Here is a 57,671-nt window from a genome sequence, read left to right as displayed (position 1 = left end):
GACGAGTAGTCGGTGACCAGCGCGTCCGAGGCGAGGCACAGCGACTCGATGCTCGGATGGCCGGACACGTCGATGACCCGGCCGCCCGCGGTGTCCGCGAGCGGCGCCCCGTACGTGTGGTGGGCGCGGGTCAGCACCACGAAGCGCGGGCCCAGCCGGCGCAGCACGCGGTCCAGGTCCAGGGTGCGGTGCCGGCTGCTCCGGTAGTCCCGGTAGGTCGGGGCGTACAGCACGGCGATCGCGCCCGCGGGGATGCCGAGCGTCTCGCGCAGCCGGGCCACGTCGGCCGAAGCCGCCTGCTGGAACACGTCGTTGCGCGGCATCCCGTACTCCAGCGTCGTGTACGAGGAGGGGAAGGCGCGCTCCCAGACCAGCGTGGAATGGCGGTTGGCGGACAGGCAGTAGTCCCACTTGTCGGTGTCGCGCAGCAACTCGTCGAAGTCGGTGCCGCGCGCGGCGGCCGGGCGGTCCTGGACGTCGAGGCCCATGCGCTTGAGCGGCGTCCCGTGCTGCGTCTGGATCACGATCTGGCCGGGCCGCTTGACCAGCCGCCGGTCGAAGTTGACGTTGTTCACCAGGTACTTGGAACGGGCGAGCTCCGTCCAGTACCCGGCCGTGCCGGGCCGCACCCGGCGCGTCGCGGCCGGGATGGTGTGGTGGTGCTCGAGATGCGCGATCCACGCCGTGCGGACATGCGGCGCGAAGGTGCGGAACGCCGACTCCAGAGCCCCCGGATTGCATCCGTGGCCCCGGCCCCAGTAGCTGGAGAAGACGGCCCGGTCGGCGCGCAGCGGGAGCCGGAGCTGCACGCGGTAGTGAAACTGGAGCGCCGCGCCGCGCGCCCCGCGCAGCAGCCCGGCGGTCAGCCGCACGACTCTCTTCCGGGTCCGCGACAGGAAGGAGAGCAGGCGGTACGTGCGATGCGCGCCGAACCTGACCAGCGCGTGCCGCAGTCGGGCACCGCCGCCGGCCGGTGTGCCGCCCGGGACGCGGTAACGGCGGTAGTGCCCACGGGCCTTGCGCAGGAACTCGGCGCGCGCCCCGCGCGGCAGCCGGCCCCGCTTCACGAACACCGTGGAGAGGTGGTCGACCATGCGCCTGAACAGCACCGGGCGCCACCGGTCCAGCTCCGGGTGCGCGTCGACATGCGCGAAGACGCGGTCGTACTGCTCGAAGACGTCGAAGTGCTTCCGGCTGCTGGTGCCGAGGATGCTGCCGTGCCGCCGCTGGCGGTAGTGGACGCAGACCCGGTCGAGGGTGGCGATCGTCTCGGCGGACATCAGCGCCGGATAGGTCCAGGGCGTGTCCTCGTAGTACCCGGGCGGGAAGGCGAGGCCCGCGCGCTCCACGAACTCCCGGCGGTACGCCTTGTTCCACACCACCATCAGCAGCCGGAGCAGTCCGGGCCGCTCCTCGAGCCGGAACGGCGCGGGGCCCTCCTCGGTCAGCTGCGCCGCGCCCTGGTTCCGTACGACCTCGCCCGACCAGTACGTACGCGCGTAGTCGTAGACCAGGACGTCCGGTTCCTCGGTCTCCTTCAGCCGGTCGGCGATCGCGTGCAGCGCGTCCGGAGTGAGACTGTCGTCGCCGTCCAGGAAGATCAGGTAGTCACCGGTGGCGCGTTCGAGACCGGCGTTGCGCGCGCGGCCGAGTCCCACGTTCTCCGGAAGGTGCACGGGGAACACGCGGGCGTCGCGCGCCGCGAACTCGTCGATGACCGCCCCGCAGGCGTCGGGCGAACAGTCGTCGACCGCGATGAGTTCGAGGTCCGGGTACGACTGGCCGAGCACGGATTCGAGGCACTCGTGCAGGTACGCCTGAACCTTGTACGCGGGGACGATGACACTGAACCTGGGCAAGGCACATCCATGGGTCGGCGCGGGCATACCTGCCCGGGAACGGCCGAAGGGGTGACTTGGTTACGCCAGATGTGGCATACGGGGGATCTCCGGTGAACACCGAGGGGCCGCCCGGTGTCCGAACGGCCCCTCAAATTCTGCTGGAATCGGCTTATTTGACCGCGCCCGCCATCACCCCGGACACGAACTGCCTCTGGAACGCGAAGAACACGGCCAGCGGGATCACCATCGAGATGAAGGCGCCCGGCGCCAGCACGTCGATGTTGTTGCCGAACTGGCGTACCTGCGTCTGGAGCGCGACCGTGATGGGCTGGCTCCCCGAGTCGGAGAACACCAGCGCGACCAGCATGTCGTTCCACACCCACAGGAACTGGAAGATGCCCAGCGAGGCGATCGCGGGCCCGCCGAGCGGCATCACGACCCGTACGAACAGGCGCAGTTCACCCGCGCCGTCCAGCCGGGCCGCCTCCAGGAGCTCCCTCGGGATCTCCGCGAAGAAGTTCCGCAGCAGGAACACCGCGAAGGGCAGGCCGTATCCGACGTGGAAGAGGACCACGCCGGTGACCGACCCGAAGACGCCGATCTTCCCGAAGAGTTCGGCGATCGGGATCAGCGCCACCTGCACCGGTACGACCAGCAGCCCGACCACACCGAGGAACCACCAGTCCCGGCCCGGGAACTCCATCCAGGCGAAGGCGTAGCCCGCGAGCGAGCCGATGACGACGACCAGGAGGGTCGCCGGCACGGTGATCAGCACCGTGTTGACCAGCGAGTCGGTGATGTCGCCGTTCTCCAGGAGCTTCTGGTAGCTGTCCACCGTGAGCTGCGAGGGCTCGCTGAGGACCTTCCACCAGCCGCTCGCGCTCATGTCCTCCGGCGTGCGCAGCGAGGACAGCAGCAGCCCGATCGTCGGCACCAGCCAGAACAGGCCGACGAGCAGCAGGAAGACGCGGACGATGCCGCCGCTGACACCGCTCGCGAGCCGCGAACCGAGCGAGGGCCTGGCCCGGTTCACCGCCGTGGCGGGTGCCGTCTCCGTCAGACGTCCGGCATGCGTGGTCATCGCCGCACCTCCCGCCTGAGCCTGCGTACATTGAAGAGCATCACCGGGATCACGAGCAGGAGCAGGAACACCGCGATGGCGCTCGCGACGCCCGGCCGGCCCTCCGAGAAGCCCTTGCGGTACAGCTCCAGGGCCAGCACGTCGGCGTCGTCCTGGGAGGAGCCCGGCGCGATGATGAAGACCAGGTCGAAGACCTTCAGCACGTTGATCATCAGGGTCACGGCGACCACCGCGAGGACCGGTGCGAGCAGCGGCACCGTGACCCTGCGGAACACCTGCCACTCGTTCGCCCCGTCGACCCGGGCCGCCTCGAGGAGTTCGCGCGGCACACCTGCCAGACCCGCCGCGATCAGCACCATCGCGAAGCCGGCCCACATCCAGATGTACGAGCCGATGATCGCGGGGGTGACCAGGGACGGGCCGAGCCAGTCGAGACCGTTGTAGGGCTCCTTGAAGTTGCTCGCCGGGAGCCGCAGCCGGGCCCCGTCAGCCTTGTCCGAGAGCGTGAACGTGCCGTCGTCGCCGACCTTCGTCGAGTCGACGACCCTGCCGTCCCTGACCGCCTCGATCCGCATCCCGGAGTAGCCCAGCTCGCTCGGGTCGACCTGGCCGAGTCTCCCCACGCCCTTGCCGCGGGTGAAGTCCTGCCAGGCCGTGCCGGTGACCTTGCCGGGCTCGGACTCGGCCTGAACGGCCTTCCTGGCGCTGTCCGGCATCCGGTCCGGGGCGACGCCGACGAGCGGGACGGTGACGGACTGCCCGGTGTGCACGGCCCCCCGGGTGATGAACCCGCCCTTCTCGGCCTCCAGGGGCGACTGCCGGCCCGGGTGGGCCTTCGGGAACGCCGACGAGGAGGCGAAGGTGTCGTGCACCCCCACCCACACCGCGTTCGCGACGCCCTTGTCCGGGTCCTGGTCGTACACCAGCCGGAAGATGATGCCCGCCGCGAGCATCGAGATCGCCATCGGCATGAAGACGACCAGCTTGAACGCCGTTCCCCAGCGCACCCGTTCGGTGAGCACCGCGAAGACCAGACCCAGCGCGGTCGCGACCGTCGGGGCGAACACCACCCAGATGACGTTGTTCTTCAGCGCCGTGCGGATGCCGTCGTCGGTGAACAGCTCCTTGTAGTTGTCGAGTCCGGCGAACCCGTCGCCCGACTGGTCGTAGAGGCTGCGGACGACCGAGTACCCGATCGGGTAGACCACGAGCGCGCCGAGCAGCACCAGGGCGGGCAGCAGGAAGAGCGCCACCACGGTCCTGCGGGTACCGGTCACGCTCTTGCGCGTACGGGCCGGAGGCACCGGTGCGGTGCCTCCGGCCGTTGCCGACGTCATCGCCGGATCAGCCCTTGTAAGCCGCTGCGGCGTCCGACTCGAGCTTCGCCTGCGTCCCCGCCACGTCCTTCGGGTTCTTCAGGAAGTCCTGGAGGTCCTTCCACTCGCCCTTGCCGGGCGTTCCGCCGAAGGCCTGCGGGGCCTGGTCGGACATGTCGAAGCGGAAGTCGTCGCCGGCCGCGATCAGCGCCTTGGCCATGGACCGCTGAACGGCGTTCGGATAGGCGGACTCGGACACGCTCTTGTTGGGTGAGAGGTAGCCGCCGAGCTTCGCCCAGATCGTCGCAGCGTCGGGCGAGGCGAGGAAGGTCAGCAGCGCCTGGCCCGCCTCGGACTCCTTGAGCAGGACGGCCGCGTCGCCGCCGCTCACGACGGGCGCCTTGTCACCCACGGCCGGGAACGGGAACACCTTCGCGTCCGTTCCGATCTTCGCCTTGGTCTCCGCGATGTTGACGCCCACGAAGTCGCCCTCGAAGACCATGCCCGCCTTGGGCTGGTCGCCGCCGGTGAACGTCTGCGTCACGGACGCCGGGAACTCCGTCTGGAGCGCGCCGTCCGGGCCGCCCGCGATGTAGTTCTTGTTGCCCCACACCTGGGCGAGCGTGGTCAGCGCGTCCTTCACGGACGGATCCGTCCACTTGATCTTGTGCTGGGCGAGCTGGTCGTACTTCTCCGGTCCCGCCTGGGAGAGATAGATGTTCTCGAACCAGTCGGTGAGCGTCCAGCCGTCGGCGCCGCCGACCGAGACGGGGGTGACGCCGGAGTCGTAGATCGTCTGCGCGGCGGTCAGGAAGTCCTTCCAGGTCTTGGGTTCCTTGGCCCCCGCGTTCTCGAAGACCTTGGTGTTGTACCAGACCAGCGACTTGTTGGCGGCCTTGAAGTAGACGGCGTACTGCTTGCCGCCGACCTTGCCGAGGTCCTGCCAGCCCCGCGCGTAGTTCTTCGTCAACTGCGCCTGCGCGTCCGCGCCGACGGGTTTGGCCCACTTCTTCTCGACGGCCTGCTGGATCGCGCCGACCTGCGGGAGCAGCGCGACGTCCGGCGGCGCACCGCCCGCGATCTTCGAACCGAGGAAGTTGATGATCGGGTCCTGCGCCGGTACGAAGGTGACCTTCGCGCCCGTGCGCTTCTCGAACTCCGCCAGCACCTTCTTGAAGTTGGCCTGTTCGGCCCCTGTCCACACGGCGGCGACTTCCAGAGTGGCGCCGTCGAGCTTGGGGAGGGTGACGGAGCCCGTGCCGGTGCCGCTGCTCTCCGTGCCCTTGCCGTTGTCGTTTCCCTTGTCCTTGTCACCGTCGCCGCCGCACGCGGTGAGCGTGAGAGCGCCTGCGACGACGGCGGCCGCGACGGCCTGCGCGGCCCTGCGCGAGCGGTGCGTGGAGTGATCGGGCGACCTGCGTATACGAGGATTGCTGCGCATCACTGCCCCGTTCTTCGTTCTTCGTCGAACGTCCGAGCGGTTGTCCCGTGCGCTCTGGTCTACGCCTGGTCACTCGGGGGCGGCAAGACCGCCGGTGCTGTCAAGTGAGCGATCGTGATTGGGTCGTGACGTGGGGTCACGGATGGTGAGCGGCACCGAAGGGGTGATCCGGGCGCTGTGCCGGGGCCGCGCCCGGTGCCGGCCTCCGCCCGGTGCCGGCCTCCGTACGGTGCCGGCCTCCGTATGGCGCCGGCCTCCGTATGGCGCCGGGCCTCCGTATGGCGCCGGGCCTCCCGACGGTGCAGGGCTGCGCACTGTGTCAGGCGTCCGTAGGGTGCCGGGGCTGGGCGCTCTGGTGGCCCCGGCGCGGTGTCGCCCCGGGGCCGAACGCGCCGCGCGGGCTACAGCAGGGACGGCACCTCGGTCGCGGAGACGGAACGCGCGGCACGCTCCAGGGCGCTGGCGAGCAGGGCCAGGTCCGTGGGGCCGTTGCCCAGCTCGCGGACCGGGCGGCGGGCCGGCGGGTCGCCCATGCGCTGCCACTCCAGCGGGACGACCGTGGGGCGGAGCGTGGCCGTGCGGGGGATGCGTCCCGTGACCCGGCCGCCCTGGAAGGGCGTCTCCCGGCCGTCCGGGCGGAGCAGCCGGCCCCGCCCGGGAGCGGGTTCCTCCGGTCCGGGCGACGGTGCGTCGAGGGTGACGCGCAACGCGGCGGAACGTGCCAGTTCCGACCCCGCCGTACGGCCGCCGGCCCCGGACGACGCCACGAGATGCACCCCGAGCCGGTCGCCCTCCCGGGCAACGGCCTCCAGCGCCCGTACCACCGAACCGGCAGCGGGACGCCCCGGGGAACCCAACGGTGGTGCCAGCAAGGCGTCCAGGTCGTCGACGACCACGACAAGGCGGGCCAGCGGCGGCCCCGGCTCGATCCGCTGCCGCGCGGCGGCCGGCCGCAGCCGCATGGTCGAACTGGGCGACGAGTCGAGGTCCGATGCACCCAGGGACGAGGTCCCGCTCGACGAGGTGCCGGCCGAGCGCTGCGACACGATCCGGCCGGACACCGCCCGCCCGGCGTGCCACTCCGCGAAGCCGAGCCGGCCCAGCAGTTCGGACCGCCGCTTCAGCTCGGCGCTCAGGGACTGGGCGAACTCCCGCATCCGCACGGGGTCGTTGGCCGTCAGGTGCGTGGTGACATGCGGCAGGTCCGTGCAGACCTGAAGCCCTTCCCCGCCGTTCCCCGTGCCATGGCCTCCCGTGCCGTCGCGTCCGTCCAGCAGGACGATCCCGAGCCGGTCGGGCCGTTCGGCGGCTGCTAGGGACGCGGCCACCGAGCGCAGCAGTTCCGTACGGCCGCTGCCCGGCGGGCCTTCGATCAGCAGGTGGGGGCCCTCGACGGGCAGGTCGACGGCGACGGGTCCGCGCGGGCCCGCGCCGAGGACGGCCCGGGCCCGTCCGCCGAGCGCCTCGGTGTCGTCCGCGGCGTCCGCCCAACGCGCCATCAGGGACGCGGGGGTGGCCCGCGCCAGCCCCAACTCGTCGAGCAGGCGCGCCATGTGAGGCAGGGGCGCGGACACGCGAGCGTGCCGGTCCGTCTGCGCCCCGTCCGTCCGCAGCGGCGCGAGGGCGCGGGCGAACCGCTCGGCCCAGGCGACCGACACGGCGTCCACGGCGGCGACGGTGCCATGCCCCACGGGGCCGCGCGGCAGCTGTCCGGCGGCACCGGAGGCGCGGCCCGCACGCGGAGCGGCGGCGTGAGCGGTCCCGGCGCCGGGACGGGGAATGCCCGTGTGGGTGGATCCGTCGTGCCGGGAACCGGAGTGCGACGTCCCCGGGCGCGCGTGCCCGGCCGGACCCGCTCCGGTGCGGTCGGAGCCACCGCGGGACCCGGCGTGCGGCGCCGCATCCGGGGCGGGCTCGCCGGTCCCGCCCGGTGCCACCCGCATCAACCGCAGCGCCGTGGCCACGTCCCCGCTGAGCAGTGCCACCGCCCCGCACTCGCGGAACGCCGGCGAGGCCCGGCACGCGGCTTCGTAGGTGTCCATCACCGGCGACGCGGGCGACGCCGCCGCGGTCTCGGCGAGACACACCAGATGGATTCCGGCCCGCGAGCCCTCGTGCGCGAGGCGCACCACGGCCTCCCGTACGTCGGCGCCCCCGGGGTCCCCGTCCACGACGACCACTGTGTACGGACCGTCGTAGCCGTCGTCCTTGTCCTCGGCCCGGGCCCAGGAGGGCCGCCGCGGCGCGCCCCGTGGACCGTCGTCGCCGACGCGCTCGCCGTCCTCGTGCGTTCCCGACCGGGCGGTCGGAACAGTCGCTCCGGCGCCTGTGGACCGTGGGCCCCGGCCGCCCGGTGCGCCCTCCGCCTCCGCCAGGTGGTCCTCCAGGCGGCGCAGGAGTTCGTCGGTACGCGCCGCCGCCTGTTCACGGTCGTACGCGAGGAGGAGACGGCAGTCCTGGCCGTGGGCGGGGCGCAGATGGGGGAGCCAGCCGAGCCAGGACCACTCGGCGCCGCGCTCCTGCACCGTGCGGGCGCGGTCCGTGCTGATGAGGACGATTTCCAGGGTGTCGGGGGAGTGGAGCGCGGCGAGCTGCGCGACGACCGCGCGGGCCAGCCCCGCGAGACGCGCGCGCGGTCCGGCCAGGCCCAGGGAGCCGACCTCCCGCAGTCCGGCGGTCACCGGCACCGCCGGGAGCAGGCCCGAGCCGTCCGGTGCCGCCCGGTCGGCCGTGCCCAGACGCACCGTCAGCGCCTCGGGGTGTCCGGAGCCCCGCTCCCACAGCCGGGGACCCGGTCCCAGCGCGGTGAGCAGCAGGGTCGCAGGGTCGGGCCAGCTCTCGGGCGACCGCCGCAGGGAGGGAAGGGACTCCTCCACCGCGACGGTTCCGTCGTCGTACGTCTCCCGATCGGTCCCCGCCGGTTCTCCGCGGCCGCCGGTCAGCCGCCGGGCCCACGCGCCGATACCGCCCCGCCTGCGCACCCCCGGCGGGATGTCCGTGCCCCGCGTCGGTGTGCCTTTGCGCGCACCCGGGACGCCCGGTCCGTCGTAGCCGGACGCGTCGGCGGTCCCGGTGCCGAAGGTCCCCGCGGCCTCCGTCCCGGCCCGTCCGCCGGAAGTTCCCGCGGGTCCACCCGGGCGACCCGCCTCGCGCGGGGAGGCGCCGGGGGCGGAACCGCCGCCCTCCGCCGCTCCGCCGCGCGGCCTGCTCTCGATCCGGGGTGCCCCGCCCTGCTCCGGCACGGCCGGGGGCACCGCCCGTCCGTGTTCCAGCGCCCCGGGGACGCCGCCACCGGAGGCCCCCCACTCCGCGGTCCCGTACGCGTGATGCGTCTCGCCCAGGGGAGGGAGGGCGCCCCTCTGCGTGAGGGAGGCGCTCTCCCCGCGCGCGTGGGGCACGGCCGCGTGCGGGTGAGGAGTGTCCGGTGAGGAAGTCTGCGAAAACGAGGAGCCCGGCGCGCCCGGCTCGTCGGCGGATCCGTCCCGCGGGACGTCCGCAGCGGGGCCGCCCGCCGCCGCGGGGGCCGCGCCCGGCCGGGCGGTGCTGCCCGCGCCCGCCCGGTCGCCGGCCCCGGCGACTCCGAAGGCGCCGTCCTCGGACACCCCGGCCTGCACCCGTACATGACCTTCGCCGTCCGGTGCCGTGCGCACAGCGCCCGGGCCTCCCGGTGGCGCGAGCCGCAGGGCGGACTCGCCGACGCGCAGCAGCGCGCCCTCGGTGAGGCGGACCGGGCGGCTGCCCACGCGGGAGCCGTCGAGTGTCGTGCCGTTCGTGGAGCCGATGTCGGCGACCGAGACGCGGCCCTCGGGGGTGACGGTGACCGCGCAGTGCAGGCGGGACACGTCGGGGTCGTCCAGGGGCACGTCGGCGTCCGCGGAGCGGCCGATGTGGATCTGGCCGCCGTGCAGCAGGTGGACGCCGCCGGCGTCGGGGCCCGCGACCACGTGCAGTTGGGCGGAGACGTCGTCCAGGTCGGGACCCGGCTCGGCGGGTGCGCCGAGGCACAGCACGGCGCCGTCGGTCAGGGGCGGCTCGCCGAGGGTGCAGCGCTGGACGTCGAGTCTTTCCGCGCCCGCGTAGAGCACGATCTGGCCCCCGCCGGGCTCACGGCCACGCTCGCCCTGGGAAGTGCCCCCGCTCCCCCCGACCGCCGCGGCCAGCCCCGACGCGACCGCGGCCAGCGCCGTCCCGGCGGGCGCGGTGACCAGCACATCGCAGGCCGTGGCTCGCCCCCGCGGCTCCGAGAGCGGGCCCAGCGGGTCTACGACGGTCAGCCGGATCTGCATCGCCGTCAGGGGTCCCTTCCGCGCAGGTGTCCGCGACGAGGACGAGGCTGCGCTGCGGTCCCCCACCGCAGATCTCCCCCACCGCACACGGGCACGTCGGCCAGTACTGGAGGCATCCTCGCACCTGCCACCGACAACACGCCCGCCCCCCACCCGTAAGTGATCTTGATTGGTCGGCTCTGCCCGTAAAAGTGCCTGACCAGTGCGCGCCCGGTGTCCGCTTGAGATCGGTCACGCCCGGCCCGCGGCAACCAAGTGACCGGACTGAGCGTCTTTCCGTCGAACATGAGCGAGCGTCTTTCGGGCGCCTTCCCGTCGAACAGGTACGGGAACGCGTACGTAAGCGCTTATGCGGACCACAGGCGTGCATGGGACCTATGGGGAAGCACACGAGGACGACAGCCCGGTGCCGCGTACGGCGGCACTACAGTGGGGCGGAACACCTGTATCACGGTGATCACGGTGGACGGACCAGGCAAGCAAGCAACAGGGAGCGCATGACGTGCGGCCGGTAGGGAGCAAGTACCTCCTTGAGGAGCCGCTGGGGCGCGGCGCCACAGGCACGGTCTGGCGAGCCCGCCAGCGGGAGACCGCGGGCGCCGAGGCGGCCGTCGCCGGGCAGCCCGGCGAGACCGTGGCGATCAAGGTCCTGAAGGAAGAGCTCGCGAGCGACGCGGACATCGTGATGCGGTTCCTGCGGGAGCGGTCGGTGCTGCTGCGCCTGACCCACCCGAACATCGTGCGCGTACGCGACCTCGTCGTCGAAGGCGATCTCCTCGCCCTGGTCATGGACCTGATCGACGGGCCCGACCTGCACCGCTATCTGCGCGAGAACGGGCCGTTCTCGCCCGTCGCCGCTTCCCTCCTGACCGCTCAGGTCGCCGACGCGCTCGCCGCCAGCCACGCCGACGGCGTCGTGCACCGCGACCTGAAGCCCGCGAACGTCCTGCTCAAGCAGGACGGCGGCGCCATGCACCCGATGCTGACCGACTTCGGCATCGCCCGGCTCGCCGACTCCCCGGGCCTGACCCGCACCCACGAATTCGTCGGCACGCCCGCGTACGTCGCCCCGGAGTCCGCCGAGGGGCGTCCGCAGACGTCCGCCGTCGACATCTACGGCGCCGGCATCCTGATGTACGAGCTGGTCACCGGGCGCCCGCCGTTCGCCGGCGGCTCCGCCCTCGAGGTGCTGCACCAGCACCTGAGCGCCGAACCGCGCCGCCCCTCGACCGTCCCCGACCCGCTGTGGACCGTCATAGAGCGCTGCCTGCGCAAGAACCCGGACGAGCGGCCCAGCGCCGAGAACCTCGCGCGCGCACTGCGCGCCGTCGCCGCGGGCGTCGGGGTGCACGCGAACGCCGCGCAGATCGCCGCGGCCGAGGGTGTGGGCGCCCTGCTCGCACCCGACCCGGCCCCGGCACCCGTCCCGGGCATGCCCGGCGCGGCCGACCCCACGCAGGTGCTGCCGCAGGGCGCGGGCTCCTACGACCCGTACGGCGCGACCAGCGTGCTGCCGCACACCTCCGGCGACGCCGACCGCACCTCCGTGCTGCCGACCCGCGGCGCGGCCGACCCGACCGCCGTGATGCCGCCGGTGCCCCCGCACCAGCCGGGCGGACAGCCCGGTCAGGGCGAGGACCCGCACCCCTGGCAGAACCAGATGCGCGCGGCCCGCGACCGCAACGAACAGACGCAGGTCCAGTACCTCGACCCGAACGAGGACCCGCTGCGCCGCCGCCCCCAGCGGCAGGTGGCGCGCCCGCAGCAGCAGCCTCAGCAGCAGCGCCCGCAGCAGCAGCCCCAGCAGCAGCGTCCCCAGCGGGGCCAGCAGCCGCCGCCCGGATACGGATACCCGCAGCAGCAGCAACAGCAGTACGCGCCGCAGCACCAGCAGCCGCAGCGTTACGCCCCCGCGCCCCAGCAGCAGCCCCAGCCGCAGCGGTACGCGCCGGAGCCCCAGCGGCCCCAGCAGCCCGCGCCGCGCGAGCCCCGTCAGCGCGGCGCCAACCCCATGAAGATCCCGGGACTCGGCTGCCTCAAGGGCTGCCTGTTCACGATCGTCATCCTGTTCGTCGCCGGCTGGCTGGTCTGGGAATTCAGTCCCCTCCAGGACTGGATCGGCTCCACCAGGAGTTTCTGGGGCCAGCTGACCCACTGGTACGACGAGGTCAGCGGCTGGATCGGCGATCTCGGCGGAAGCACTCCCTCGGGCAACTGACTCTGGGGATTTGTCGATATCCGACGGGTGATTTCGGTCTCGGGAGTGAAGGTTGGCTCCTCGGGCGCGTACTTTAAGCGGCAACACGCGTCTGTAGGAGCAGTCTTGGCACGCAAGATCGGCAGCCGGTACACCGCGAACCAGATCCTGGGGCGGGGGAGCGCGGGCACGGTGTGGCTGGGCGAGGGACCCGAGGGGCCCGTCGCCATCAAGCTGCTGCGCGAGGACCTCGCGTCCGACCAGGAGCTCGTGGGGCGCTTCGTGCAGGAGCGCACCGCACTGCTCGGTCTCGACCATCCCCACGTGGTGGCGGTGCGCGACCTGGTGGTGGACGGCAACGACCTCGCCCTCGTCATGGATCTCGTCCGGGGCACCGACCTGCGCACCCGGCTCGACCGGGAGCGGCGGCTCGCCCCCGAGGCCGCGGTGGCGATCGTCGCCGACGTCGCGGACGGACTCGCGGCCGCGCACGCAGCCGGGGTCGTCCACCGCGACGTGAAGCCCGAGAACGTCCTGCTCGACATGCAGGGCCCGCTCGGCCCCGGCGGCTCCCACCCGGCCCTCCTGACCGACTTCGGTGTGGCCAAGCTCATCGACTCGCCGCGCCGGACCCGGGCCACGAAGATCATCGGCACGCCGGACTACCTGGCGCCCGAGATCATCGAGGGCCTGCCGCCGCGGGCCGCCGTCGACATCTACGCGCTGGCGACCGTGCTCTACGAGCTGCTCGCCGGGTTCACGCCCTTCGGGGGCGGACACCCCGGCGCGGTCCTGCGCCGCCATGTCACGGAGACCGTGGTCCCGCTCCCCGGCATCCCGGACGAGCTGTGGCAGCTGATCGTGCAGTGCCTGGCCAAGGCGCCCGCTTCGCGGCTGCGGGCCTCGGAGCTGGGCGCACGGCTGCGGGAGCAGATGCCGCTGCTGGCAGGAATGCCCCCGCTGGACGTGGACTCGCCGGACGCGGAGTCCGAGGACGAGGACGAGGAGTACGAGGAGACCGCGGAGCCGGCCGAGCCCGCCGCCCGGGTGCGGCGCGGCGCCGTACCCCTCGTGCCGGGGGCCGCGCCCGACTCGAACCGGGACACGCACACCTCGATGCGGGTGCCCGCGCCGGACGAGCTGGCCGGCGGGGCCCGGGGCACGGCCCGGGCGCCCCGCGCCGCGGGCGCGCCCCGTCCGGGATCCGCCCGGCACCGCGCCTCCGCCCGGCGGCGGCGGATCACCCTGGGGACGGCGGCGGTCGCCCTCGTCGCCGCGGTGGGTGTCGGCACCTGGCTCGCCACCTCCGGCGACGACGCCGACGCGACCCCCCAGGACACGAAGAACTCGGCCCCGGCCTCCCCGTGACCCCCCGGGCGCGGGAGGGGCGGGGCCCCAGGGGGGCGACGGGCGAGCCCCGGTTGTCGTAGCCGTTACGCTGGAGGCGTGGCAGTCGTCGATGTTTCCGAAGAGCTCAAGTCCCTCTCCTCGACCATGGAGTCGATCGAGGCCGTCCTGGACCTCGACAAGCTGCGGGCAGATGTCGCCGTGCTCGAGGAGCAGGCGGCCGCGCCGTCCCTGTGGGACGACCCGGAAGAGGCACAGAAGATCACCAGCAAGCTGAGCCACCTCCAGGCGGAGGTCAGGAAGGCCGAGGCGCTCCGCGGGCGTATCGACGATCTGAGCGTGCTCTTCCAGATGGCCGAGGAGGAGAACGACCCGGACACCCGCGCCGAGGCCGAGACCGAGCTCACGGCCGTCAAGAAGGCGCTGGACGAGATGGAGGTCCGCACCCTCCTGTCCGGTGAGTACGACTCCCGCGAGGCCGTCGTCACCATCCGTGCCGAGGCCGGAGGCGTCGACGCCTCCGACTTCGCCGAGAAGCTCCAGCGCATGTACCTGCGCTGGGCGGAGCGTCACGGTTACAAGACGGAGCTCTACGAGACCTCGTACGCGGAAGAGGCGGGCATCAAGTCCACCACCTTCGCCGTCCACGTCCCGTACGCCTACGGCACGCTCTCCGTGGAACAGGGCACGCACCGGCTGGTGCGCATCTCGCCCTTCGACAACCAGGGGCGTCGCCAGACCTCCTTCGCCGGTGTCGAGATCCTGCCCGTCGTCGAGCAGACCGACCACATCGAGATCGACGAGTCGGAGCTGCGGATCGACGTGTACCGGTCGTCCGGTCCCGGCGGCCAGGGCGTCAACACCACGGACTCCGCGGTCCGTCTGACCCACCTCGCCACCGGCATCGTCGTCTCCTGCCAGAACGAGCGGTCGCAGATCCAGAACAAGGCCTCGGCCATGAACGTTCTGCAGGCCAAGCTCCTCGAGCGGCGCCGGCAGGAGGAGCAGGCCGTGATGGACGCCCTGAAGGGCGACGGCGGCAACTCCTGGGGAAACCAGATGCGTTCGTACGTCCTGCACCCGTACCAGATGGTCAAGGACCTGCGCACCGAGTTCGAAGTAGGCAACCCCGAGGCCGTGTTCGGCGGCGAGATCGACGGCTTCCTCGAGGCCGGAATTCGCTGGCGCAAGCAGCAGGAGAAGTAGACGCGCGAGAGGCGCGGTACGGGCGGACGGTCTCCGTCCCGCTGAAAACCTCTTTGTCGACAAGGCAACTGCCGTCCATCGGACGGCAGTTGCCTTTGTTGTGGGGGTTGTCTGGGTTATACGTCACAGTCACATGTCCGCACGGCAGGCAAACGATGGTGTTCCGGACATCGCGTACGCAACGACCTTGACGATGCTTTGAAAACTGGGAAGGGTGACGCGTGGCATGCGTAATCACCGGGGCGCATGTGAACCGGGGGGCCGAACGAAGCCGCCTGTGACGCCGTGGCCCCGGGCGCTGCTCCATTGACGATCAGCTACTGGGGGTAGCAGGCAGATGACCAAGAAGACGCGGATCCGCGTGGCGCGGATAGCCGCCGGTGTGGTGATTGCCGCCGGTGCTTCGCTGACCGCGGCGGGTGCCGCCTCGGCGCTCGACCTCGACGCCGGCCTCAGCGCGACCACCGCCGACGACCCGACCCCGACGCCCACCGAGACGGGCATCCCGACCGAGCCCACGGAGGAGCCGACCGAGCCCACCGAGGAGCCCACGGAGCCCACCGAGGAGCCCACCGAGCCCACCGAGGAGCCCACGGAGCCGACCGAGGAGCCGACTCAGCCCACCGAGGAGCCCACCGAGCCGACCGACGAGCCCACCTCCGGCAGCAGCTCCGCGCCCGCCGAGGGCGGCACGGGTGGCAGCGGGAACAACGCCGACCCCGACGGTGGATCCTCCACCCAGGAAGAGGGCTCCTCGGCCCTCACCGACACGGGCTCGGACACCACGCCCCAGGGCAGCAACGACGGTGAGCTGGCCGAGACGGGTGCGGGTCAGACCACGTTCCTGCTCCTCGGTGCCGCCACGATGATCGCCGGTGGTATCGGCTTCCGCCTGCTGCCGCGCCTCGCCGGCGGCCGCGGCGGTGCCGCCGCCTGACGCACACGCGTATGACGAAGGGCCCGGAGCAGCTCGCTCCGGGCCCTTCTCGTGTCAGGGGCGGTTCGGCGCGGCGGCGCCGTCCGTGGGGCTCTCACACCGTCTGGTGGGCCACCAGCGCCAGTGCCGCGATCAGTACCGCGAGCAGGGCGATCAGTGCCATGGGGTTCATTCCCGCGAAGGGGCTCTCCTGCTGGAGCCGCTCCCGGTTCGCGCGGCACACGCGGCAGCGGCCCTCGCTGACCGGCGACGCGCAATTAGCGCATACCAATCGGTCGTACGTCATGCGCTGGCCCTCCTTGCGCCGTCTCCGCGTACGCACCGTTCTCGCGTACGCGTCGCTCTCTTAACGCTGCGGGGAACGCAACCGTTCCCCTACCACTGTGCCAGGTTCCGCGGATTTCGGCGCGGCTCGCCTTATCCTGCCCCTCCCGGAGCCCCGCCAGCCGCTCGGATCCGGGGCGAAACGCATCTCAGATCCGTGACAAAAAGTGCAAGCCTCGCGCAACCCCGTACGCCGACTGCGCTCGCACACCCGGTTCGCGTATGGTCACGCACACCTACCCCCGGCGACCCGTGGTGCATCCGTGATCCGATTCGACAACGTCTCCAAGGTCTACCCCAAGCAGACCCGCCCCGCTCTCAGGGATGTCTCCCTGGAGGTCGAGCGCGGAGAATTCGTGTTCCTCGTGGGGTCCTCCGGCTCCGGAAAGTCCACCTTTCTGCGGCTGATCCTCCGCGAGGAGCGGACCAGCCACGGTCAGGTGCACGTCCTGGGCAAGGACCTCGCGCGCCTCTCCAACTGGAAGGTGCCGCAGATGCGCCGCCAGCTGGGGACCGTGTTCCAGGACTTCCGTCTCCTGCCCAACAAGACGGTCGCCGAGAACGTGGCCTTCGCCCAGGAGGTCATCGGCAAGTCCCGCGGCGAGATCCGCAAGTCCGTGCCCCAGGTGCTCGACCTCGTCGGCCTCGGCGGCAAGGAGGACCGGAGACCCGGCGAGCTGTCCGGTGGTGAGCAGCAGCGTGTGGCCATCGCGAGAGCCTTCGTGAACCGGCCCAAGCTCCTCATCGCCGACGAGCCGACCGGAAACCTCGACCCGCAGACCTCCGTCGGCATCATGAAACTGCTCGACCGGATCAACCGGACGGGCACGACGGTCCTGATGGCGACGCACGACCAGAACATCGTGGACCAGATGCGCAAGCGCGTCATCGAGCTGGAGCAGGGCCGTCTCGTCCGCGACCAGGCACGCGGCGTCTACGGCTACCAGCACTGATCATCGTCCACGGAAAGGTCTGAGGAAGACGCCATGCGCGCGCAGTTCGTTCTGTCGGAGATCGGTGTAGGTCTCCGCCGCAACCTGACCATGACCTTCGCGGTCGTCGTCTCGGTCGCCCTCTCGCTCGCCCTGTTCGGCGGCTCGCTCCTGATGAGCGACCAGGTGAACACCATGAAGGGCTACTGGTACGACAAGGTCAACGTCTCGATCTTCCTCTGCAACAAGAGCGATGCCGAGTCCGACCCCAACTGCGCCAAGGGCGCGGTGACCAGCGACCAGAAGAAGCAGATCCTCGCCGACCTGGACAAGATGTCCACGGTCGTCCAGAAGGTCGCGTACGAGTCCTCGGACCAGGCGTACAAGCACTACAAGGAGCAGTTCGGCGACTCCCCGCTGGCCAGCTCCCTCACGCCGGACCAGATGCAGGAGTCGTACCGGATCAAGCTGAAGGACCCGGAGAAGTACCAGGTCATCGCGACCGCCTTCGACGGCCGTGCCGGCGTGCAGTCCGTGCAGGACCAGAAGGGCATCCTGGACAACCTCTTCGGGCTCCTCAACGGCATGAACTGGGCCGCGCGCGCGGTGATGGCGATGATGCTCGTCGTCGCGCTGATGCTGATCGTCAACACGGTGCGCGTCTCGGCGTTCAGCCGGCGGCGTGAGACCGGCATCATGCGCCTCGTCGGCGCCTCCGGCTTCTACATCCAGGCACCGTTCATCGCCGAGGCCGCGGTCGCCGGACTCATCGGCGGCGGTGTCGCCTGCGGCTTCCTGCTGATCGCCCGGTACTTCATCATCGACCACGGGCTGGCCCTGTCCGAGAAGCTGAACCTGATCAACTTCATCGGCTGGGACGCCGTGTTGACCAAGCTCCCGCTCATCCTCGCGACAAGTCTGCTGATGCCCGCGCTGGCCGCGTTCTTCGCGTTGCGCAAGTACCTGAAGGTGTGACGCATGCCAATGGGGCCGTACCGCCAACCGGCGGTGCGGCCCTTCGCGTTGTCCTAGACTCACCGGCATGTCAGGCCGTGACCTGTTCTGCGAGCCCCGCCGCATCCGCCGCGGGGCGGCCCTGACATTGGTGTTCGCGAGTGTCCTCGTCGCCGGCGCGGCGACCGGATCCTTCTCCGACTCCGACCGGAAGACCGCGGCCGGCACGCCCCGTTCGGCGTCGGCACGCCACCACGACGAGGTCACCGACGCCGCCGCCCGGGCGATGGCCGACGGCAAGTCCCCCATGGAGGCCGCCGAGCGAGCCGTCAGCCGCAGCGGCGACCGCTGGGGCGCCGTCTACTCCCAGGGCGACTACGAGGAGTTCGAGGAAGCCCTCGACGGCCAGTACACCGGCGTCGGCCTGTGGGCCCGCCGCGAGCGCGACGGACGGATCGAGATCACCCGCGTCCGGACCGGCTCGCCCGCCGCCGCGGCGGGCATCCGCGAGGGCGACCGGCTGCGCACCGTCGACGGCGCGAAGGTGGACGGCCGGCCGGTCACCGAGGTCGTCTCCTTACTGCGCGGCGACGCGGACGACGCGGACGCGGGCACGAAGGTCTCCCTCGGTCTGGAGCGCGGCACGCGGACGTGGAGCAGGACCCTGCGCCGCGCCAGGCTCTCGACGGACTCCGTGACCGTCAGCAGGCTCCCCAGCGAAGTCACCATGATCAAGGTCGACGCCTTCACCAAGGGCGTGGGCGACGCCGTACGGTCCGCCGTCGGCCGGGCACCCGGCCGGGCCGGGATCGTCCTCGACCTGCGCGGCAACTCGGGCGGCCTGGTCACCGAGGCCGTCACCGCCGCCTCCGCCTTCCTCGACGGCGGCCTCGTCGCCACGTACGACGTGAACGGCGCCCAGCGCGCCCTGCACGCCGACTCCGGCGGCGACACCGCCCGGCCCCTGGTCGCGCTCGTCGACGGCGGCACGATGAGCGCGGCCGAGCTGCTCACCGGGGCCCTCCAGGACCGCGGGCGCGCGGTCGTCGTAGGTTCCAGGACCTTCGGCAAGGGCTCGGTCCAGATGCCGAGCCGGCTGCCCGACGGCTCCGTCGCCGAGCTGACCGTCGGCCACTACCGCACCCCCGCGGGGCGCTCCGTCGACGGCCGGGGCATCACCCCCGACCTGGAGGCGGACAAGGAGTCGCTGGAGCGGGCCGAGACCGTGCTGAGCGGTCTCGGGGACCCTTCGTGACCCCCGGATTACCGGGCCCGGTAATCGGCTTTCCCCCGAGCCCCCCTGTAGTGCGAAAATGGCCAGCACTATGAGCAAGGGAATGTACGTACCGAAGGAGTCCCAGCCCAAGCAGGGCGGGCAGGGCTCCGGCAAGGCCAAGGACGGCAAGCGCAAGATCGTCGCGCAGAACAAGAAGGCGCGGCACGACTACGCGATCATCGACACCTACGAGGCCGGGCTCGTCCTGACCGGCACCGAGGTGAAGTCGCTGCGCCAGGGCCGCGCCTCGCTGGCGGACGGCTTCGTCCAGATCGACGGGAACGAGGCGTGGCTGCACAACGCCCACATCCCGGAGTACAGCCAGGGCACCTGGACGAACCACACCGTGCGCCGCAAGCGCAAGCTCCTCCTGCACCGCGAGGAGATCGACAAGCTGGAGGCGAAGACCCAGGAGACGGGTCACACGATCGTGCCGCTCGCCCTGTACTTCAAGGACGGCCGGGCCAAGGCGGAGATCGCGCTCGCCCGAGGCAAGAAGGAGTACGACAAGCGGCAGACCCTGCGCGAGAAGCAGGACCGGCGCGAGTCGGACCGCGCGATCTCGGCGGCCAAGCGGAAGCAGCGCGGCGAGTAGAGCGGCGAGCGGAGCCGGACCGCCGGAAGGCGGGCACGGCCGGCCCGCGGGAATAGGCTGGCACCGTCGTGCGTTGGTCACGTACGATGGCAACGCACCTCACAGCGGGTGCGGGGTTCCTCCCCGGAGGAACCGAGTTTTGAAAAATCAACATGGGGATGATCGGTTTCGACAGCGGCTGTTGAAGCAGGGGAAGCGTGTCGAGGAAGCGGCAATGATCTCGTTAACCATATGTCGCAAAAAATAATCGCCAATACCAAGAGCGATTCCCAGTCCTTCGCCCTCGCTGCCTAATAAGCAGTGAGTGAGGGACCCTTAATGGGTGTCAGCCCGGGAGTGTTCCCGACCCGGATCCTGGCATAATCTAGGGGACTAAACCACCGAGCCCGGTCACGGGGTTCGGTGGGAAATCAAACAGTGACTGAGCCCGTCGGCGACTTGTTCGCGTGATCACCGGGGCTGAGAAAATCGCAGCGAACTGCGCACGGAGAAGCCCTGATTTTGCACCGTTGGACGCGGGTTCGATTCCCGCCATCTCCACTCATCCCATGTTCCAATTGAATATCGTGACGAAGGCCCCGCTGCTCAGGCAGCGGGGCCTTCGTCGTTCGTCCGTGTCGATCGGGACGGTCAGCGCAGGGAGAACGTCGAGAGACGCAGACCCCCGCTCAGCACCAGGTACACGTCCGCGCGGCCCTTCGGCGCTTTCGCCAGAGCCGCGGTCACCGTCTCGTAGGCGTACGGCGACGAGGTGCCGTGCGGGTGTGCCGTGCCGAGGAGGGTCCCGGTGGGGGAGCCGAGGCGGACCTCGACGGTTCCGGCGGCACCGGCCACGCGGGCACGGAACTCCATCGCCCCGCCGGCCGGTTCGGTGTCCGCGAACTTCAGCCACGCGCCGTCGGCCGTCGACCCCACCGCCGTGCCGCGTGCCTTCGACTCGTCCACGAGATGCGTCCCGGCGTAGTCGTCGAAGTTCTCGGCACGGGTGGTGCGGCCGAGGTCCCGGGGCGGGATCGTCTCACCCCGCACCCGAAGGGTCGCGCGGGAGCGGATGTCCGTCGCCGACGCTCCGGCCAGCACGTCGTACGTCCCGCTCTCCACCACCCACCGCGAGCGCGTGACATCCCAGTGGGCCAGGTCCTTCGTGCGCAGCGCCAGCCGCACGGTCTTCGTCTCGCCCGGCTTCAGCGTCACCCGCGCGTACGCCTTCAGCCGCTTCAGCGGCTGTTTGTCGCGCGACACCCGCTGGTGCGTGTAGAGCTGGACGACCTCGTCGCCGGCGCGCTCGCCGGTGTTGGTCACGGCGACCTCGTAACCGCCGTCGACGCGCTTCGGCGCGCTGTAGCGGAACGAGGTGTACGACAGGCCGTAGCCGAAGGGGTAGAGCGGCCGGCCCTCGAAGTACTGGTAGGTGCGGGCCGACTTGATGATGTCGTAGTCGAGGATCGACGGGAGGTCCGACTCCGAGCGGTACCAGGTCTGGGTGAGGCGGCCGGCCGGGTTCGCGTCCCCGTAGAGCAGGTCGGCGAGGGCGTTGCCGGTCTCCTGGCCCGCGTGGGTGGTCCACAGGAGGGCGGGGACCTCGTCCTGGAGGGCGCCGAGGGTGGTCGGGTAGCTGTTCTCGACGACCACGACGGTCTGCGGATTGGCCGCCCGCACCGCTCTGACCAGGGCTTCCTGCGAGGGGGCCAGACCCATGTCGGTGCGGTCGTGGTCCTCACGGCCGTTAATCGAGGGCATCGAGCCGACCACGACCACCGCCGTGTCCTTGCCCTTCACCGCCGCCACGGCCTCGTCGACCCCGCTGCGGACGACATCCCTGGAGTAGTGCGCCGCCCGCTCCTCGGAGACCAGGCCGAGGGTGCCGTCGGCGTCGGTCGGCCCGAGGTAGACGGGGTTCGACCACCAGGACTCCGCGGTCTCGTACCCGGCGTACCGGAGCAGATACGTGCCGTCCCCCTGCCGCTCCAGCCTGAACTGCTGCTGCACGTACCAGCCGTTGGGCTGCGCCTGGTCGTTCACGAAGCCCGACCAGTCGTAGCCGACGTACTTCCCGTTGGCAGCCGAGCGCAGCGTCACGATGCCGGAGCCCCAGTCGAAGACGTCGAACTGGGAGGCCGGGCCGCTCTCCGCGCTCTCCTTCAACGCCGCCCCCGCCTCGGAAGCGCCCGCGGTGACGTACTTCCCCGTCGCCGTGTCCTTGAGCGTGACGCGGTCCGCGCCCTCGCTGCTCGCCACCGGGGTGCCGAGCTTGGCCTCGATGCCCGCTCTGGGCGTGACGGCGTAGGGCAGGGTGCCCGAGTACCAGTCGGTGTAGAGGGTGTCGGCGAGCGGACCGACGACGGCGACACTGCCACCCGAAGTCGCCTTCAGAGGAAGCGTGTTGTCGTTCTTCAGCAGGACGGCCGCTTCGGTGGCCGCCTCGCGCGCGAGTTTCCGGTGGGCAGGGCTGTCGATGACGGACGCGTCGATCGCTCCGTACGTCCCGCCGTTCGGGTCGAATTCGCCGAGCCGGACGCGGACGGCGAGGATGTGGGAGACGGCGCTGTCCACGTCCGACTCCTTCAGCAGGCTTGTGGACAGGGCCGCCTTGACGGCTGTGGTGGTCGGCTCCGGGTCTGTGCCGTTGTCCGTGAAGCTGTCGATGCCCGCCTTCAGCGCGGCCGCGTCGCCGTCGGCGAGCGTGGGGTGGTAGTTCTGGGTGGCGGGCAGCAGGTTGCCGGGGGCGAAGGCGTCGGTGACGTTCAGCAGATCCCGGTCCGTCCAGCCGCGCACGACGTCGTCCAGATCCGGGCTGACCGTGTTGGGACGGCCGTTGACCAGGTTGTACGAGGACATGACGCCGGTCGCCGCGTCCGCCTGGATCGCCGGGGCGAAGGCCGCCTCGTCGTACTCGTGCAGCACCCGCGGCCGCAGGTCGGAGGAGGTGGTCGCCCGGTGCGCCTCGTTGTTGTTGGCGAGATAGTGCTTGAGCGTGGGCGCCGTCTTCAGATGGTCGGGGTCGCCGCCCGTCAGGCCCTCGCCGTACGCCGTGGAGATCGAGCCGGTGAGATACGGGTCCTCGGAATAGCCCTCCTCGTTGCGGCCCCAGCGGGGATCGCGCAGCAGGTTCACCACCGGCGCCCACAGGTTGAGGCCCCAGCCGTCCGGGCGTTCCCGCTGGAAGCCGCGCGCCTCGTCGCCGACCGCCGAACCGACCCGCTCGATCAGCGCCGGGTCCCAGGTCGAGGCGAGCCCGACCGCCTGCGGGAACACCGTCGCCCTGCCCAGCCAGGCGACGCCGTGCAGGGCCTCGGTCCCGGTGCGGAACGCCTGGATGCCGAGGCGGGGGATCGCGGGCTCGTACTGGTGGAGCAGGGAGACCTTCTCGTCGAGGGTGAGCCTGCCCAGCAGATCCCCGACGCGGTCGGCGACGGGCAGGCGCGGATCGCGGAAGGGGTGGGAGTACGGGGACGCGGTGGCGGGGCCCGCGGTGGTGGCCAGGCCCGCGATCAGCGCGAGGGCCACGGTCACCAGGGCCGCCGTTCCGGGTCTTCTTCTCTTCTTGCTGCCTTTCCGCATGACACGTCTCCTCAGGAAGTCAGCGTGCGTGGTGCGGTGCTGGCGCGCTCGGTCATCCGGGGGGTGAGCAGGGTCGCCTCCGCGGCGGGCGTGCCGTTCAGCTTGTTCATCAGCAACTCGACGGCCCGCGCGCCCACTTCGGCGGACGGGATGGCGATGGAGGTGACCGGGACGCGCAGGCCCTCGGCGAGTTCGTCCGGGCAGATGGCGGTGACGGACAGATCGGCCGGAACCCGCAGGCCGAGCTGTTCGAAGGCGTCGATCAGCGGCTCCAGGACCGGCTCGTTGTGGACGACGACGCCGGTCAACGCGGGTTGTTCGCGCAGGAGTTGCTCGGCGATCCGGCGTGCGGCGGCGGGCGAGGCCTCGCAGGGGTGGACGGAGGAGACGAGCCCGCCCCGGTCGGCGGCGGCCGTGAACCCCTGCACCACCCGCTGCGCGAACGCCGTGCCCCGCACATAGACCTCCGGCGGCGACCCGACCAGCGCGACGACCCGGTGCCCGAGCCCGGCGAGCCGCTCCACACACAGCTCACCGGCCGCCTTGAAGTCCAGGTCGATGCAGGTGAGCCCGTCGGCGGCGGCCGGGAATCCGATGAGCACCGACGGCCGGTCCAGGGCGCGCAGCGACGGCAGCCGGGGATCGTGGAGCTGGACGTCCATCACGATCAGCGCGTCCACCAGAGCGGTGTCCGCGACCCGGCGCAGCCCGTCCTCGCCCTCCTCCTGCGTGAGCAGCAGGACGTCGTGGTCGTGCCGGCGGGCCGCCGTCACCACCGACACCGCGAACTGCATCACGACCGGCACATGGATGCCCGCCCGCAGCGGGATCACCAGCGCGAGGACGTTCGACCGGCTGCTGGCGAGCGCCCTGGCCCCCGCGTGCGGGCGGTAGCCCAGCCTGCGGATGCTCTCCTCGACGCGCCGCCGGGTCGCCTCGGAGATCGGCCGCTTGCCGCTGAGGGCGTAGGAGACGGTGCTCGGGGAGACCCCGGCGTGCCGGGCCACATCGGTGATCTTGACCATCACTCGGACCCCAGCTCCAGGGAGAGGAAGCCCGTCCCGGCCCGGGCCCGCACCTCGCGCCCGCCGGCGGCCAGCCCCCAGGGCCCCGCGGGATCGGCGCAGGACGCGCGCAGTGTGTCCCCCTCGCGCACGACGGTGAAGGTCACCCCGCCGACCGGCACCGTCACCCGGGCGCCCCGATCCAGGCCGTACGCGCGCAGGGTGACGCCGTCGGCGTGGTCGTAGTCGGGCCGGTCGTCCACCGCGCCCACCGGGAGCACCGCGCCCGGCCGCACGAGCAGCGGCACGCTCAGGAAACCGTGCCGCTCGCGCACCCAGCGCGGCCCGGTCACCGGCGGGCCACCGAGATAGGGGGTCCAGGTGCCCTCGGGCACGTAGTACGAGACGTCCCCGTCGTCGCTGAAGACGGGCGCCACCAGCAGATCGGGGCCGAGCATGTACTGCCGCTCCAGATGCGCGCAGCCCGGATCGTCAGGGAACTCCAGCACCATCGCCCGCATCATCGGCACGCCCTCCGCGTGGGCGGTGCGGGCGGTCTCGTACAGATACGGCATGAGGCCGAGCTTCAGCCGGGTGAACAGCCGCAGGACGTCCACGGCCTCCTCGTCGAAGAGCCAGGGCACGCGGTACGAGGACGAACCGTGCAGCCGGCTGTGCGAGGACAGCAGCCCGAAGGCGATCCACCGCTTGAACAGGGCGGGCGTCGGGGTCCCCTCGAAGCCGCCGATGTCATGGCTCCAGAACCCGAACCCCGACATGCCGAGGCTGAGCCCGCCGCGCAGCGACTCGGCCATCGACGCGTACGTCGCCTCGCAGTCGCCGCCCCAGTGCACCGGGAACTGCTGACTCCCCGCGGTCGCAGAGCGGGCGAAGACGACGGCCTCGTGCTCCCCTCGGTGTTTGCGCAGCACATCGAACACGGTCTGGTTGTAGAGGTACGTGTAGTAGTTGTGCATCCGCTCCGGATCGGCTCCGTCGGCGTACGCCACATCCACCGGGACCCGCTCGCCGAAGTCCGTCTTGAAGCAGTCGACGCCCTGCTCCAGCAGCGCCTCCAGCTTCGAGGCGTACCAGTCCCGGGCGGCCGGGCTGGTGAAGTCGACCAGCGCCATGCCCGGCTGCCACAGGTCCCACTGCCAGACGCTTCCGTCGGGCCGCCTGAGCAGATGTCCGAGGGCCCGCCCCTCGGCGAACAGCGGCGAGCGCTGCGCGATGTACGGGTTGATCCAGACACAGATCCGCAGCCCCTTGTCCTTCAGCCGTGTCAGCATCCCCTCCGGATCGGGGAACACCCGCGGATCCCACCGGAAGTCGCACCAGTTGAACTCGCGCATCCAGAAGCAGTCGAAGTGGAAGACGGACAGCGGGAGTTCACGCTCCCGCATGCCGTCGATGAAGGAGGTGACGGTGTCCTCGTCGTAGGAGGTGGTGAAGGACGTCGACAGCCACAGCCCGAAGGACCACGCGGGCGGCAGGGCCGGACGCCCGGTGAGTGCCGTGTACTTGCGCAGGATGTCCTTCGGCGTCGGGCCGTGGATGACGTAGTACGTCAACTGCTGGGTCTCGGCGCTGAACTGGACCCGGGAGACCGCCTCCGAGCCGACCTCGAAGGAGACCCGCCCCGGGTGGTCGACGAAGACGCCGTAGCCCGCGTCCGTCAGATAGAACGGCACGTTCTTGTAGGCCTGTTCGGTGGCCGTGCCGCCGTCCGCGTTCCACATGTCCACGACCTGGCCGTTCTTGACGAGCGGCCCGAACCGCTCACCGAGGCCGAAGACCTGTGTGCCGACGCCGAGGTTCAGCTGCTCGCGCAGATAGTGGGCGCCGGTCGCGTCCCGCATGATGCCCATGCCCTTGGGGCCGCTGCTGGTGAGGGTGCGTCCGTGCGCGAGGAAGTCGATGTGCCAGGGAGTGGTACGGGCGACCCGGACGGACAGGGCGCCCGCGGTGAGGGTCGCGTAGCGGTCGTCGTACTCCGCGTGCGGCGCGAACCCGGTTCCGCGCAGCTCGAACCGGGGCCCTCGTGGCTCCTCGCCCTGGAAGTGGGTGAACGTGACGCCGATGACGTCGGGCATCGGCGCGTGGGCGCTGATCGTCACGACCGGTCCCTTCAGCAGGTCGCCGCGGTGCCGGATGGGCTGCGTCGGCGCGTGGATCTCCAGGCCGCCGGGACCCGAGGTCACATCGAGGACCTCGACCGGGTGGGCCGCGGTGACGCCCTCGCGCAGCAGCCAGTAGCCGTCCGTGAACTTCACTGTCCTACCCCTTACCTCACTGCGCCGACGGCGATGTCGCGGGTGAGGGTCCGCTGGAAGACGAGGAAGAAGACGATGGCGGGCAGGACACCCAGCAGGGCGGCCGCGTTCGTCATCGTGGCGTCCATCAGACGCTGGCCCTGGAGGACACCGAGGGCCACCGACACCGTCTGGTTGTCGTTGGAGATCAGCATGACCAGCGGCAGCAGGAACTCGTTCCACGTCCAGATGAAGAAGAAGACGAGGAGCACGCCGATCGTGGGGCGGCTGACCGGGACCACGATCCGCCACAGCACCTGCCACCGGTTCGCCCCGTCGATCCGCGCGGCCTCGATGATCTCGCGCGGGAACCGCCCGAGGACGGAGGAGAGAAGATAGGTGCCGAAGGCCGCCTGGATCACCGTGAACACGATGATCACGCTGAGCCTGGTGTCGTAGAGGCCGGCCTGCTTGCTCAGGTAGTAGACCGGGTAGACCAGCGCCTCCTGCGGCAGGGTGTTGGCGAGGACGAAGAAGGCGAGCACCCAGGTGCGGCCCCTGATCCGGCCGATGCCGATGGCGTACGCGTTGAGGACCGAGAGGACGGCGGCCCCGACCGCCACCGAGCCGGAGATCAGCACCGAGTTGAGGAGTTTCCGCCCGAAGTCGACGCGCTGCCAGAAGTCCTCGATACCGTCGAGGTAGAGGCCGTGCGGGAGGCTCAGCGGTCCGTGCTCGGAGTACTCGGCGGGCGACTTGACCGCGTTGACCGCGACGACGGCGAAGGGCAGCACCATGAACAGCGCGCCGATGACGAGGGCCACGAGAACCGGGTAGCGGCGGAGGACTGTCATACGCGGACTCCTTCCTCGGCGTCCTCGGCGCGTGTCTGGAACTTCAGCCCGATCAGCGCCAGGGCCAGGATGATCACGGTCAGGACGGTGGAGATCGCGGCGCCGTAGCCGACCTGGGTCTTCTCGAAGAAGGTCGTGAAGGAGAAGTAGGACGGCACGTCGGTGGCACCGCCCGGGCCGCCCTTCGTGAGGACGTACACCGCCCCGAACACCTTCAGCGCGGCGATCGTGCACCACAGGAGGACGACCGAGATCTCCGGGCGGATCTGCGGCAGCGTGATGTGCCAGAACCGCCGCCACCATCCCGCGCCGTCCAGCTCGGCGGCCTCGTACAGCTGTGGGTCCACGCGTTGCAGCCCCGCCATGAAGACGACGAGCGGGAAGCCGATCTGCACCCACACCATCACGCACATGACGCTGTAGAGCGCGAGGTCGGGGTCGCCCAGCCAGTCCTGCTGCCAGGATCCGAGGCCGACGGCCTCGAGCAGTTCGTTGAGCGATCCGTTGTCGGGCGCGAGGATCCAGCTCCAGACGATGCCGGCGACGGCGATCGGCAGGACCTGGGGGAGGTAGAAGCAGGCGCGGAGCACGGCCGCCGTCCTCGTCCCGATGTGCTTGGCGACGAAGTCGAACAGGGCGGCGGCGAGGACGAGTCCGAGGGCGGTCGGTACGACGGCCATCGCGACGACCATGAACAGGCTGTGCCGGAAGGACGCCCAGAACTCGGAATCGTCCATCAGCTCGCGGTAGTTGGCCAGACCGGACCAGGTGGGGCTGCCGACCCCCTGCCAGTCGGTGAAGCTCACAGCGGTGTTCATCAGGAAGGGGACGACGACGACCACGAGGAAGGCGGCGAACCCGGGGAGCAGGAAGAGGGCGTAGGAGGTCCGGGGACGGCGCGGGCGGGTCGCGTCGCTGTGCTGCCCGCGCACGACCCGGCCGCCCCGCTCGACGGTGACCGTCATGTCTTCGGTACGCCCTTGTCGTACGCCTTCTGCAAGGCGGACAGGTAGGCGTCCGGCTTCTCGTTCCCGGTGATCAGCTTCTGTGTCTCCGAGACGAGGACGTCGTAGAACCCGGCGACGGGCCAGTCGGGATAGAAGGCCAGGCCGTCCTTCCCGGAGAGGGCGTTGAAGTCCGCGATCAGGGTCTTGGCCCGGGGGTCCGTGATGGCCGCGGGATCGGCCGCCACCGGGACGCCGCCCTGGTTGCCCAGCAGGTTCTGGATCTTCTTCGACAGGGTGATGTCGATGAAGTCGTAGGCGAGGTCCTTGTTCTTCGCGCCCTTGGGGACGACCCAGAGGTTGCCGCCGGAGCCGAGGGTCAGGTTGCTCTCGGGCCACAGGAAGGTGCCCCAGTCGAATGTGTTCTCCGTCTTGAAGCGGCCGTACCACCAGCTCCCGGAGAACAGGATCGGGCTCTTGCCCTGGATGAAGGAGACACCCGCGTCCTCGGCCTTGAGCCCGCTGGACTTCTTGCCGATGTAGCCCTTCTTCACCCAGTCGGCGAAGGTGGTCGCGGCGTACGTCCAGGCCGTGTCGTGGAAGTCGGCCTTGCCCTGGTAGAGCTCGTACGTGTCGACCCAGGACCGGTCGGCCTTGGACAGGGCCAGCTGGTAGAGGTACTGCTGGGCCATGTACTCGGCGCCCGCGTTGGCGAGCGGGGTGATGCCCTTCGCGACGAACTTGTCCATGGCGGTGGTGAGTTCGCCCAGCGTGCCGGGTTCGGCGATGCCGTACTTCTTGAAGAGGTCCTTGTTGTAGTACACCATCGTGTACTCGGCGTAGTCGGGCACGCCGTACCACTTGCCGGAGCCCATGACGCCGTTGGTGTCGTACTGGCTGATGGTCCGCACCCCGCCGCTGATCTTCTTGTCCCAGCCGCGCTCGGTCACTTCGGCGGTGAGATCGGTGAGGAGCCCCTGTTTGGACAGGAGTCCCGCGGTCGCGTTGCCCTTGTTGTACTCCATGAGGTCGGGGGCGTCGTTCGAGTTGAGGACCATGGGCGCCGTCTTCTGGATCTGCTCGAAGCCCTTCTCCTCGAACTTCACCTGGACGCCCGGGTGTTGCGCTTCGAATTCCTTGATGGCCGCCTTCCAGGCCACCCCCATCGCGCTGTCCGGCCCTTCGTAGTGCCACAGCTTCAGTGTCCTGCCGTCCGACGAGCCACCGTCGGAGCCGCCGCAGGACGTCGCCAGCAGGGCGCCCGCCAAGGCCGCCGCCACCGTCGCCGCCGCACGCCTTCGTGTCGTCAACATCCACTGCCTCCAGAGGAGTTGGATGGGATCGGGGCCGCCACGCAGCGTTCGTCGAATCGGTTCGATGCGTGACGTCGAAGCGCTTCGACGGGGGAAGGTATGTGGGGGCTGTGGGTGCGTCAATGGGGTGAGCCGGAATTGGGGCAGGGGTTCGACAGGCCGGACGGAGGGGTGCCCGAATGGCAGGACACGTCGGACAGAGGTGGGTCCGAGAGCAGGGCGGAGGGTGTCCGACGGGCCGAACTGCGAGGTGGGCGGCCGACGGACGTCATGGGGTCCGCCGGCCGGGCGTCCGCAGGGCTTCCGGTCCCGGGGTTACGCGCCGTTCCTCGTCCCCTGCGCTGCGGGGACAGGGACCTCCCCGGCTCGTTCCGTCCTCACGCCCGGCACGGCAGGGGCCCGGCGTCGCCCCGAGCGCACCACACGCGTCCCCGTACGCGTCACCCCACCCGTCCTCGCGCCCAGCGCGGCGATCACGAACGCGACCGCCGCCGCCGTGACCGGCACGGTGTACCCCGCGGCCGGTGAGACATGCTCGACCATCCACCCGCCGGCCGCCGAGCCCCCGGCGATCCCGCCCAGCAGCCCGGTCACCGCGAGGGTCATGCCCTCGTTCAGCCGGCCCTCGGGTGTGCGCCGCTGGACCAGCGTCATCCCGGTGACCATGGTCGGGGCGGTCGCCATACCCGCCACGAGCAGCGCCCCCGCGAGAACCGCGAGCGAGCCGGTGAGCCGGACGGCGAGCAGGGGCAGCGTCAGCAGGACCGCCATCACCCCGACACACAGCACGTACCGCCGCACGGGAAGCGAGGAGTCGGAGGAGGAGGCGCTCCCCGCGACGGCTCCGAAGAGCAGACCCGCCGCGCACGACCCCGCCGCCTGGAGGGCGAGGACCACGCCCGCGGCGGACCTGTGCCCCCGCTCGTCCGCGAACGCGATGGTCACCACCTCCATCGCGCCGAATACCGCGCCGGTGGCGAGGAAGGAGAGGAGCAGCGGGGGCATTCCGGGCGCGAGCAGGGGCGAGGCGGACGTCGTACGCGGCTGGGGCGGCGGCTCGGTCGAACGCTGCGCGGTGAAGAGCAGGACGCCCGTCATCAGCAGGGCGGACCCCGTCAGCATGCCCGCCTCCGGGGAGAGCGTTCCGCACAGCAGGGCCGCGAGCACCGGGCCCAGCATGAAGCACAGCTCGTCCGCGGCCTGCTCGAAGGAGTTCGCGGTGTGCAGCGCCGCCGCGTCGCCCTCGAGGAGGTGGGCCCAGCGCGCGCGGGACATCCCGCCCGTGTTGGGGGTCGTGGCGGTGGCGGCGTACGCGGCGAAGAGGGTCCAGTCGGGCGCGCCGAGACGGACGCACGCCACCAGTCCGATCCCGCCCAGCAGCGCGAAGGCCGTGGCGGGCACGGCCACCCGGGCCTGCCCGTGCCGGTCGACGAGACGCGCGGTCCAGGGAGCGACCACCGCCGTCGCCGCCAGACCGGTCGCCGTGACGGCGCCGGCGAGGGCGTACGAGCCCCGCGAACTCGCGATCATGATGACCGCGCTCACACTGAACATGCCCATCGGCAGCCGCGCGACGAGGTTGCCGAGGGTGAAGGCGCGGGTGCCGGGCAGCGCGAAGAGGCGGCGGTACGGGGTGAGCGGCGACATGGGTGAACCGTCGCCCGGCACCGCGGGAGCGGTCCAACACTTACTCCGTCGCGATTGACGCACCTGGGTTGTAGGTTCACGTGATGCCTGGTCAACGCCCCCTCCCCGGTCATCTGGACCCCCGTCTCCTGCGCGCGTTCCTCGCCGTCGCCGAGGAGCTGCACTTCACCCGCGCCGCCGCGCGGCTGTACGTCGCCCAGCAGTCCCTCAGCCGCGACATCCGCCGGCTGGAGCGGGAGCTCGGGGCGGAACTGTTCGTACGGACGACCCGGCAGGTGACGCCGACGGTGGACGCCGAGCGGCTGCTGCCGTACGCGCGCCGTGTGCTGGAGGCGCATGACGCGCTGCTGGACGCCTTCGCGGGGCGCGGCGGCGAGGAGCGGCCTCTGCTCGTCGACGTCAATACGCCCGGCCTGGTCTCCAGCCGCGTCCTCGACCGGGCCCGTGAACTCGCCCCCGGCAGCGAACTGATGGCCCGCTACGAGACAGGGCTCACCGGCGCGGCGGCGGAGCTGCTCGCCGGACGCCTGGACGCGTCCTTCGGCCGGTTCGCGGGACTCGACCCGGCCGTACGGGCCCGGCTGGACCAGCGGATCGTGCGCTACGAGCCGATGGCCGTCGTCCTGCCCGAGGACCACCACCTCGCCGCTCTGGACGTGGTGCCGCTGGCCGCGCTCGCGGGCGAGACGGTGTACGCCGGAGCGGGAAACCCCCGGACGCTGGAGTGGACCGACCTGGCACGTCACCTGTTCGAGGGAAGAGGGATCACCCTCGCTTCACCCGCACCGGTGGCTGTCGGAGTCGAGGAATTTCAGCGGATCATGGCCAAGAAGCGGACTCCGGTCCTCGCCGTGGTGGAGTTTCCGGCCACGCCGGGGACGGTGACGAAGCCGCTCGTCGATCCGGTTCCCTTGTCACCCGTGTCACTGGTGTGGCGAAAGGGACTTGTGCACCCCGGGATCGATGCGCTCGGGCGAGCAGCCATCGAACTCGCGACCGAGGAAGAATGGCTTCTCAGCCCTGAGGAAGGGTGGATTCCGGCCACCGATGCACTCGTTTTGATGAGCTGTACATGAGACGTAACCACACGAGTCCCACACGTGCGCTACATTCTTCGTCCGGGCACAGTGTGATATTGGGGGCGCTCGGGTCGAGTGGGGGCTCGATCCGGACGGCATGGTGAGTATTTGCCCGGAGTCGTCGCGCACCCGTGAACTGTCCCGTGGGGGGAAGCACGTGCGCGTTGAAAACTGGCGGAAAGACGCCCAACCGGCTCGACGAGATGTCGCTCCGCCGGACGGGCGGCTGATCGATCCGTCACCTGGGCCGGAAGCCAAGGAGACGATCGCCTGGCCGAAGGCCGGCGGTGAAACGGCCTCGTGGCCGAATATGGGAGTTGGCATCAGTCCTGAGCGTGGGGAACGCGCCGAGCGAGCAGCCGGCGGACGTTCCGAGCGAACCCCGGAGCCGGAGACCGAGCTGCTCGCCGGTCTCGTGACGGAGGACGAGGCGTTCTCCGGCCGTGCATCCGAGGCGGGTTCGCCCTCCGGACGCCCGCCCGGGGCGTGGTTCACCTCCGCCGGCCAGTCGGACGCGGGGCCGGCCCTCGCCGCCCGTACGGCAAAGACGCGGCCCTTCTTCAGCGACGGTCCGGAGACCGAGCTGCTCTCCGGACCCGTGCCGGACCTCGACGGTCCCCTGCCTTCTTCCTGGGAGCGCCCCGAGGACCCCGAGCACACCCATGACCCGCACGAGGTCACGGTCCAGCTCGACGGCGCGGGCCGCCGGCTCGACGACTGGCTGGTCCAGCAGGCCAAGGGCGCCCCGACGTCCCAGGAGGCCTCGGACGCCCCCGTCTTCGTCGACGAGTCCGGCCGCCGCAGCCGCCGCTTCCGCCGGCTCGGCATGCTCGTCGCCGTGGCCTGCGCGGTCTACGCCGTCGTGATCGTCGCCACACTCCTGTCGGGCAACTCCAACGCGCCCTGGCTCCCGGTCCCGGGCCAGGAGAAGGACCAGCCGGCCGGCCAGGTCGACACCTCGCCGCTGCCCTCCCAGTCGGTGGACCCGTCCGGCACCGGCAACGCCACCGCACCCGGCGCGGTGGCGACGGCCGACGACGGCACGACGCCCTCGCCCGGGTCGACCCCCGCACCCGGCGCCTCGGACAAGGCCGCCTCCCCGAGCGCGTCCAGCGACCCCAAGCCGACGACGTCGACGACGAAGAAGCCGAAGCCCGGCGCCACCACCAAGGACCCGGACCCCGACCCGAGCAACCCCGTGGTCGACCCGCCAACGGACACCGCCACCGCCACCACCCCCGGCGCCACGGCCGATCCCACGGAGACCGCGGGCACCGGCGGTTCCGACGGAGCGGGGGCAGGCGCCGAAGCGCTGGCCTTCTCCGTCGTGGTGGCTCCCGTCGCCCAGATCCGCGGTGAGTCCGCGCAGGCGAGCGTTCTCAGCTCCCCGTACTCCCTCTCCCTCTCCCTCCCGTCCCCGGAGAACCTCCTCTGATGTCCCGCACCAGCCGTCACGGTCCTGCGCCCAGCGCGCCGGGCCGTGATTCCCGCACCACCCCGAAGCAGGACCGCAACGCCCGGCGCCGACGTCTGCCCATGCGCTTCCTGCTGCCCACGCTCATCCTGGTCGCGCTGATGGCGATGCTGATGCTGCGCGGCTACGTGCACAGCGAGATCCTCGCCGACCACCGCATCCAGCCCGAGGCGGCCACCGACAAGGTGCCGGAGAAGATCCTCGACGGCGGCCCGGTCATCGACACCCGCAGCGGGCGTACGACCAGCCTGAGCGTCCCGGACCACCGTCTCGTCCTCACCTTCGACGACGGCCCGGACCCCACCTGGACCCCCAAGGTCCTGGACGTCCTCAAGGCGCACCACGCCCACGCGGTCTTCTTCGTCACCGGCACCATGGCCTCGCGCTACCCGGAACTCGTCGAGCGCATGGTGCGGGAGGGCCACGAGGTCGGCCTGCACACCTTCAACCACCCCGACCTGTCGTACCAGTCCAAGAAGCGCATCGACTGGGAGCTCTCGCAGAACCAGCTGGCGCTGGAGGGCGCGGCGGGCATCCGTACGTCCCTCTTCCGCCCCCCGTACTCCTCCTTCGCCGACGCCATGGACGACAAGTCCTGGCCGGTGACGCAGTACATCGGCACCCGCGGCTACATCACCGTCGTCAACAACACCGACAGTGAGGACTGGCAGAAGCCGGGCGTCGACGAGATCATCCGCCGGGCCACGCCCAAGGGCGGCAAGGGTGCCATCGTCCTGATGCACGACTCCGGCGGCGACCGCCACCAGACCGTGCAGGCACTCGACAGGTTCGTGCCCGAACTCCAGAAGCAGGGCTACGACTTCGAGAACCTCACCGAGGCGCTGAACGCGCCGAGCGCGCACACCCCGGTGACCGGCCTCGACCTCTGGAAGGGCAAGGCCTGGATCTTCCTGGTCCAGGCCTCGGAGAAGACCACCGACGTCCTGGTCGTCGGCATCGCGATCATCGGCGTGCTGGTCTTCACCCGCTTCGGCCTGATGCTGCTGCTCTCCGCAGCACACGCCCGCCGGGTTCGCCGCAAGGACTTCCGCTGGGGCCCGACACCGATCACCGAACCGGTGTCGGTGCTGGTCCCGGCGTACAACGAGGCCAAGTGCATCGAGAACACGGTGCACTCCCTCATGGCCAGCGAGCATCCCATCGAGATCATCGTCATCGACGACGGATCGAGCGACGGCACCGCCCGCATCGTCGAGGACCTGCGCCTGCCGAACGTACGCGTCGTGCGCCAGCACAACGCCGGCAAGCCCGCGGCCCTCAACCGGGGTCTGGCGAACGCCAGCCACGACATCATCGTGATGATGGACGGCGACACCGTCTTCGAACCGGCGACCGTCCGCGAACTCGTCCAGCCCTTCGCCGACCCGCAGGTCGGCGCGGTCGCGGGCAACGCCAAGGTCGGCAACCGCGACTCCCTCATCGGCGCCTGGCAGCACATCGAGTACGTGATGGGCTTCAACCTGGACCGTCGTATGTACGACATCCTGCGTTGCATGCCGACGATCCCGGGCGCGGTGGGAGCCTTCCGCCGCTCCGCCCTTGAGCGCGTCGGCGGCATGAGCGACGACACGCTCGCCGAGGACACCGACATCACGATGGCCCTCCACCGTGACGGCTGGCGCGTCGTCTACACCGAGAAGGCGCGGGCCTGGACCGAGGCGCCGGAGTCCGTCCAGCAACTCTGGTCCCAGCGCTACCGCTGGTCGTACGGCACCATGCAGGCGATCTGGAAGCACCGCCGAGCCGTGGTCGAACGGGGTCCGTCGGGCCGCTTCGGCCGGGTCGGCCTGCCGCTGGTCTCCCTCTTCATGGTCCTGGCCCCGCTGCTCGCGCCCCTGATCGACGTCTTCCTCCTGTACGGCGTCGTCTTCGGCCCGACCCAGAAGACGATCATCGCCTGGCTCGGCGTCCTCGCCGTCCAGGCGGTCTGCGCGGCATACGCCTTCCGCCTGGACAAAGAACGCATGACCCACCTGATCTCGCTCCCCCTGCAGCAGATCCTCTACCGGCAGTTGATGTACGTCGTCCTGCTCCAGTCCTGGATCACCGCCCTCACCGGCGGCCGGCTGCGCTGGCAGAAACTGCGCCGCACGGGCGTGGTGGAGGCGCCGGGATCGGTCCCGCGGGAGCGGGCGTCACAGAGCGGGAACGAACGGAGGCCGGTCGGATGACCACGCACGAGTACCCGGTGGGGGCGACTCCGCCGCTGGGCACCCCGGGGGCGGCGGTCCCGCATCCGTATCCGGGAGCACCGTCGCAGCCGTGGCCGCCCTCGCAGCCGGGGACCTCGCCGGAGCCGGGGAAGCAGCCGGAGCCGGGCCAGGCGCCGGCATCGGGCCAGGGGCCGCAGCCGGAACAGAAGCCGGCTCCGAGCCGCCCCGGCCGTGACCGCTACCTGGACCTGCTCCGCTCCATAGCCCTGGTCCGCGTGGTCGCGTACCACCTCTTCGGCTGGGCGTGGCTGACGGTCCTCTTCCCCTCCATGGGCGTGATGTTCGCGCTGGCGGGCTCGCTGATGGCGCGCTCGCTGAAGCGTCCGGCGTGGGGTGTGATCAGGGGGCGCGTGCGGCGTCTGCTGCCCCCGCTCTGGGCCTTCAGCGCGGTGGCGCTGGCCATGATGTTCGCGGGCGGCTGGAACCCCGTGAACGACCCGGACCACGGCGGTACTTGGGGCCTGGTCGACCTGCTCAACTACATCGTCCCGGTCGGCGCCCCGCCGTTCCCTTGGAAGATCGGCTCCCAGTCGGGTCTGCTGGAGGACACCTGGGCGGTCCAGAGCGCGGGCGTGCTCTGGTACCTGCGCGCCTACCTGTGGTTCGTCGTCGCCTCCCCGCTCCTTCTGTGGGCCTTCCGCCGTGCCCCGTGGGCGACCCTGCTGGCTCCTCTCGTGCTCACGGCGGTGGTCGGCACCGGGATCTTCACCATCCCCGGCGAACTGGGCAACGCCATCACGGACTTCGCCGTCTTCGGCGGCTGCTGGGTGCTGGGCTTCGCCCACCACGACGGGATGCTCGCGAAGATCCCGCGCTACATCGCGATCTCGTGCTCGACCCTGCTGATGGCCTTCGCCCTGTGGTGGGCCTCGGGCCATCTGGGCCCCGACGGCTGGGACTTGAACGACATCCCGCTGGCCGACGCGATGTGGTCCTTCGGGTTCGTGGTGATCCTGCTCGTGTACAGCCCGTCCTGGCAGCAACTGCCTGGCCGCCTGGCCAAGTGGGACAAGCTGGTGACGCTGTCCAACAACCGCGCGGTCACGATCTACCTGTGGCACAACATGCTCATCATGGCTACGGTCCCGATCCTCGACCAGCTGTACAACCTCCCCTTCATGCAGGACGACCGCGCCGTCGCGGCCCTCGACACGACGTACATGGTGTGGATGTTCGTCCTGGTGTGGCCGCTGATCGGCCTGACCATCCTGGGCCTCGGCTGGATCGAGGACATCGCGGCGAAGCGAAGCCCACGGCTCTGGCCGAACGGCTCCAAGACCCGCAAGCCCGCGGGACGCCCGGCGCGGGGGCGTCGGGGGAAGAGCTGAGCGACGAGACCGAGCGACGAGACTGAGCAACGAGGTCCTGCCGGGGGCGGGTTGAACGTGCGACCGCCCCCGGCCGGATCCCGGCGACGGTTTCTGCCGGGCGGGTCGAGCGCGTGACCGCCCTCGGCCGGGCCCTGGCGACGGTGATGTGTTCCCGTCGGGGACGCGCGGTTCCGGTCCTGCCCGACCGCAAGGCTTTGCGGTGGCCAACCCGGTGACGCGTCCCACCCGCAGGATCACTCAATCGAAGGTTCCGGCCGACCAGTTGGTCACCCTATGAACCGCTATGCCCAGCTCCTGTTCCCCGCTCGGCGCCATTCGCACTGGTGTCGTCACACGGGCCCCCGATAGCGTGTCGCTGCCCTTCCGCACCCCACGCCGCACAGGAGTCCGCCGTGAACCGCCGCCCCCGCCTGCTCGTCACAGCCGCCCTCGGAGCGACAGCAGCGCTGCTTCTGACCGCGTGCGGCGGCGGTGACGAGAAGCCGAAGGGCAACGACAAGATCGCCGGGGCGGACACCGGGGGAGAGACGTCGGCTTCGCCTGGGGCGGGTGCGACGGCCACCGGGAGCCGGCCCACGATCAAGTTCCCTTCCGATGCGCGGAACGTGTTCGAGGGCCAGAAGACCGGCGACGCCAAGAAAGACGCGGTGCTCGCGGACAACGCCCAGCGCATCAACTCCATTGATGACGCGATCTTCCAAGGAAGCATGAGTACCGAGGCCTTGGGCTTCTACAGCGCAGAAGGCGCCCTGGACAGCGCGAGGACGTTCGTCAAGGGCTACTTGGACGACGATCGTTCATGGACGGGAACCACTCGCTACTTCGACCGCCAGGTTTCGTTTCGTCCCGACGGCAGTGCGGCTGTCATCTATTGCTCGGACGAAAGCAAGTCCTTCCTCAAGAACCGGAAGACGAACAAGCCCGAGAAGACGCCGACCTCGGCGGACAGCTACGTGCTGTACAACACCAAGCTGGTCAAGAATTCGGACGGTGTGTGGCAGACCACCAACGTCATCTCGAAGCGGGGTGCTGACCAGTGCCAGCCGTGAAGCGTTCACCGAGGTCGGTGACAGCCATAGCTCTCCTCTGTATTGCGGCGCTCGCCCCCCAAGTCGCGTATGCCGGCGGCCGTGGTGGCGAAGGCAACGAGAACACCACACCCAAGCCGCACGGAGACGCCACGGATGACGGCACGTTGTCCGCCACCGCCGGTGCCGTGGTCTTCGACCGTTCGAAGAACGGGTCGGGCGAATCGGCCGGCCCGGTGACCTCTTCGTCAGGTACGTGGACCCCGCCTGCCTGCTATTACGCCCCGAAGTACACCCCGGCCCAGCTGCAGAAGTACAAGGAGTCGATTTGGGGGGTCGACTCGACGGGGTATCAGTGGGATGCGGAACAGCGCGACCAGTACGTGAACGGGAAGCCGTACAAGGACTTCAACAAGGACAAGGCCGGCGAGGGCTACTGGTGGGACTCGTACGTCACTGAGGGGCGCGAGGGCGACCCGGCCGCCGGTGACTGTACCGAGGACATCTTCTGGGTCGACACGGGTGATGCCCCGCCGGCGGATGTTCCGGAGGCGATCACGCCGGAGATGCTGGCGCAGTTGGCGTATGCGGAGATTCGGGTGCCGTCGACGAAGGTGGACCTTGCTCCGGCGGGTACGACGAAGGTGAATCTGCCGACGTGGGCGTGGCTGGACACGGCGAAGTTCAAGCCGGTGTCGGTGACGGCGTCGGTGCCCCTGCTGAACGTGACGGCGACCACGACCGCGGAGCCGGTCTCTCTGAAGATCGACCCGGGGACGGACGACGCCACGACGTATCCCGCGTCGGGCGTCTGCGAGATATCGGGCGATCACATCGGTGAGGCGTACGCGAAGGGCAAGGCCGAGCAGACGCCCCCCTGTGGGGTGAAGTACCTCCGCTCTTCGGGCGATGGCTCGTACAAGCTGAGGGCGACCGTCACCTGGAAGATCCACTGGACGGGCACCGGCATACCTGAAGAGCGAGACCTGCCGGACGGCACGTTCGGAGCCGAGCAGGACGTCGTGGTGCAAGAGATCCAATCCGTCAACCGTTGAGTCCGGCCCTCCGGACTCACTGAGATCCGGAAGAGGCAGAGGGCGTGGCGGAGCGGTTGGCCGTCGACGGCGATGAGCTGTCGCACTTCATGAAGATGCTCAGGACGTCGACCGACTCGTTGAAGGGCCTGCGCAAGGCGTTGGAGGACGCCACGGTCAGCGGTCTGGGCACCGACGATCTCGACTGTGCCTGCGAGGACTTCCAGGACAACTGGAAGTACGGAGCCGACCAGATCGGTGAGCAGACCGAGGACCTGGCCAAGATCATCGGGAAGAGCAGGGACAGCTACCGCGAGGTGGACAAGGCCCTGGAACAATCCCTGCATAAGGCCGGCACCGGCAACGGCGGCGGTACGAGGTGACGTACCCGCCCGGGGAAACAGGAGCGGCACTCGATCCGCAGTCCCGCGCCGACCGCGCAAAGCCACAGGGCCTCAAGTCGGCCCCGCACATCCCCAACCCGGACTACCCGCACCTGGAGTTCAATCCGGTGCCGGGCAGTACAGAGACCGTGAGCGGCCTGCGCAAGAAACTCACAGGATGCGCGAAGGTACTCGAAGAGACGCATGACCTCGTCACCAAGCTGATGGACGGCAGCTACTGGAAGGGCGACGCGGCCGTCGCCTTCCGCGAGCAGCTGGACGGCGGCCCGCTCCCTCTGAACCTGAGGAACCTCGCACGCTCCATTCGCAAGGCGGCCGGACAACTCGACCGCTGGGAAGGCGAACTCGACGACTTCCAGCGGCGCGCCAAGCGACTCGAAGAGGACGCGAAGGAAGCGCAGGCCGCCGTGGACCGGGCGAAGGGCCACGCCGCCGAGGCGGGTGACAGCCCCGACCTGGACAAGAAGGGTGCCGGGCACGACGAGGCGCAGAAGGCCCTGACCAAGGCGAACTCGGCAGTGGAGGACGCCGAGGACGCCCTCCAGAAGATCCGCGGCAAGGCGCGGAAACTCGCGGACGAACATGAGCACCAGGCACAGCACCGAGCGGCCAAGATCCGTGACGCCACGAAGAAGCTGGCCCCGCATGAGCCGGGCTGGTTCGACTCGGCACTCGACTGGCTGAGTGAGAATCTGCCGGACATTCTGAGCACGGTGGCAGCGGTAGTCGGTCTGGTGGCGCTCTTTGTCGTGTCAGGCGGGACAGCTGCCGCGGTACTGCTGCTTTGCGCTGCAGCATTGAGTGCGACGTCGTTGTCATTGCGGATCACTCAGGACCCAACGGTGTGGGCATCGCTCAAAGACGGCTTCACGAATGGTGAGCTCGACACCGACTTCTGGAGCAACTTTGTCACTGTCGGGGGCGACGCCCTCGGTGCGCTGCCTGGCCTCGGTGCGACTTGGAAAGGGGCGGCGACCGCACTCAGGGCGACTGGCGAAGCGGGGGAGGTTCTTACGATCGGTCAACGCGTTGCCCGATTCGGCGGTGGAACGATGGAGCAGGCGAAAGCCATCTCCGACCTGGACAACTCCTTGCTCGGCTTCACGATTCGAGGCGCCCGAGCAGCCCAAGTCACTAAGGCAGTCGAGGTCACGTCCGCCTCGGTCGGCGTGACCACTGCAGGCTTCGGTTTGGCCATGACCGCCGTAGACACGGACGATGACGGAATCAAGGACGGCTCCGTAGCAGGCATCGATGGAGTGCGGCTGGGTCTTGACGGCGGAGCCCTTTTCGATGTTGCCCGTCACGTGTTCTAGATCTGAGCAGGAGGCTCGCACCGCGTGAACCCGACCAATTGCCGGACTGCTTGGGACCATTCGCCAACCCAACGCGCTTGGATCCGACACATGATCATGATTGCTGCGCGCCTTGCGGGATGGACCGCAGTCTGGATCGGCTCGCTAGGGGTGCTTGTATCGTTTCTGAGCCCGGGCTACGCCTTTCTCTTCATTCCAGTCCTCCTCTATTCGGCGTTCCGAGCCGTCCTCCAACTCGCCTACATCCGACCCTCCATCCAAATCCAGCGAGTCCTCTGGCAGTACCCCTGGCAGCTCCTCACCGGCGTCCCCCGGGGCCGGAACAAGCATCCTCAGGCTCAAGAGGATGAGATGTGGCTGGAGTTGCCCAATCCGGAGGAGCCGGAAGAGCGGATCCCGCTGCTTTTCCATTCCGGCATGCGCACCTTCTGGTGGATGCGACGCTTCGGTTCGGCGCGTACGAAGCTGGAGCTGAAGGCGCAGATCGAACCGCTCTGGTTCGCCGGCGACCCCCGCTTCATCGCCGTCATCGCTGCCACAAGCCGCAACGGCGAGGCACCCAAGAGGCTTCATCTGCTCTATCAACGCACCGCCACGGGCCGCCGGGGCATCGAGCCGGTCGACTGGAACGCAAGCCCGGCCGCCCTCGAACGTGCCCGCCGCTCCGGCGCTCATGTTCCCGACCCGGTGCGCCCGCACCCGCGTACGTACTGACTCGTACCTGGCAGGACTCGATGACCACGGCCCCCCACTTCACCGTCGCAGACTCAGCCGAAGACCCCGACGCTGATATCTGGTTCGCGGAACCCGCAGGTTTCACCGCTGTGCCCCTCGATGCGCTGCTCCCCTTACCGGACTCCGTGGCTGCCGATGATCTGCGCACCGCTCTCGCGCCGCTTCTCGAGTCGGCTCCCGACGAGGTGGCCCGGCAGCGGTTCATTGCCCAGTTCGCACAGGGGCAGCAACTGCTCGGTGCTCTGCGGGAGGTCGGAACGGTCCATTGCTCGATCGGACTGCACCGTGATGACGTCGATGAGAGGGACACGAGCGGCGATCGACCGCTGTTGTCGTTCTTCACCGTGTCCTGGCGGGCAATGGCGGTGTCGCCGCGAGCTGTGACAGCCGCTCGCGCGGTGAGTGGTCCCGACGGGCAGGCGCACGTCGAATACGTCGAACTTCCCTGTGGTCCGGCCACGTTCAGCGAAACCACGCATACCCCCAGAGCCGACAGCGGCCTTCCTCAGCTGCCCTTGGTCCAGTTCCACGCTCACCTGCCGCACCCGGACTGCAGACGACTGGCTGTGTTCACGCTGAGCACGACGGCTGTCGGACACCGTGAGCAGTACCGTGCGATCCTCCGCCACATCGCCTCCCTGGCCACCTTCGTCAATCCTCTGACCTCGGTGGCTGAAGTGTCGTGATCGCGGGGGCGGAAGGTCATGGTGGTGCGTCAGGAAGCTTGAAGAGGGCGGCCGTTTCGCCGATGGAGCTCCTGGACGGAGGGCTTTGCGGACGCCAACTCGGTGATTTGCCTCACGGTGCACCGTCACTCGATCGAAGGTTCTGAGCAGCCGGTTGGCCACGCTATGAGGCTCTATGCCCAGCTCCTGTGCTCTGCGTGGCGTCATTCGCTCTGGTGTCGTCGCACGGGCCCCCGATAGCGTGTTGTTGCCCTTCTGCACCCCACGTCGCACAGGAGTCTGCCGTGAACCGCCGTCCCCGCTTGCTTGTCACAGCCGCCGTCGGAGCGACAGCAGCGCTGCTTTTGACCGCGTGCGGCGGGGGTGACGAGAAGCCGAAGGGCAACGACAAGATCGCCGGGGCGGACACCGGGGGAGAGACGTCGGCTTCGCCTGGGGCGAGCGCGACGGCCTCCGCGGGACGACCGAAGATCGAGCTGCCGACGGATCTCCACTACAACTTCGAGTGGCGTAAGACGGGCGACAAGGAAAAGGAAGCGATTCTGGCGGACAGTGAGCAGTCCATCAAGGCTGTCGACCTGGCCATTGCCAACCAAGACGCCCTAGACAAGGCATATCTCTACTACTACGAGGGTGAAGCAGCCGCGGAAACTCAGAAGTTTATCGAGGCTTACGTCAAGGCTAAGGCTCGTACAACTGGGGCTTATCGGTACTACGACGCGGCAGTGAACGTGGATAGCTCTGGCAGCGCATCACTCGTGTACTGCGAGGACCAGAGCGAGGCGTACGACATGTATCTGAAGCCGAGGAAGGTCGACAAGACAGCTGTTACGAAGAATAGCTACGTTCTCTACAACACCCAGCTGCACAAGAACGACAAGGGTGTATGGGTCATCGAGAAGCTTCTTTCCCAGAGGGGGAGTGCAAAGTGCCAGCCCTGAGCGCCGGTTCACGAGTTCTGATCTCTTCTGCGCTGATCGGTTCCTTCTGTCTAAGTGCCGCGCCTGCCATGGCTGACAACAAGATCGGCGGTGGTGCTCAGACACCCCCTCCTAGTGGCAAAGCGTCCGGCGATTCGGACGGTAGAGGCAGCCTCTCGGCGACGGCGGGTGCTGTTGTCTTTGATCGTTCGAAGAATGGGTCGGGTGGTTCTGCCGGGCCGGTGACTTCTTCGTCGGGTGCGTGGACTCCGCCTGCTTGTTACTACGCTCCGAAGTACACGCCGGATCAGCTGCAGAAGTATTTGGAGCCGATCTGGAATGCGGAGTCGACGGGTCCCGAGTGGGACTTGGAGCAGCGTGACAAGTACGTCAATGGCGGCGAGGCGAAGGACTTCAACAAGGCCAAGGCAGACAAGGGATATTGGTGGGACTCGTACGTCACTGAAGGCCGTGAGGGTGACCCGGGCGCGCTCAAGTGCGACAAGGGCATCTTCTGGGTGGACACGGGTGATGCCCCGCCGGCGGATGTTCCGGAGGCGATCACGCCGGAGATGCTGGCGCAGTTGGCGTATGCGGAGATTCGGGTGCCGTCGACGAAGGTGGACCTTGCTCCGGCGGGTACGACGAAGGTGAATCTGCCGACGTGGGCGTGGCTGGACACGGCGAAGTTCAAGCCGGTGTCGGTGACGGCGTCGGTGCCCCTGCTGAACGTGACGGCGACCACGACCGCGGAGCCGGTTTCACTCAGGATTGATCCCGGTACGGCAGACGCAGAGACGTATCCCGCTTCCGGCGTGTGCGAGATCACCGGCGATCACATCGGTGAGGCGTACGCGAAGGGCAAGGCCGAGCAGACGCCGCCCTGTGGGGTGAAGTACCTGCGTTCTTCGGGCGATGGCTCGTACAAGCTGAGGGCGACTGTCACCTGGAAGATCCACTGGACGGGCACCGGAGTGGCCGAGGCCCGGAATCTGCCGGACGGCACGTTCGGAGCCGAGCAGGACGTCGTGGTGCAAGAGATCCAATCCGTCAACCGTTGAGAGCCGGGTGAGCCCCAGTGAGTGACAGAACCGGAGTGAGCGGGGAAGTGGCGTCGCCCCGGCCTGCCGGTGGCGGCGGTGTGTTCGGCTTGATCACCCCCGAGGATTGGTACCGCATCCCGCTTCAGCCGCAAGAGGATCGCGAGGCATCCGTGAGCGCGCTGATCCGGCGACAGTTCGCTGGTGTTGAGGATCAGCCCGTTCTGCGTCGGCAGGCTGAGCAACAACTGACGGGTGCTGCTCTCGCGGGCGCTGACCAAGGCGGCGTGGTGCTTTATCTGTCTTTCCTGGATGCAGCCGGCATCCCGTTGTCCGCGTCACTCCTGGTCTCTCGCGTTCATCAGCGGTTCGACAGCCTGGACGCCGTCGCCGCACTCGCCGGACGGGGCGAAGTGACTTCCGTCAGCCTGCCGGCCGCAGGAAGGGCCGCTCGGTGCCGTCGCACCGAACGAACACGTGAGTCGAAGAAATTGGGATCAGAGTTCGACGACACGATCGTTGAATATTTCGTGCCTGGACCCTGGGGTGACGAGATGTTGATGCTCACGTTCAGTACTCCAATGGAGCCGATCGCCGACGCGATGGTGGAGTTGTTCGACGCCGTTGCAGGCACTCTTCGCTGGCAGGCACGGAACGACGGTGGCAAGGAGGGTCCGCATGAGTGAACGTCTCAGAGTCTCCACCGACGACTTGCACACGGTCGGAACTGGATTGAGGACAGTGGCAACGGAGTTCGTGGGGCTTGACAGGCTTATGGAGTCCTACGACCGACGCACTGTCGGGCACAAGCTGCTGCACGAGAGACTTCAGGACTTTTCCGACGACTGGGACGACAATCGCGAGAAGATGATCAAGGATATCGAGGCGCTGGGAACCATCGCCAAGGAAGCGTCCAAGGCGTACGTCGAACTCGACACCGCCCTCTACAGCGCTCTGGTCGGCAAAGGGCAGAAGAAGTGACCCGCCCGGCTGACCATCGCTGGGAGGTGCTGGACGAGAGCAGTGACCCTGTTCCCGGTGATGTGCACGACCTGAAGTCGCTGGCACGCCGTTTCACGGCTACGGCCAAGACGATCTCCGACACTGCGGCTGCGCTGCGTCGAGTCGGAGACCAGAAGAGCTGGGATTCGAAGGCGGGACGGGAGTTCGCCGACAAGGCCGGCGAGACTGCGAAGACGGTGAGCAGGGCGCACAGCCGCTATGAAGAGGCCGGCGCCGCGCTCAAGGAGTACCACACCGATCTTGAGACAATTCAGAAGGAGGCGGATGGGCTTCTCGGGCAGGCTGAAGCGCAGGCCGCGGACCTGGCATCTGCGAAGTCTCGAGCAGGCAACCCGCCTGAGGGGACGGACGGCGACAGCCAGAACAAGCTCGATAAGAAGGCGTCCGAGTTGCGAGACGGTTTGGACGAGCTGCGCGGCAAGTTGGCGACTTTGAAGACCCGCCACAAACACGCGGGCGACTCGGCGGCGAAACGTATTCACCACGCGGCAGAGCGTGATGGTCTCAATGACAGTTGGTTGGACGACCTGCGCGACTCGCTCAACTTGATCAGTAAAATCGCCGGGGCCGTCGCGGCAGTATGTGGAGTTCTATCACTTCTGGTCGGGTGGATCCCCATCATCGGACAGGCGATTGCGGGTGTCCTTGGCGCGATCGCGCTCGCCATGACAGTTCTGTCGCTGATCTGTCACGTGCTTCTCCTGATCAATGGCGATGGATCGTGGCAGGACGTGGCTTTGGACGTCTTGGGGCTGGCGACGTTCGGAATCGGGCGGGTCTTCTCATCGGGAGCGAAACTCGCTGCCACGGTCGGGCGCAGCAAGGTCTGGACAGCCGCGACGCAGTACGTGCGTGGTTGGAATCCCGGCCTCAGCTCGGCGGCACGTCGGACCCTCGTCCAGGAGATGGTGGGCACGCGGGCCGGAGCCGTTACTCGCGCGGCGCGACCAGACGTCAGCCTCGGAGCCGCTTTCAAGGGGCTGCCTCGTTCCTTCGCGGACGACCTCGGCGCGATCCGGAGCAATTGGCGGGATGTCTTCAAGGTGGGCGACAACGTTGCGGCGGTTCGGAATGCCTGGAACGTCGGTGGAGCGCGCGGCCTTGCCAGCATGTACGTTGGGCCAGGCATGGTGGACGAGCTCGGCCGTATGAGGAATGTCAGTTCGGCCGACCTCAACTTCATCGGAACTCCTGATGCATTCAAGCAGGCGATGCACTACAACTCGTGGGCGCTTGCCGCCACTGGCACCGGAGCGAGTTCCGACTCGTACAGCTTCCAAGGCATCTTCGCGGGTGAACCGGAGATGGATGTCACTGGTCCCGACGCCTCTCTTGCCGGAAGGTGACCGCCGTGGCATTCGGTATGGAGGTTTCCGAGCACGGCTGGAGTGAGTGCAGGGTCGAGCTGCCTGCCCCCGAAAGCTGGTTGGTTCTTGACCTCGATGCCGGCAGTCCGCAAGTCCAGGCCCATTCGGCCGCGGAATACCACGGCGGCGTCGTCGCTTGCGTCGATCGGCGTGACGCTTTCGCTGAGGATGTCCTGTGGTATTGGGCTGCCGCGATTCGCCAGCGAGCAATCTGTGCGGCGCTGTTGGCCCCTGTGGGTGGGCCCGTACTGGCGAGCTACACAGTGAGAGAACTGCCTGTCTCCCGGGAACTCCTGAGTTTGGAAGCCCTCCGCCGTGAGGCTGAGCTGGCTGAAGGTCCCTTCTTCGGTAGCCCTTCGATCTCGGAAGCCGATCTCCCAGTGGGATCCGCAGTACGGGTCCATCGTATGGAGCCGAGTGCCCCTGAATCCGCCGGTGGGGAAGTGATCGAAGGGGTCGCCCACTACGTCTTGCCTCACCTGCACCCGGTGGTGTTGGAGGCCCGGCTGCTCTGGACTTCCTTGGGGCTGGGTGATGAGCTGGCGACGGTGGCCGATGCCCTGGCCGAATCAATCAAGCTTGTGTGAGTCTGACCCGCCGGCTGAGTCAAGGCGTACACCCGCAACGGGGAGCCCCCCGAACCTCTCCCACGGGATCAGAGCCAGGGGCATCCAGCTGAATCCGATGGCGAAGACACTCAGTAGTACGGTCAAGCCCTCGGGGAGGATCCTCCCGAACTGGGCCACGATCACAGCGACGGCCAGCAGATACACATCAAAGACAAGAAGAGCCAGCACGGTTCGGAAGGCCTCGGTCGGCCGAAGTCGCGGCTTCTCCTCCGTTCCCTTCACGACACCCGCAAGGATCAGAGGGAGCAAGAGCCCTGTCAGGCCGCCCACGCCAATACCGCCGACCACGAGGCTGTTACGTCCGTCCGCCGGTACCGCGTTCGAGAGGATGGAATCGTCCGCAAGGCTGGTGGTCAGGTAAACACCCGCGAAGGCTCCGAGGGTCATGGTGGCCAGGACTGCAATGATTCCAGCGGCGAACGCGACATTTTGAACCTTCGAGTGCCGCGGGCTCCTCACCTCAGGCTGTCCGGGCTCTGATCCAGCGGACATGAAGTCTCCCGTTCTTTGCGAAGTGCGATTGACGATAGTGGGCGCTGCGAGGGAGGTCCATGAGAGTAGCTGCGTCCGGGGAGGCCGGCGGTGCCGATTTGCCGGCCGTCTAAATCGGGTCAAGGTCCGGTAAACCGGATTGCCTAGCGGTTCTACGGAGATGAGGCTGCGTCAAAGGCTGGGCCGGTTGCTGGTGTGAATGGGCAAGTCCGGTGGGGAGTTGGGGCGGCATGAGTAAACGGCAGATCCGGCTCGGACGCGTGCCGCGCAGAACTGGGCGCAGTATCCGCAGGCCGGTGACGGGGTCTCGTTGCCGGCTGTCGTCCCTGACGCGCTCGAACTCCTCAAGGCTCGCATCAACTTCGACCTCACCGGCAAGAACGCCGAGAAGCGGATGGTGTACGCGGCGGTCGGCCTCAGCGTCGGGTGCGTCGTGCTCGGGGTGCGGGCCGGCGGGGACTCCTCCGCCTACACCGTGGCCGGAATCCTGTGGGCGGTGCTGATGGTCGCCCTCGGTGTCGGCCTCGTCGTCACGCGCAAGAGGAACGCCAAGTTCGCGGCGCTGCTGCGGGCGGCCGGGTTCGCGCCCGTGACGGAGGAGGGCGGGCGGGTGCGGTATCTGCCGCCTACGGCGGGGTACGGCCCCGCACGGACGGCTGCCGGCCCTTACGGCCCCTACACCCCGTGCGCCCCGCAGGGTCCGTACACCTCTCAACCGGGCAGTGCCCCGTACGCCCCGCAAGGCCCGTACGCCGGTCAGCCGGGCGGCCCCTACGTCGGTCCTGCCCAGGCTCAGGTCCACCCCTCGGCCCAAGCGCCCGCCCAGCCGCAGAACCAGCCCCCGGTTCCGGCTCCTGGCCCTTACGCGCCCCCAGCCCCCGGCCCGTACGGCCAGCAGGTCTCACACTCAGTCCAGCCCGGCGCCGTTACTTAGACGGTCGGCAGTTGGAAGGCCACGGTGTGGCTCACCGCGCCCCGGTCCGTCGTGAAGACCTGCAGCCGGCCCCGGGCGGCGACCCTCCCGAGGGATCCCCGGCCGTCGCCCCGATGCCGGAGGCGAGCCCGGCTCCTGCTCCGCCTCCGTCGGGGAACGGTTCCAGCCACGGCGCCTCCGCCCTCGTCGTCATTCGCGCCGCCGGATCCTCCACCGCGCCGACCAGGCCCGACGGCAGAGGTCCGCGGGCGCGTCCGCGCAGAGCGGTCGGGCTGAGCGGTCAGGCTGAGCGGTCAGGCAGAGGTTGGTGGCGATGCGGTTCAGCCAGGTGCGCAGCGACGCGCGCTCGGCGTCGTAGCTGGTCGTAGCGGTCGTAGCGGTCGTACGCGCCGGGCCGCTTCCCGCGGCCCGGCACCGCCGTCGGGGTCAGCGAGGCCGGGGTTCTGCCGACCAGTGAGGGAGAGCTGCCCTCCGACAGGGCTGGCCTCCGACCGGCTGCCCTGTGACCGGGCTGCCCTCCGAGCGGCTGCCCTCCGACCGGGCTGCTCTCCGACCGGCTGCCCTCCGACCGGTTGTCCTCCGACCGTCTACGCCGTGCGACCCAGGTGTTCTCCGTGATCCCGGCGGCGGGAAATGGGCCATCCCCTCGTACCACCACGCCGCCGTCTGACGGGCGGCCCGACCGGCCCTGCGGCCGAGGTGCCTTCACGGTTCCCGCCCCGTCCTCACCGTCGGGTCCGGGAGCGGGTGAGAGCAACGTTCCCTTCCGGTCACCCACAGGCACAGCGCGGAAACGCGTCCTCCCTACCTTCGGGAAACAGCAGGCCAGTAAGCCCGGAGAACCAATGGAGGCGTGAGATGACTGCCCCAGCCACGAGTACAGCCCCTGCGCGGGGCGGTCGCTGGATCGAGGAGTGGGATCCGGAGGACGAGGTCTTCTGGGCCGAGAAGGGGGAGAAGGTCGCCCGGCGCAACCTGCTCTTCTCCGTGCTGTCCGAGCACATCGGGTTCTCGGTCTGGACCCTGTGGTCGGTGATGGTCCTGTTCATGGGGCCGGAGTACGGGCTCACCCCGGCCGACAAATTCCTGCTCACCTCGATGGTGACGCTGGTCGGCGCCGTCGTGCGGGTCCCCTACACCTTCGCGGTCGCGCTCTTCGGTGGCCGGAACTGGACCATCGTGTCCGCGAGTCTGCTGCTCGTGCCGACCGTCGCCGCGTTCGTCGTGATGAAGCCCGGCACCTCGTTCGACACCTTCCTCGTGGTGGGTCTGCTGGCCGGTATCGGCGGCGGCAACTTCGCCTCCAGCATGACCAACATCAACGCCTTCTTCCCGCTGCGCAAGAAGGGCTGGGCGCTCGGGCTCAACGCGGGCGGCGGCAACATCGGCGTCCCCGTCATCCAGCTCGTGGCGCTCGCCATCATCGGGGCGAGCGGCGGGCCGCGGGTGCTCCTCGGGATCTACATCCCGCTCATCGTGGTGGCCGCCGTCCTCGCCGCCCTCTTCATGGACAACATCGCCTCCGTGAAGAACGACACCGGCGCCGCCCGGGACGCCGTGAAGGACGCGCACACCTGGATCATGTCGTTCCTGTACATCGGCACCTTCGGGTCGTTCATCGGCTACGCCTTCGCCTTCGGGCAGGTCCTTCAGGTCCAGTTCGGGCGTACGCCGCTCCAGTCCGCCTACCTCACCTTCATCGGCCCGCTGCTCGGTTCCCTGATCCGGCCCGTCGGCGGATGGCTCGCCGACCGCTACGGCGGCGCCAGGATCACGCTGTGGAACTTCGTGGCCATGGCCGCGGCGACCGGGATCCTCGTGGTCGCCAGCAGCGAGAAGTCGCTGCCGGTCTTCGTCTGCGTCTTCGTGGTGCTCTTCGTGCTCAGCGGGCTCGGCAACGGGTCGACGTACAAGATGATCCCCGGCATCTTCCAGCGGAAGGCCGAGGCGAAGGGGCTCGAAGGGGAGCAGGCCGCCCGCTACGGACGTCGGCTCTCCGGTGCCTCCATGGGACTCATCGGTGCCGTGGGCGCGCTCGGCGGCGTCGGCATCAACCTCGCCTTCCGGCAGTCGTTCCTCAGCTCCGGCTCCGGCACCGGCGCCTTCGTCACCTTCCTCGCCTTCTACGCGGTCGCCTTCGTGGTCACCTGGGCCGTATACCTTCGCCGCCCGGCCGCCACCGGAGCACGGGCCACCTCCGCCACCGAGGCGAAGTCCCAGCTCAGCTACGCGGAGGTGTGACGTAACACGCCCGACATCACGTTGAACCGAGCCTGTCACGGTGCGTTGACAGGCTCGGCTCAGCCACGGACGTACGACAGCACAGACCCGTACGACGACTCGACGAGCGCGAGACGAGAGCCATGTACGACGAACAGCAGCGACCCGACCACGGGCCTCTCTCGGGGTTCACCGTGGGAGTGACCGCCGCGCGCCGGGCCGACGAGCTCGGCGTGCTGCTCCAGCGGCGCGGGGCCACCGTCGTGCACGCGCCGGCCCTGCGGATCGTGCCCCTCGCCGACGACGGCGAACTGCTCACCGCGACCAAGGAGTTGGTCGACCACGCGCCGGACGTGGTGGTGGCCACCACCGCCATCGGATTCCGCGGGTGGGTCGAGGCCGCCGACGGATGGGGCCTCGGCGAGGAACTGATCGAACGGCTGCGCGGGGTGGAACTGCTGGCCCGCGGACCCAAGGTCAAGGGCGCCATACGGGCCCAGGGCCTGACCGAGGACTGGTCGCCGTCCTCCGAATCGATGGCCGAGGTGCTCGACCGGCTGCTCGAGGAGGGCGTCGACGGCCGCCGTATCGCCGTACAGCTGCACGGTGAACCGCTGCCCGGGTTCGTGGAGTCGCTGCGGGCGGCCGGCGGCGAGGTCGTCCCCGTGCCCGTGTACCGGTGGATGCCGCCGGAGGACATCGGGCCCGTCGACCGGCTGCTCGACGCGGCCCTCACCCGCGGCCTGGACGCGCTCACCTTCACCAGCGCGCCCGCCGCTGCCTCCCTGCTGTCCAGGGCCGAGGACCGCGGCCTGCACGCGGAACTCCTCGCCGCCCTGCACCACGACGTCCTGCCCGCCTGCGTCGGCCCGGTCACCGCACTGCCGTTGCAGGCCCACGGCATCGACACCGTCCAGCCCGAGCGCTTCCGCCTCGGCCCTCTCGTACAACTGCTGTGCCGGGAGCTGCCCGGCCGGGCGCGGGCGTTGCCCATCGCCGGACACCGGGTGGAGATCCGGGGGCACGCGGTGCTGGTGGACGGGGCACTGCGGCCCGTGCCGCCCGCCGGGATGTCACTGCTGCGGGCGCTCGCGCGCCGGCCCGGCTGGGTGGTGGCGCGGGCCGAGCTGCTGCGCGCGCTGCCCGGCGCCGGCCGTGACGAGCACGCCGTGGAGACGGCGATGGCCCGGCTGCGTACGGCACTCGGCGCGCCCAAGCTGATCCAGACGGTCGTCAAGCGGGGCTACCGGCTCGCGCTCGACCCGGCCGCGGACTCCAAGTACGCCGACGTCTGAGGCCGCCGGTACAGGAACAGGGCACGGGTGAGGCAGGCCAGCGCGAGCGTCGACAGCAGGGCCCGTACGACGTTCCAGGCCACCCAGGTGTCCTCGAACCGGTCGCGCACGGCGGCCGGGTCGGCGATCCGCGACGGGTCGCCGGCGTCCGCGAGGCCGTTGTTGAGCGGGATGTTCACGGCCACGGTGACGAGGAACACGAGCGTGTAGGCGGCGAGGGCGGTGAACACCCACCACCGGTTCGGCGCGCCGCGCAACTGCCGGGCGGAGACCGCCGTCAGCACCAGGGCGCCCAGGAAGCTCAGGAAGAACAGCGGGTTCTGGATGACGTCGTTGATGTTCTGCATGACCTCGATGAAGACGCGGTCGTCGCTGCGGGCCAGCGACGGCATGATGGCGCAGGCGAAGATGTAGAACACCCCGGCGATCAGGCCCATCGCGACCGTGGCCGCACCCAGTACACCCGCGGCGGTGTCGCGCCGTTCCCTGCTGTTGTCCGTCATGTCCCTCAGTCAACCGGCGCTGCGGCGCGGGTGACATGGCCGAGGCGCGCGGCCGCATACGTGGGCGTCCAGGACGTGATCGACCACGTCCTCCCCGTGTGCTGAACCCTGTGTCCCACCACGTGCTCGGGCTCGGCGAAGCGGTCCGCCGCGATGCCGACGGCGCCCTCCGCCGTTCCCGGCCGGTGCACGTCCGGTAAGGGGGCGGTACGGAGTCTTCCGGCGGGGCGTCGGGGCATGCACTGTAGGGAGTACGACGGCGGGTGACCCCAAGGCGGTGACAGGCGCATGGCATCGGGCATGGCCACAGCCTCGTACGAGCTGCGGTTCGACTCCGGGCGGATCTGCCTGGATCTGACGGCGACCACCCATCCCGAGGAACGGCTCGACTCTGCCGCCCAGTTGGGTGCCTGGGTCAGCGCGTCCGGGCTGGTGCCCGCGGGAACCGCGCTGCCCGCGGTGGACGCGGCGTGGCTGCTCGGGTTCCGGGAACTGCGCGGACACATCGCCCAGTTGGTGCGCGGCGAGCTGGACGCGCGGCCCGCCGACAGCGCGCTCGCCCGCGTCAACGCCGCCGCCCTCGCCGCGCCGCCCGCGCCCTGGGCGGTCCGCGCCGACGACGGCTCGCTGCGCCGCGCACTGCGCACACCGCCGTGCTGCGCCGAACTGCTCTCCGTGGTCGCCCGCGACGCCCTCGACCTGCTCACCGACCCGCCGGCGAGGGCTAGTCTGCGACAGTGCGAGGGCGACAACTGCCCGATCGTCTACCTCGACACCTCGCGGGGCCGGCGCCGTCGCTGGTGTTCCAGCGAGGTGTGCGGCAACCGGGAGAGAGTGGCCCGGCATCGGCGCCGGGCGGCTCTGGCGCGTGCCTGATCACACCCGTCCGTGAGGGGCCAGTGACGTGAGGTGATCGATACGCATTCTTTTCGCTGTCTACACATCTTCAACAGAAAAAATCCTGAACACTTTGAACACCCGCGTACCTACGGACGTACCCGGTGATGAGCGACCGACTGGGGGAACCCCCGGACACCGGAGGTAGGCGTGCGCAAGGATTCAGCCGTGGCTGATGAACACAGGCCAAGGGCCCGACATCGCATGTCTCAGCAGTCCTCGTCGACAGAACCCGACGAGGAGCTGATGCGTGCGCTGTACCGGGAGCACGCGGGGCCGTTGCTGGCCTATGTGCTGCGCCTGGTCGCCGGAGACCGGCAGCGCGCCGAAGACGTTGTGCAGGAAACACTCATCCGTGCCTGGAAGAACGCCGGCCAGCTCAATCGAGCGACCGGTTCGGTACGCCCCTGGCTGGTGACGGTCGCCCGACGCATCGTCATCGACGGCCACCGCAGTCGGCAGGCCCGGCCGCAGGAGGTCGACCCGTCGCCGCTGGAGGTCATCCCCGCGGAGGACGAGATCGACAAGGCGTTGTGGCTGATGACACTGTCGGACGCGCTGGACGACCTGACCCCTGCTCACAGGGAAGTACTGGTCGAAACATACTTCAAAGGGCGTACCGTCAATGAGGCGGCCGAAACGCTCGGCATACCCAGCGGCACTGTGCGCTCACGGGTGTTCTACGCCCTGCGTTCGATGAAGCTGGCGCTGGAGGAGCGGGGGGTGACGGCGTGAACACGTACGGGGGTTACGGAACAGGTGGGCCGGGAGCCATGCAAGGTCCACGAGGACAGCAGGGGTCCGGGGACATCCACGAGACCGTCGGCGCCTACGCCCTCGGCATTCTCGACGACGCCGAGGCGACAGCCTTCGAGGAACACCTCGCCACCTGCGAGTGGTGCGCCCAGCAGCTCGACGAGCTCGCCGGGATGGAGCCGATGCTCGCCGCGCTCGCGGACCTGCCCGCCTCGCAGGGCAGCCCGGCCATCGGCGAGTCCCTCTCGGCCCGCCCGAGCCCACGGCTCGCGGAGCGGCTGGTCGACGAGGTCTCGGCGCGGCGCGTCCAGAAGCGCCGGCGCGGCATGTACCTGGTGGCTGCCGCGGCCGCGCTGATCATCGGCGGTCCGCTGACCGTCATGGCCGTCAACGGCGGCAGCGACGGTGGGACGAACGTGCCGCAGGCGCACGCCACCAGCCCCGCCAAGGCCGCCTTCGAGGTCATGACCGACAAGACGGAGGCCACGGACCCGAGCACCAAGGTCAACGCCGTCGTCGCCGTGGAGCCGAAGGACTGGGGCACCCACGCCGTCCTCCAGCTGAAGAACGTCAAGGGCCCGCTCAAGTGCTCCCTGATCGCCGTCGGCAAGAACGGCGAGCGCGAGACGGTGACCTCCTGGGCGGTCCCGAAGTGGGGCTACGGCATCCCCAACGCCAAGACCGAGGAGGCCAAGCAGCCCCTCTACGTACACGGAGGCGCGGCCTTCACACCGAACCAGATCGACCACTTCGAGGTCATGACCTTCGACGGGAAGCGACTGGTCGAAGTGGACGCGTGAGCGAACCCCGGGCGCGGACGTAGCCTGGCGGGCCTCCCTTCGCGTACGGTTGACGGCTGCCCAGCACGTCAGAAGGGGGCCCGGTGGCCGCTCAGGCTCAGCAGGAATCCGCGCTCGACTCGGTCCACTCATCCGTACCGGACGATTCCGTCAAGGATGACTCCGTACGGGACAGTGAGATCGGCGTCGAACAGGAACATCTCGACCGGGTGTACCGGCGCCTCGAGGAGAAGATCCATGAGGCCGAGTTCCTCATGCACGACGCCGCCCAGCGCGGTCACGTCGGTACACCGGGGGCGCTCGCGGAGCGGGACGCCCAGGTGTTCCGCGCGGGAATCCACCTCAACCGTCTGAACAACGAGTTCGAGGACTTCCTCTTCGGCCGTATCGACCTGCTCCCAGGGAAGGACGGCAAGAAGGGCCCCGACGGTGCCTACACGGCCGTGGAACCCGCCGAGGGCGCGGTCCGCGAGGACAACACGGCCGACATCGCCGAGACGCTCCACATCGGCCGTATCGGCGTCCTGGACGCCGACTACGCGCCGCTGGTCATCGACTGGCGGGCGCCCGCCGCGGCCCCGTTCTACCGCTCCACCCCGGTCGACCCCGGCCGGGTCGTACGCCGTCGGGTCATCCGCTCCAAGGGCCGCAGGGTCCTCGGCGTCGAGGACGACCTGATGCGCCCGGAGGTGAAGGCCTCCCTCGACGGCCGCGAGCTCCCCGTCATCGGCGACGGCGCGCTCATGGCCGCGCTGGGGCAGGCCCGCAGTCACACCATGCGGGACATCGTGGCGTCGATCCAGGCCGAGCAGGACATGGTGATCCGCGCACCCGCCGCGTCCGTGACCTATGTCGAGGGCGGTCCCGGCACCGGCAAGACGGCGGTGGCGCTGCACCGGGCCGCCTACCTCCTCTACCAGGACCGCCGCCGGTACGCGGGCGGCATCCTGATCGTCTCCCCGACCCCGCTGCTCGTCGCCTACACCGAGGGCGTGCTGCCCTCGCTCGGCGAGGAGGGCCAGGTCGCGATCCGCGCGATCGGCTCGCTCGTCGACGGTGTGGGCGCCACGCTGTACGACTCCCCGGCGGTGGCCCGCGCCAAGGGCTCGCACCGGATGCTGAAGGTGCTGCGGAAGGCGGCACGCGGGGCGCTGGAGGCGCCGGCCGGTGCGGCCGGGGGCGCTTCCGGCCAGCTCGCGCTCGGGGAGCCCGAGACGGCCCCCGCCGGACCCCCCACCCGCCTGCGGGTGGTCGCCTTCGGGCGCCGGCTGGAGCTGGAGTCCGCCGAGCTGAACCGCATCAAGCACAACGCGCTCGGCGGGACCGCGCCGGTGAACCTGCTGCGGCCGCGCGCCCGCAAGCTGCTGCTCGACGCGCTGTGGGCGAAGTCGGGCGCCGGGACCCGGCACTCCGACCCGGAGCTGGCCGCCGAGCTGCGCTCCTCGTTCGACGAGGACGTCACCCTGGAGGACAGCTTCCTGGCCTTCCTGGACGCCTGGTGGCCGGAGCTGACCCCGCGCGGGGTGCTGACCGCCATGGCCGACGAGCGGCGGCTCGGGCGCTGGGCGCGCCGGATCCTCAACCCCGGCGAGGTCCGCCGGGTGGCGCGCTCGCTGAAGCGGGACGGGTTCTCCGTGCACGACGTGGCGATGCTCGACGAGCTCCAGGCGATCGTCGGGACGCCCGCCAGGCCCAGGAAGCGGCGCGATCTGGACCCGCTGGACCAGCTCACGGGGCTCGAGGAGCTCATGCCGGTGCGCGAGGAGACGCAGCGCGAGCGCGCCGAGCGGCTGGCCCAGGAGCGGACCGAGTACGCGCACGTCATCGTCGACGAGGCGCAGGACCTCACGCCCATGCAGTGGCGGATGGTCGGCCGGCGCGGCCGGCACGCCACCTGGACGGTCGTGGGCGACCCGGCCCAGTCCTCCTGGTCCGACCCCGACGAGGCGGCCGAGGCACGTGACGAGGCTCTCGGCACCCGGCCCCGGCGCCGCTTCACCCTCACCGTCAACTACCGCAACCCGGCCGAGATCGCCGAGCTGGCCGCGAAGGTCCTCGCCCTCGCCATGCCGGGCTCGCAGTCGCCGTCCGCCGTACGGTCCACGGGCGTCGAACCCCGGTTCGCGGTCGTGCGGGACTCCCTCGCCCGGACCGTGCGCGCCG

Annotated in this window: 46 protein-coding genes and 1 other RNA gene (2 of these 47 only partly in view); 32 read left to right on the top strand and 15 right to left on the bottom strand. The window is 69.7% G+C overall.

The genetic code is table 11. The features are described 5' to 3' along the window. From ACWD68_RS07305 to ACWD68_RS07285, 5 genes are all read right to left on the bottom strand, one after another. On the bottom strand, positions 1–1,859 hold the 5' portion of the coding sequence (locus tag ACWD68_RS07305) for a bifunctional glycosyltransferase/CDP-glycerol:glycerophosphate glycerophosphotransferase (RefSeq protein WP_451805490.1). 451 nt of this gene lie to the left of the window's left edge; only the first 1,859 of its 2,310 coding nucleotides appear in the window; its start codon is at positions 1,857–1,859; its stop codon lies off the left edge, out of view. Between the two features lie 151 nt (positions 1,860–2,010). Further along, positions 2,011–2,922 (bottom strand): carbohydrate ABC transporter permease, encoded by a 912-nt coding sequence (locus ACWD68_RS07300; protein ID WP_451805489.1) that lies wholly within the window; start codon positions 2,920–2,922, stop codon positions 2,011–2,013. Further along, entirely contained in the window at positions 2,919–4,259 is a 1,341-nt protein-coding gene (locus tag ACWD68_RS07295; protein WP_451805488.1) for a carbohydrate ABC transporter permease, read from the bottom strand. Before ACWD68_RS07295 ends, ACWD68_RS07300 begins: the two co-directional genes overlap by 4 nt. 7 nt (positions 4,260–4,266) lie before the next feature. Next, positions 4,267–5,679: an ABC transporter substrate-binding protein gene (locus ACWD68_RS07290; RefSeq protein ID WP_451805487.1), complete on the bottom strand. Its 1,413-nt coding sequence runs from the start codon at positions 5,677–5,679 to the stop codon at positions 4,267–4,269. Positions 5,680–6,080: 401 nt separating this feature from the next. After that, a complete protein-coding gene (locus tag ACWD68_RS07285; protein WP_451805486.1) occupies positions 6,081–9,965 on the bottom strand; it encodes an FHA domain-containing protein in 3,885 nt (1,294 codons plus the stop codon). A gap of 502 nt (positions 9,966–10,467) precedes the next feature. On the opposite strand from ACWD68_RS07285, the gene ACWD68_RS07280 reads away from it, so the two are divergent. The 4 genes from ACWD68_RS07280 (at position 10,468) to ACWD68_RS07265 (ending at position 15,652) form a co-directional block, all read left to right on the top strand. Further along, the gene (locus ACWD68_RS07280) at positions 10,468–12,183 is read left to right on the top strand and encodes a serine/threonine-protein kinase (protein WP_451805485.1); all 1,716 of its coding nucleotides are present in this window, start codon (positions 10,468–10,470) and stop codon (positions 12,181–12,183) included. A 105-nt stretch (positions 12,184–12,288) separates the two neighbouring features. Continuing rightward, positions 12,289–13,530, top strand: coding sequence for a serine/threonine-protein kinase (locus tag ACWD68_RS07275; protein WP_451805484.1), 1,242 nt, complete (start codon positions 12,289–12,291; stop codon positions 13,528–13,530). A 78-nt stretch (positions 13,531–13,608) separates the two neighbouring features. After that, complete coding sequence (gene prfB, locus ACWD68_RS07270; RefSeq protein ID WP_451805483.1) at positions 13,609–14,715, top strand: peptide chain release factor 2; 1,107 nt, start codon at positions 13,609–13,611, stop codon at positions 14,713–14,715. Between the two features lie 337 nt (positions 14,716–15,052). Beyond that, the gene (locus tag ACWD68_RS07265; RefSeq protein WP_451805482.1) at positions 15,053–15,652 is read left to right on the top strand and encodes a hypothetical protein; all 600 of its coding nucleotides are present in this window, start codon (positions 15,053–15,055) and stop codon (positions 15,650–15,652) included. Between the two features lie 94 nt (positions 15,653–15,746). Here the strand turns inward: ACWD68_RS07265 and ACWD68_RS07260 are convergent, their stop codons facing one another. Continuing rightward, positions 15,747–15,938 carry a hypothetical protein gene (locus ACWD68_RS07260; RefSeq protein WP_266759365.1) on the bottom strand — a complete coding sequence of 64 codons (192 nt, stop codon included), beginning with the start codon at positions 15,936–15,938 and terminating at the stop codon, positions 15,747–15,749. Between the two features lie 301 nt (positions 15,939–16,239). On the opposite strand from ACWD68_RS07260, the gene ftsE reads away from it, so the two are divergent. The 5 genes from ftsE to ssrA all read left to right on the top strand — a co-directional run bounded on the left by ftsE (position 16,240) and on the right by ssrA (position 20,276). After that, the gene (gene ftsE / locus ACWD68_RS07255) at positions 16,240–16,929 is read left to right on the top strand and encodes a cell division ATP-binding protein FtsE (RefSeq protein ID WP_451805481.1); all 690 of its coding nucleotides are present in this window, start codon (positions 16,240–16,242) and stop codon (positions 16,927–16,929) included. A gap of 33 nt (positions 16,930–16,962) precedes the next feature. Further along, positions 16,963–17,883: a permease-like cell division protein FtsX gene (ftsX, locus tag ACWD68_RS07250; RefSeq protein WP_266759361.1), complete on the top strand. Its 921-nt coding sequence runs from the start codon at positions 16,963–16,965 to the stop codon at positions 17,881–17,883. Positions 17,884–17,950: 67 nt separating this feature from the next. After that, the gene (locus ACWD68_RS07245) at positions 17,951–19,117 is read left to right on the top strand and encodes a S41 family peptidase (protein ID WP_451805480.1); all 1,167 of its coding nucleotides are present in this window, start codon (positions 17,951–17,953) and stop codon (positions 19,115–19,117) included. A gap of 82 nt (positions 19,118–19,199) precedes the next feature. Continuing rightward, the gene (smpB, locus tag ACWD68_RS07240; protein ID WP_451805526.1) at positions 19,200–19,733 is read left to right on the top strand and encodes an SsrA-binding protein SmpB; all 534 of its coding nucleotides are present in this window, start codon (positions 19,200–19,202) and stop codon (positions 19,731–19,733) included. 154 nt (positions 19,734–19,887) lie between these two features. Further along, positions 19,888–20,276: a transfer-messenger RNA gene (gene ssrA / locus ACWD68_RS07235) on the top strand. Positions 20,277–20,363: 87 nt separating this feature from the next. Here the strand turns inward: ssrA and ACWD68_RS07230 are convergent. From ACWD68_RS07230 to ACWD68_RS07200, 7 genes are all read right to left on the bottom strand, one after another. Next, entirely contained in the window at positions 20,364–23,294 is a 2,931-nt protein-coding gene (locus ACWD68_RS07230) for a glycoside hydrolase family 3 C-terminal domain-containing protein (protein ID WP_451805479.1), read from the bottom strand. Between the two features lie 11 nt (positions 23,295–23,305). Continuing rightward, positions 23,306–24,319, bottom strand: a complete 1,014-nt coding sequence (locus ACWD68_RS07225) for a LacI family DNA-binding transcriptional regulator (RefSeq protein ID WP_451805478.1) — start codon at positions 24,317–24,319, stop codon at positions 23,306–23,308. Further along, positions 24,319–26,574 (bottom strand): alpha-xylosidase, encoded by a 2,256-nt coding sequence (yicI, locus tag ACWD68_RS07220; RefSeq protein ID WP_451805477.1) that lies wholly within the window; start codon positions 26,572–26,574, stop codon positions 24,319–24,321. Before yicI ends, ACWD68_RS07225 begins: the two co-directional genes overlap by 1 nt. A gap of 11 nt (positions 26,575–26,585) precedes the next feature. Then, positions 26,586–27,407 (bottom strand): carbohydrate ABC transporter permease, encoded by an 822-nt coding sequence (locus ACWD68_RS07215; protein WP_451805476.1) that lies wholly within the window; start codon positions 27,405–27,407, stop codon positions 26,586–26,588. Then, entirely contained in the window at positions 27,404–28,372 is a 969-nt protein-coding gene (locus ACWD68_RS07210; RefSeq protein WP_451805475.1) for a carbohydrate ABC transporter permease, read from the bottom strand. Before ACWD68_RS07210 ends, ACWD68_RS07215 begins: the two co-directional genes overlap by 4 nt. Next, positions 28,369–29,664 carry an extracellular solute-binding protein gene (locus ACWD68_RS07205; protein ID WP_451805474.1) on the bottom strand — a complete coding sequence of 432 codons (1,296 nt, stop codon included), beginning with the start codon at positions 29,662–29,664 and terminating at the stop codon, positions 28,369–28,371. The genes ACWD68_RS07210 and ACWD68_RS07205 overlap by 4 nt, the downstream gene beginning before the upstream one ends. Before the next feature lie 315 nt (positions 29,665–29,979). After that, a complete protein-coding gene (locus ACWD68_RS07200) occupies positions 29,980–31,311 on the bottom strand; it encodes an MFS transporter (protein WP_451805473.1) in 1,332 nt (443 codons plus the stop codon). 83 nt (positions 31,312–31,394) lie between these two features. On the opposite strand from ACWD68_RS07200, the gene ACWD68_RS07195 reads away from it, so the two are divergent. The 16 genes from ACWD68_RS07195 (at position 31,395) to ACWD68_RS07120 (ending at position 47,569) form a co-directional block, all read left to right on the top strand. Next, positions 31,395–32,387, top strand: coding sequence for a LysR family transcriptional regulator (locus ACWD68_RS07195; RefSeq protein WP_451805472.1), 993 nt, complete (start codon positions 31,395–31,397; stop codon positions 32,385–32,387). A gap of 313 nt (positions 32,388–32,700) precedes the next feature. After that, on the top strand, positions 32,701–33,825 hold the full coding sequence (locus tag ACWD68_RS07190) for a hypothetical protein (RefSeq protein WP_451805471.1): 1,125 nt from the start codon (positions 32,701–32,703) through the stop codon (positions 33,823–33,825). Further along, positions 33,822–36,056, top strand: a complete 2,235-nt coding sequence (locus tag ACWD68_RS07185; RefSeq protein WP_451805525.1) for a glycosyltransferase — start codon at positions 33,822–33,824, stop codon at positions 36,054–36,056. The genes ACWD68_RS07190 and ACWD68_RS07185 overlap by 4 nt, the downstream gene beginning before the upstream one ends. Continuing rightward, on the top strand, positions 36,053–37,426 hold the full coding sequence (locus ACWD68_RS07180) for an acyltransferase family protein (protein ID WP_451805470.1): 1,374 nt from the start codon (positions 36,053–36,055) through the stop codon (positions 37,424–37,426). The genes ACWD68_RS07185 and ACWD68_RS07180 overlap by 4 nt, the downstream gene beginning before the upstream one ends. 395 nt (positions 37,427–37,821) lie before the next feature. Further along, positions 37,822–38,478: a hypothetical protein gene (locus ACWD68_RS07175; protein WP_451805469.1), complete on the top strand. Its 657-nt coding sequence runs from the start codon at positions 37,822–37,824 to the stop codon at positions 38,476–38,478. Then, positions 38,466–39,512, top strand: a complete 1,047-nt coding sequence (locus ACWD68_RS07170; protein WP_451805468.1) for a hypothetical protein — start codon at positions 38,466–38,468, stop codon at positions 39,510–39,512. The genes ACWD68_RS07175 and ACWD68_RS07170 overlap by 13 nt, the downstream gene beginning before the upstream one ends. Positions 39,513–39,556: 44 nt before the next feature. After that, entirely contained in the window at positions 39,557–39,874 is a 318-nt protein-coding gene (locus ACWD68_RS07165) for a hypothetical protein (RefSeq protein WP_451805467.1), read from the top strand. Further along, positions 39,871–41,211, top strand: coding sequence for a hypothetical protein (locus ACWD68_RS07160; protein ID WP_451805466.1), 1,341 nt, complete (start codon positions 39,871–39,873; stop codon positions 41,209–41,211). Before ACWD68_RS07165 ends, ACWD68_RS07160 begins: the two co-directional genes overlap by 4 nt. Before the next feature lie 90 nt (positions 41,212–41,301). Next, entirely contained in the window at positions 41,302–41,925 is a 624-nt protein-coding gene (locus ACWD68_RS07155) for a hypothetical protein (protein ID WP_451805465.1), read from the top strand. 20 nt (positions 41,926–41,945) lie between these two features. Beyond that, the gene (locus tag ACWD68_RS07150) at positions 41,946–42,632 is read left to right on the top strand and encodes a hypothetical protein (RefSeq protein ID WP_451805464.1); all 687 of its coding nucleotides are present in this window, start codon (positions 41,946–41,948) and stop codon (positions 42,630–42,632) included. Positions 42,633–42,916: 284 nt separating this feature from the next. Next, positions 42,917–43,573 (top strand): hypothetical protein, encoded by a 657-nt coding sequence (locus ACWD68_RS07145; RefSeq protein WP_451805463.1) that lies wholly within the window; start codon positions 42,917–42,919, stop codon positions 43,571–43,573. After that, the gene (locus ACWD68_RS07140; protein WP_451805462.1) at positions 43,561–44,613 is read left to right on the top strand and encodes a hypothetical protein; all 1,053 of its coding nucleotides are present in this window, start codon (positions 43,561–43,563) and stop codon (positions 44,611–44,613) included. Before ACWD68_RS07145 ends, ACWD68_RS07140 begins: the two co-directional genes overlap by 13 nt. 35 nt (positions 44,614–44,648) lie before the next feature. Further along, positions 44,649–45,278 carry a hypothetical protein gene (locus tag ACWD68_RS07135; protein WP_451805461.1) on the top strand — a complete coding sequence of 210 codons (630 nt, stop codon included), beginning with the start codon at positions 44,649–44,651 and terminating at the stop codon, positions 45,276–45,278. After that, positions 45,271–45,573 (top strand): hypothetical protein, encoded by a 303-nt coding sequence (locus ACWD68_RS07130; protein WP_451805460.1) that lies wholly within the window; start codon positions 45,271–45,273, stop codon positions 45,571–45,573. Before ACWD68_RS07135 ends, ACWD68_RS07130 begins: the two co-directional genes overlap by 8 nt. A 26-nt stretch (positions 45,574–45,599) precedes the next feature. Further along, on the top strand, positions 45,600–46,961 hold the full coding sequence (locus ACWD68_RS07125) for a hypothetical protein (RefSeq protein WP_451805459.1): 1,362 nt from the start codon (positions 45,600–45,602) through the stop codon (positions 46,959–46,961). Between the two features lie 5 nt (positions 46,962–46,966). Then, positions 46,967–47,569 carry a hypothetical protein gene (locus ACWD68_RS07120; RefSeq protein WP_451805458.1) on the top strand — a complete coding sequence of 201 codons (603 nt, stop codon included), beginning with the start codon at positions 46,967–46,969 and terminating at the stop codon, positions 47,567–47,569. Here ACWD68_RS07120 and ACWD68_RS07115 read toward each other — a convergent pair. Further along, positions 47,552–48,103, bottom strand: coding sequence for a hypothetical protein (locus ACWD68_RS07115; protein ID WP_451805457.1), 552 nt, complete (start codon positions 48,101–48,103; stop codon positions 47,552–47,554). The genes ACWD68_RS07120 and ACWD68_RS07115 overlap by 18 nt on opposite strands. 310 nt (positions 48,104–48,413) lie before the next feature. Between ACWD68_RS07115 and ACWD68_RS07110 the strand changes: the two genes are divergently transcribed. The 3 genes from ACWD68_RS07110 to ACWD68_RS07100 all read left to right on the top strand — a co-directional run bounded on the left by ACWD68_RS07110 (position 48,414) and on the right by ACWD68_RS07100 (position 52,552). Beyond that, entirely contained in the window at positions 48,414–49,037 is a 624-nt protein-coding gene (locus ACWD68_RS07110) for a hypothetical protein (RefSeq protein WP_451805456.1), read from the top strand. A gap of 858 nt (positions 49,038–49,895) precedes the next feature. Next, entirely contained in the window at positions 49,896–51,278 is a 1,383-nt protein-coding gene (locus tag ACWD68_RS07105; protein WP_451805455.1) for a nitrate/nitrite transporter, read from the top strand. A gap of 122 nt (positions 51,279–51,400) precedes the next feature. Beyond that, on the top strand, positions 51,401–52,552 hold the full coding sequence (locus tag ACWD68_RS07100; RefSeq protein ID WP_451805454.1) for a uroporphyrinogen-III synthase: 1,152 nt from the start codon (positions 51,401–51,403) through the stop codon (positions 52,550–52,552). On the opposite strand, the gene ACWD68_RS07095 is transcribed toward ACWD68_RS07100, so the two are convergent. Further along, on the bottom strand, positions 52,501–53,055 hold the full coding sequence (locus ACWD68_RS07095; RefSeq protein ID WP_451805453.1) for an anthrone oxygenase family protein: 555 nt from the start codon (positions 53,053–53,055) through the stop codon (positions 52,501–52,503). The genes ACWD68_RS07100 and ACWD68_RS07095 overlap by 52 nt on opposite strands. A 288-nt stretch (positions 53,056–53,343) precedes the next feature. On the opposite strand from ACWD68_RS07095, the gene ACWD68_RS07090 reads away from it, so the two are divergent. From ACWD68_RS07090 to ACWD68_RS07075, 4 genes are all read left to right on the top strand, one after another. Then, positions 53,344–53,931, top strand: a complete 588-nt coding sequence (locus tag ACWD68_RS07090; protein WP_451805452.1) for a CGNR zinc finger domain-containing protein — start codon at positions 53,344–53,346, stop codon at positions 53,929–53,931. Positions 53,932–54,156: 225 nt separating this feature from the next. Next, entirely contained in the window at positions 54,157–54,687 is a 531-nt protein-coding gene (locus tag ACWD68_RS07085; RefSeq protein WP_037619265.1) for a sigma-70 family RNA polymerase sigma factor, read from the top strand. Positions 54,688–54,725: 38 nt separating this feature from the next. Further along, positions 54,726–55,508, top strand: a complete 783-nt coding sequence (locus ACWD68_RS07080) for an anti-sigma factor family protein (protein ID WP_451805451.1) — start codon at positions 54,726–54,728, stop codon at positions 55,506–55,508. Positions 55,509–55,591: 83 nt separating this feature from the next. Next, positions 55,592–57,671, top strand: the 5' portion of a protein-coding gene (locus ACWD68_RS07075) for a HelD family protein (RefSeq protein ID WP_451805450.1). It continues 311 nt past the right edge of the window; 2,080 of the gene's 2,391 nt are visible here — the first part of the coding sequence; it begins with the start codon at positions 55,592–55,594; its stop codon lies off the right edge, out of view.

The sequence above is a fragment of the Streptomyces sp. NPDC005141 genome, assembly GCF_053599975.1.
The sequence above is the reverse complement of the archived record's forward strand: the minus strand, read 5'-3'. Positions and strand labels throughout refer to the sequence as shown.

Excerpts from the sequence above, each read along its gene's own strand:
- ACWD68_RS07265 (WP_451805482.1), top strand. The coding sequence starts at position 15,053 with ATGACCAAGAAGACGCGGATCCGCGTGGCGCGGATAGCCGCCGGTGTG.
- ACWD68_RS07150 (WP_451805464.1), top strand. The coding sequence starts at position 41,946 with ATGACCACGGCCCCCCACTTCACCGTCGCAGACTCAGCCGAAGACCCC.
- ACWD68_RS07195 (WP_451805472.1), top strand. The coding sequence starts at position 31,395 with ATGCCTGGTCAACGCCCCCTCCCCGGTCATCTGGACCCCCGTCTCCTG.
- ACWD68_RS07285 (WP_451805486.1), bottom strand. The coding sequence starts at position 9,965 with ATGCAGATCCGGCTGACCGTCGTAGACCCGCTGGGCCCGCTCTCGGAG.
- ACWD68_RS07180 (WP_451805470.1), top strand. The coding sequence starts at position 36,053 with ATGACCACGCACGAGTACCCGGTGGGGGCGACTCCGCCGCTGGGCACC.
- ACWD68_RS07230 (WP_451805479.1), bottom strand. The coding sequence starts at position 23,294 with ATGCGGAAAGGCAGCAAGAAGAGAAGAAGACCCGGAACGGCGGCCCTG.
- ACWD68_RS07210 (WP_451805475.1), bottom strand. The coding sequence starts at position 28,372 with ATGACGGTCACCGTCGAGCGGGGCGGCCGGGTCGTGCGCGGGCAGCAC.
- ACWD68_RS07155 (WP_451805465.1), top strand. The coding sequence starts at position 41,302 with ATGATCATGATTGCTGCGCGCCTTGCGGGATGGACCGCAGTCTGGATC.
- ACWD68_RS07085 (WP_037619265.1), top strand. The coding sequence starts at position 54,157 with ATGTCTCAGCAGTCCTCGTCGACAGAACCCGACGAGGAGCTGATGCGT.
- ACWD68_RS07190 (WP_451805471.1), top strand. The coding sequence starts at position 32,701 with ATGGGAGTTGGCATCAGTCCTGAGCGTGGGGAACGCGCCGAGCGAGCA.
- smpB (WP_451805526.1), top strand. The coding sequence starts at position 19,200 with ATGTACGTACCGAAGGAGTCCCAGCCCAAGCAGGGCGGGCAGGGCTCC.
- ACWD68_RS07300 (WP_451805489.1), bottom strand. The coding sequence starts at position 2,922 with ATGACCACGCATGCCGGACGTCTGACGGAGACGGCACCCGCCACGGCG.
- ACWD68_RS07295 (WP_451805488.1), bottom strand. The coding sequence starts at position 4,259 with ATGACGTCGGCAACGGCCGGAGGCACCGCACCGGTGCCTCCGGCCCGT.
- ACWD68_RS07080 (WP_451805451.1), top strand. The coding sequence starts at position 54,726 with ATGCAAGGTCCACGAGGACAGCAGGGGTCCGGGGACATCCACGAGACC.
- ACWD68_RS07130 (WP_451805460.1), top strand. The coding sequence starts at position 45,271 with ATGAGTGAACGTCTCAGAGTCTCCACCGACGACTTGCACACGGTCGGA.
- ACWD68_RS07090 (WP_451805452.1), top strand. The coding sequence starts at position 53,344 with ATGGCATCGGGCATGGCCACAGCCTCGTACGAGCTGCGGTTCGACTCC.
- ACWD68_RS07205 (WP_451805474.1), bottom strand. The coding sequence starts at position 29,664 with ATGTTGACGACACGAAGGCGTGCGGCGGCGACGGTGGCGGCGGCCTTG.
- ftsX (WP_266759361.1), top strand. The coding sequence starts at position 16,963 with ATGCGCGCGCAGTTCGTTCTGTCGGAGATCGGTGTAGGTCTCCGCCGC.
- ACWD68_RS07245 (WP_451805480.1), top strand. The coding sequence starts at position 17,951 with ATGTCAGGCCGTGACCTGTTCTGCGAGCCCCGCCGCATCCGCCGCGGG.
- ACWD68_RS07105 (WP_451805455.1), top strand. The coding sequence starts at position 49,896 with ATGACTGCCCCAGCCACGAGTACAGCCCCTGCGCGGGGCGGTCGCTGG.
- ACWD68_RS07115 (WP_451805457.1), bottom strand. The coding sequence starts at position 48,103 with ATGTCCGCTGGATCAGAGCCCGGACAGCCTGAGGTGAGGAGCCCGCGG.
- ACWD68_RS07260 (WP_266759365.1), bottom strand. The coding sequence starts at position 15,938 with ATGACGTACGACCGATTGGTATGCGCTAATTGCGCGTCGCCGGTCAGC.
- ACWD68_RS07290 (WP_451805487.1), bottom strand. The coding sequence starts at position 5,679 with ATGCGCAGCAATCCTCGTATACGCAGGTCGCCCGATCACTCCACGCAC.
- ACWD68_RS07200 (WP_451805473.1), bottom strand. The coding sequence starts at position 31,311 with ATGTCGCCGCTCACCCCGTACCGCCGCCTCTTCGCGCTGCCCGGCACC.
- ACWD68_RS07215 (WP_451805476.1), bottom strand. The coding sequence starts at position 27,407 with ATGACAGTCCTCCGCCGCTACCCGGTTCTCGTGGCCCTCGTCATCGGC.
- ACWD68_RS07225 (WP_451805478.1), bottom strand. The coding sequence starts at position 24,319 with ATGGTCAAGATCACCGATGTGGCCCGGCACGCCGGGGTCTCCCCGAGC.
- ACWD68_RS07100 (WP_451805454.1), top strand. The coding sequence starts at position 51,401 with ATGTACGACGAACAGCAGCGACCCGACCACGGGCCTCTCTCGGGGTTC.
- ACWD68_RS07095 (WP_451805453.1), bottom strand. The coding sequence starts at position 53,055 with ATGACGGACAACAGCAGGGAACGGCGCGACACCGCCGCGGGTGTACTG.